This window comes from Streptomyces sp. NPDC044921, assembly GCF_056432865.1.
The window spans coordinates 172333-227664 of the sequence record NZ_JBWKIF010000010.1; the positions used below are offsets into that span (position 1 = coordinate 172333).

The 55332-nt window shown below is 73.1% G+C and carries 58 protein-coding genes, 1 tRNA gene and 1 riboswitch (2 of these 60 cut by a window edge); of the genes, 40 read left to right on the forward strand and 19 right to left on the reverse strand.

Going from position 1 to position 55332, the window contains the following annotated elements; all coding sequences use genetic code 11:
- The 3 genes from AC07DA_RS17985 to AC07DA_RS17995 all read right to left on the reverse strand — a co-directional run.
- A protein-coding gene (locus AC07DA_RS17985; RefSeq protein ID WP_479129124.1) for a Tex family protein crosses the window boundary here: on the reverse strand, positions 1-200 show its 5' end (the start). 2173 nt of this gene lie to the left of the window's left edge; 200 of the gene's 2373 nt are visible here — the first part of the coding sequence; the start codon lies at positions 198-200; its stop codon lies beyond the left edge, outside the window.
- Positions 201-299: 99 nt separating this feature from the next.
- Positions 300-431 carry an LPFR motif small protein gene (locus tag AC07DA_RS17990; RefSeq protein ID WP_252100478.1) on the reverse strand — a complete coding sequence of 44 codons (132 nt, stop codon included), beginning with the start codon at positions 429-431 and terminating at the stop codon, positions 300-302.
- 140 nt (positions 432-571) lie between these two features.
- Positions 572-1441: an SCO6745 family protein gene (locus tag AC07DA_RS17995; protein WP_479129125.1), complete on the reverse strand. Its 870-nt coding sequence runs from the start codon at positions 1439-1441 to the stop codon at positions 572-574.
- Positions 1442-1555: 114 nt separating this feature from the next.
- Here AC07DA_RS17995 and AC07DA_RS18000 point away from each other — a divergent pair, with 114 nt between their 5' ends.
- Complete coding sequence (locus tag AC07DA_RS18000) at positions 1556-2515, forward strand: GlxA family transcriptional regulator (protein ID WP_479129126.1); 960 nt, start codon at positions 1556-1558, stop codon at positions 2513-2515.
- 42 nt (positions 2516-2557) lie between these two features.
- Positions 2558-3193, forward strand: a complete 636-nt coding sequence (locus tag AC07DA_RS18005) for a DJ-1/PfpI family protein (RefSeq protein WP_479129127.1) — start codon at positions 2558-2560, stop codon at positions 3191-3193.
- Here AC07DA_RS18005 and AC07DA_RS18010 read toward each other — a convergent pair.
- A complete protein-coding gene (locus tag AC07DA_RS18010) occupies positions 3180-3935 on the reverse strand; it encodes an enoyl-CoA hydratase/isomerase family protein (RefSeq protein ID WP_479129128.1) in 756 nt (251 codons plus the stop codon). The genes AC07DA_RS18005 and AC07DA_RS18010 overlap by 14 nt on opposite strands.
- A gap of 218 nt (positions 3936-4153) precedes the next feature.
- On the opposite strand from AC07DA_RS18010, the gene AC07DA_RS18015 reads away from it, so the two are divergent.
- Positions 4154-4660, forward strand: a complete 507-nt coding sequence (locus AC07DA_RS18015) for an ATP-binding protein (protein WP_479129221.1) — start codon at positions 4154-4156, stop codon at positions 4658-4660.
- 22 nt (positions 4661-4682) lie between these two features.
- Here the strand turns inward: AC07DA_RS18015 and idi are convergent, their stop codons facing one another.
- From idi to galE, 3 genes are all read right to left on the reverse strand, one after another.
- Positions 4683-5276: an isopentenyl-diphosphate Delta-isomerase gene (gene idi / locus AC07DA_RS18020; protein WP_479129129.1), complete on the reverse strand. Its 594-nt coding sequence runs from the start codon at positions 5274-5276 to the stop codon at positions 4683-4685.
- 387 nt (positions 5277-5663) lie between these two features.
- Positions 5664-6602: a cation diffusion facilitator family transporter gene (locus tag AC07DA_RS18025; protein WP_479129130.1), complete on the reverse strand. Its 939-nt coding sequence runs from the start codon at positions 6600-6602 to the stop codon at positions 5664-5666.
- 165 nt (positions 6603-6767) lie between these two features.
- Positions 6768-7739, reverse strand: a complete 972-nt coding sequence (gene galE / locus AC07DA_RS18030; RefSeq protein ID WP_479129131.1) for a UDP-glucose 4-epimerase GalE — start codon at positions 7737-7739, stop codon at positions 6768-6770.
- Positions 7740-8014: 275 nt separating this feature from the next.
- Between galE and AC07DA_RS18035 the strand changes: the two genes are divergently transcribed.
- From AC07DA_RS18035 to AC07DA_RS18130, 20 genes are all read left to right on the forward strand, one after another.
- Positions 8015-9829 (forward strand): DUF5941 domain-containing protein, encoded by a 1815-nt coding sequence (locus tag AC07DA_RS18035; protein ID WP_479129132.1) that lies wholly within the window; start codon positions 8015-8017, stop codon positions 9827-9829.
- Entirely contained in the window at positions 9826-10578 is a 753-nt protein-coding gene (locus AC07DA_RS18040) for a phosphocholine cytidylyltransferase family protein (protein WP_479129133.1), read from the forward strand. The genes AC07DA_RS18035 and AC07DA_RS18040 overlap by 4 nt, the downstream gene beginning before the upstream one ends.
- Positions 10566-11627, forward strand: coding sequence for an iron-containing alcohol dehydrogenase family protein (locus tag AC07DA_RS18045; RefSeq protein WP_479129134.1), 1062 nt, complete (start codon positions 10566-10568; stop codon positions 11625-11627). The genes AC07DA_RS18040 and AC07DA_RS18045 overlap by 13 nt, the downstream gene beginning before the upstream one ends.
- Positions 11605-12384: a CDP-alcohol phosphatidyltransferase family protein gene (locus AC07DA_RS18050; RefSeq protein ID WP_190050440.1), complete on the forward strand. Its 780-nt coding sequence runs from the start codon at positions 11605-11607 to the stop codon at positions 12382-12384. Before AC07DA_RS18045 ends, AC07DA_RS18050 begins: the two co-directional genes overlap by 23 nt.
- A gap of 5 nt (positions 12385-12389) precedes the next feature.
- Positions 12390-13262 carry a glycosyltransferase family 2 protein gene (locus AC07DA_RS18055; RefSeq protein ID WP_479129222.1) on the forward strand — a complete coding sequence of 291 codons (873 nt, stop codon included), beginning with the start codon at positions 12390-12392 and terminating at the stop codon, positions 13260-13262.
- 108 nt (positions 13263-13370) lie between these two features.
- Entirely contained in the window at positions 13371-14300 is a 930-nt protein-coding gene (locus AC07DA_RS18060; protein WP_479129135.1) for an ABC transporter permease, read from the forward strand.
- Complete coding sequence (locus AC07DA_RS18065) at positions 14293-15093, forward strand: ABC transporter ATP-binding protein (protein WP_479129136.1); 801 nt, start codon at positions 14293-14295, stop codon at positions 15091-15093. Before AC07DA_RS18060 ends, AC07DA_RS18065 begins: the two co-directional genes overlap by 8 nt.
- Before the next feature lie 359 nt (positions 15094-15452).
- Entirely contained in the window at positions 15453-16355 is a 903-nt protein-coding gene (gene hpnC / locus AC07DA_RS18070; RefSeq protein WP_479129137.1) for a squalene synthase HpnC, read from the forward strand.
- On the forward strand, positions 16352-17302 hold the full coding sequence (gene hpnD / locus AC07DA_RS18075) for a presqualene diphosphate synthase HpnD (protein WP_479129138.1): 951 nt from the start codon (positions 16352-16354) through the stop codon (positions 17300-17302). Before hpnC ends, hpnD begins: the two co-directional genes overlap by 4 nt.
- Complete coding sequence (locus AC07DA_RS18080; RefSeq protein ID WP_479129139.1) at positions 17299-17430, forward strand: DUF6380 family protein; 132 nt, start codon at positions 17299-17301, stop codon at positions 17428-17430. Before hpnD ends, AC07DA_RS18080 begins: the two co-directional genes overlap by 4 nt.
- Entirely contained in the window at positions 17430-18842 is a 1413-nt protein-coding gene (gene hpnE, locus AC07DA_RS18085; RefSeq protein ID WP_479129140.1) for a hydroxysqualene dehydroxylase HpnE, read from the forward strand. Before AC07DA_RS18080 ends, hpnE begins: the two co-directional genes overlap by 1 nt.
- Positions 18839-19975: a polyprenyl synthetase family protein gene (locus tag AC07DA_RS18090; RefSeq protein WP_479129141.1), complete on the forward strand. Its 1137-nt coding sequence runs from the start codon at positions 18839-18841 to the stop codon at positions 19973-19975. Before hpnE ends, AC07DA_RS18090 begins: the two co-directional genes overlap by 4 nt.
- A 122-nt stretch (positions 19976-20097) precedes the next feature.
- Complete coding sequence (gene shc / locus AC07DA_RS18095; RefSeq protein WP_479129142.1) at positions 20098-22086, forward strand: squalene--hopene cyclase; 1989 nt, start codon at positions 20098-20100, stop codon at positions 22084-22086.
- Positions 22086-22727, forward strand: coding sequence for a phosphorylase family protein (locus tag AC07DA_RS18100; RefSeq protein ID WP_479129143.1), 642 nt, complete (start codon positions 22086-22088; stop codon positions 22725-22727). The genes shc and AC07DA_RS18100 overlap by 1 nt, the downstream gene beginning before the upstream one ends.
- 5 nt (positions 22728-22732) lie before the next feature.
- Positions 22733-23755 (forward strand): adenosyl-hopene transferase HpnH, encoded by a 1023-nt coding sequence (hpnH, locus tag AC07DA_RS18105; protein WP_479129144.1) that lies wholly within the window; start codon positions 22733-22735, stop codon positions 23753-23755.
- Positions 23756-23759: 4 nt separating this feature from the next.
- Positions 23760-24917, forward strand: a complete 1158-nt coding sequence (gene ispG, locus AC07DA_RS18110; protein WP_479129145.1) for a flavodoxin-dependent (E)-4-hydroxy-3-methylbut-2-enyl-diphosphate synthase — start codon at positions 23760-23762, stop codon at positions 24915-24917.
- A 31-nt stretch (positions 24918-24948) separates the two neighbouring features.
- A complete protein-coding gene (gene dxs / locus AC07DA_RS18115) occupies positions 24949-26844 on the forward strand; it encodes a 1-deoxy-D-xylulose-5-phosphate synthase (RefSeq protein WP_479129146.1) in 1896 nt (631 codons plus the stop codon).
- Complete coding sequence (locus tag AC07DA_RS18120) at positions 26841-28256, forward strand: aspartate aminotransferase family protein (protein ID WP_479129147.1); 1416 nt, start codon at positions 26841-26843, stop codon at positions 28254-28256. Before dxs ends, AC07DA_RS18120 begins: the two co-directional genes overlap by 4 nt.
- Before the next feature lie 96 nt (positions 28257-28352).
- The gene (locus AC07DA_RS18125) at positions 28353-28997 is read left to right on the forward strand and encodes a helix-turn-helix domain-containing protein (RefSeq protein WP_479129148.1); all 645 of its coding nucleotides are present in this window, start codon (positions 28353-28355) and stop codon (positions 28995-28997) included.
- Positions 28994-29113 (forward strand): DUF6126 family protein, encoded by a 120-nt coding sequence (locus tag AC07DA_RS18130; RefSeq protein ID WP_479129149.1) that lies wholly within the window; start codon positions 28994-28996, stop codon positions 29111-29113. The genes AC07DA_RS18125 and AC07DA_RS18130 overlap by 4 nt, the downstream gene beginning before the upstream one ends.
- 15 nt (positions 29114-29128) lie before the next feature.
- Here AC07DA_RS18130 and AC07DA_RS18135 read toward each other — a convergent pair whose 3' ends face one another.
- Positions 29129-29926 carry a tyrosine-protein phosphatase gene (locus tag AC07DA_RS18135; RefSeq protein WP_479129150.1) on the reverse strand — a complete coding sequence of 266 codons (798 nt, stop codon included), beginning with the start codon at positions 29924-29926 and terminating at the stop codon, positions 29129-29131.
- Between the two features lie 178 nt (positions 29927-30104).
- Between AC07DA_RS18135 and AC07DA_RS18140 the strand changes: the two genes are divergently transcribed.
- From AC07DA_RS18140 to AC07DA_RS18150, 3 genes are all read left to right on the forward strand, one after another.
- On the forward strand, positions 30105-32180 hold the full coding sequence (locus AC07DA_RS18140) for an alpha-galactosidase (RefSeq protein ID WP_479129151.1): 2076 nt from the start codon (positions 30105-30107) through the stop codon (positions 32178-32180).
- 317 nt (positions 32181-32497) lie between these two features.
- Positions 32498-32653, forward strand: a riboswitch (cyclic di-AMP (ydaO/yuaA leader).
- A gap of 4 nt (positions 32654-32657) precedes the next feature.
- Positions 32658-33593: a M23 family metallopeptidase gene (locus AC07DA_RS18145; RefSeq protein ID WP_479129152.1), complete on the forward strand. Its 936-nt coding sequence runs from the start codon at positions 32658-32660 to the stop codon at positions 33591-33593.
- Between the two features lie 379 nt (positions 33594-33972).
- Complete coding sequence (locus AC07DA_RS18150) at positions 33973-34758, forward strand: SGNH/GDSL hydrolase family protein (protein WP_479129223.1); 786 nt, start codon at positions 33973-33975, stop codon at positions 34756-34758.
- A 260-nt stretch (positions 34759-35018) separates the two neighbouring features.
- On the opposite strand, the gene AC07DA_RS18155 is transcribed toward AC07DA_RS18150, so the two are convergent.
- Together AC07DA_RS18155 and AC07DA_RS18160 are read right to left on the reverse strand one after the other, a co-directional pair.
- Positions 35019-35648, reverse strand: a complete 630-nt coding sequence (locus AC07DA_RS18155; RefSeq protein ID WP_479129153.1) for a TetR/AcrR family transcriptional regulator — start codon at positions 35646-35648, stop codon at positions 35019-35021.
- 53 nt (positions 35649-35701) lie between these two features.
- Positions 35702-36880, reverse strand: coding sequence for a Glu/Leu/Phe/Val dehydrogenase dimerization domain-containing protein (locus AC07DA_RS18160; protein WP_479129154.1), 1179 nt, complete (start codon positions 36878-36880; stop codon positions 35702-35704).
- A 130-nt stretch (positions 36881-37010) separates the two neighbouring features.
- Between AC07DA_RS18160 and AC07DA_RS18165 the strand changes: the two genes are divergently transcribed.
- The 12 genes from AC07DA_RS18165 to AC07DA_RS18220 all read left to right on the forward strand — a co-directional run bounded on the left by AC07DA_RS18165 (position 37011) and on the right by AC07DA_RS18220 (position 48294).
- Complete coding sequence (locus tag AC07DA_RS18165) at positions 37011-38279, forward strand: MBL fold metallo-hydrolase (protein ID WP_479129155.1); 1269 nt, start codon at positions 37011-37013, stop codon at positions 38277-38279.
- Between the two features lie 529 nt (positions 38280-38808).
- On the forward strand, positions 38809-41205 hold the full coding sequence (locus AC07DA_RS18170) for a sensor histidine kinase (RefSeq protein ID WP_479129156.1): 2397 nt from the start codon (positions 38809-38811) through the stop codon (positions 41203-41205).
- Positions 41206-41273: 68 nt separating this feature from the next.
- The gene (locus AC07DA_RS18175) at positions 41274-41708 is read left to right on the forward strand and encodes a roadblock/LC7 domain-containing protein (RefSeq protein WP_094055233.1); all 435 of its coding nucleotides are present in this window, start codon (positions 41274-41276) and stop codon (positions 41706-41708) included.
- 2 nt (positions 41709-41710) lie between these two features.
- Positions 41711-42082: a DUF742 domain-containing protein gene (locus AC07DA_RS18180; RefSeq protein WP_309093447.1), complete on the forward strand. Its 372-nt coding sequence runs from the start codon at positions 41711-41713 to the stop codon at positions 42080-42082.
- Entirely contained in the window at positions 42060-42689 is a 630-nt protein-coding gene (locus AC07DA_RS18185; protein ID WP_479129157.1) for a GTP-binding protein, read from the forward strand. Before AC07DA_RS18180 ends, AC07DA_RS18185 begins: the two co-directional genes overlap by 23 nt.
- Positions 42690-42750: 61 nt before the next feature.
- The gene (locus AC07DA_RS18190; RefSeq protein WP_479129158.1) at positions 42751-43323 is read left to right on the forward strand and encodes a GAF domain-containing protein; all 573 of its coding nucleotides are present in this window, start codon (positions 42751-42753) and stop codon (positions 43321-43323) included.
- Positions 43324-43530: 207 nt separating this feature from the next.
- Positions 43531-44559: an L-threonine 3-dehydrogenase gene (gene tdh / locus AC07DA_RS18195; protein WP_479129159.1), complete on the forward strand. Its 1029-nt coding sequence runs from the start codon at positions 43531-43533 to the stop codon at positions 44557-44559.
- Between the two features lie 77 nt (positions 44560-44636).
- Complete coding sequence (locus tag AC07DA_RS18200) at positions 44637-45830, forward strand: glycine C-acetyltransferase (RefSeq protein ID WP_479129160.1); 1194 nt, start codon at positions 44637-44639, stop codon at positions 45828-45830.
- A gap of 31 nt (positions 45831-45861) precedes the next feature.
- Positions 45862-46764, forward strand: a complete 903-nt coding sequence (locus tag AC07DA_RS18205; protein WP_479129161.1) for a LysR family transcriptional regulator — start codon at positions 45862-45864, stop codon at positions 46762-46764.
- A gap of 46 nt (positions 46765-46810) precedes the next feature.
- Positions 46811-47383, forward strand: a complete 573-nt coding sequence (locus tag AC07DA_RS18210; protein WP_479129162.1) for a helix-turn-helix domain-containing protein — start codon at positions 46811-46813, stop codon at positions 47381-47383.
- Positions 47380-47907 (forward strand): GNAT family N-acetyltransferase, encoded by a 528-nt coding sequence (locus AC07DA_RS18215; RefSeq protein ID WP_479129163.1) that lies wholly within the window; start codon positions 47380-47382, stop codon positions 47905-47907. Before AC07DA_RS18210 ends, AC07DA_RS18215 begins: the two co-directional genes overlap by 4 nt.
- A 30-nt stretch (positions 47908-47937) precedes the next feature.
- Positions 47938-48294 (forward strand): MmcQ/YjbR family DNA-binding protein, encoded by a 357-nt coding sequence (locus AC07DA_RS18220; RefSeq protein WP_479129164.1) that lies wholly within the window; start codon positions 47938-47940, stop codon positions 48292-48294.
- A gap of 12 nt (positions 48295-48306) precedes the next feature.
- On the opposite strand, the gene AC07DA_RS18225 is transcribed toward AC07DA_RS18220, so the two are convergent.
- Both AC07DA_RS18225 and AC07DA_RS18230 read right to left on the reverse strand, forming a co-directional pair.
- Positions 48307-49218, reverse strand: a complete 912-nt coding sequence (locus tag AC07DA_RS18225; protein ID WP_479129165.1) for a transketolase family protein — start codon at positions 49216-49218, stop codon at positions 48307-48309.
- Between the two features lie 32 nt (positions 49219-49250).
- On the reverse strand, positions 49251-49949 hold the full coding sequence (locus AC07DA_RS18230) for a transketolase (RefSeq protein WP_479129166.1): 699 nt from the start codon (positions 49947-49949) through the stop codon (positions 49251-49253).
- A gap of 136 nt (positions 49950-50085) precedes the next feature.
- Here AC07DA_RS18230 and AC07DA_RS18235 point away from each other — a divergent pair.
- Positions 50086-50162 (forward strand) — tRNA-Pro (locus AC07DA_RS18235).
- A 226-nt stretch (positions 50163-50388) separates the two neighbouring features.
- Here the strand turns inward: AC07DA_RS18235 and AC07DA_RS18240 are convergent.
- The 7 genes from AC07DA_RS18240 to AC07DA_RS18270 form a co-directional block, all read right to left on the reverse strand.
- On the reverse strand, positions 50389-50916 hold the full coding sequence (locus tag AC07DA_RS18240; RefSeq protein ID WP_479129224.1) for an NUDIX hydrolase family protein: 528 nt from the start codon (positions 50914-50916) through the stop codon (positions 50389-50391).
- Positions 50917-51041: 125 nt separating this feature from the next.
- On the reverse strand, positions 51042-51854 hold the full coding sequence (locus AC07DA_RS18245) for an SAM-dependent methyltransferase (RefSeq protein ID WP_479129167.1): 813 nt from the start codon (positions 51852-51854) through the stop codon (positions 51042-51044).
- Positions 51855-52000: 146 nt separating this feature from the next.
- Positions 52001-52825 carry a hypothetical protein gene (locus tag AC07DA_RS18250; protein ID WP_479129168.1) on the reverse strand — a complete coding sequence of 275 codons (825 nt, stop codon included), beginning with the start codon at positions 52823-52825 and terminating at the stop codon, positions 52001-52003.
- A gap of 399 nt (positions 52826-53224) precedes the next feature.
- Positions 53225-53872 (reverse strand): endonuclease, encoded by a 648-nt coding sequence (locus tag AC07DA_RS18255; protein ID WP_479129169.1) that lies wholly within the window; start codon positions 53870-53872, stop codon positions 53225-53227.
- Between the two features lie 2 nt (positions 53873-53874).
- Entirely contained in the window at positions 53875-54219 is a 345-nt protein-coding gene (locus tag AC07DA_RS18260; protein ID WP_479129170.1) for a DUF3140 domain-containing protein, read from the reverse strand.
- 52 nt (positions 54220-54271) lie between these two features.
- The gene (locus tag AC07DA_RS18265; protein WP_479129171.1) at positions 54272-54754 is read right to left on the reverse strand and encodes a Dps family protein; all 483 of its coding nucleotides are present in this window, start codon (positions 54752-54754) and stop codon (positions 54272-54274) included.
- Positions 54751-55008, reverse strand: coding sequence for a WhiB family transcriptional regulator (locus AC07DA_RS18270; RefSeq protein WP_479129172.1), 258 nt, complete (start codon positions 55006-55008; stop codon positions 54751-54753). The genes AC07DA_RS18265 and AC07DA_RS18270 overlap by 4 nt, the downstream gene beginning before the upstream one ends.
- Before the next feature lie 184 nt (positions 55009-55192).
- Between AC07DA_RS18270 and AC07DA_RS18275 the strand changes: the two genes are divergently transcribed.
- A protein-coding gene (locus AC07DA_RS18275; RefSeq protein WP_479129173.1) for a thiolase family protein crosses the window boundary here: on the forward strand, positions 55193-55332 show its 5' end (the start). It continues 1048 nt past the right edge of the window; only the first 140 of its 1188 coding nucleotides appear in the window; its start codon is at positions 55193-55195; the stop codon falls past the right edge of the window.

Genomic DNA, 55332 nt, shown 5'->3' on the forward strand with positions numbered 1-55332 from the left:
TCCTCGATCGCGCGCAGCTGCGCGTCGTCGAGCATCTCGGTGGCTTCCTTGCGGTAGCGGGCGATGAAGGGCACCGTCGAACCGCCGTCGAGCAGTTCCACGGCGGCCCTGACCTGCCGCTCCCGTACGCCGAGTTCCTCGGCGATCCTGCTTTCGATGGACCCTACGCTGATGGACCCGTTGGACCCGGGTGTCGTCACGATCCCGTACCGCCTTCTCCACTGAGGTTGCGCGGCAATTGTGGCAGGTGACACCGACACCCGGGGTCAGGGCGGCACGCGGCGGGGCCGCCGGTCCGGTCAGGCCCTGCGGCTGCGGGTGGAGGACGAGGCCCCGCCGAACAGCCGGGCCAGGGCCCGGAAGGGCAGCGTCACGACGGTGGCGATGGCCCCGCCGATCTGGCGCAGCACGTCTGCGATAGCACGGAACACGAAAATCCCCTTTCTCCGCTCCCGGCCGCGACGGCCGGTGGAGAGCGAGTACCGCGCAGCCGCCATACCATGCGTCCCGGCCGGACGGGCCTGCCGGGCACGGTCGCGAGCGGGACCGGAGCGGGCGCCTGCGGGCCCCGTCAGCCCTTGCCGATCAGGTCCGCCGGGTTGGCCCCCGCCAGGACCGCGGCCCGCGCGAACCCACCGCCCAGCTCGGTCAGCCGGGCCACGCCCCGCGGGCCCAGGTGCTCGTACGGGGCCCGGTCGAGGCGGTCCGTCTCCTGCTCGATCTCGCCGCGCAGGGCGGCGCCCCGCTCGGTGAGCTCGCCGTGCCCGTCCAGCAGCCCGCGCTCGCGCAGCCGGTCCGAGGCCGCGTCCCACTCCTCCCGGCTCCAGCCCCGGGTGGTCACCACCCACTTCGGGGTCATGCCCTTGCCCGTCGCCGTGTGCGTCACCAGCGCCTCCAGGCCGTCCAGGCCCGCGGACACCAGGACGGCCAGGTGCCCGTCGCCCCGGTGCTCGCGCAGCAGGGTCGCCGCGTGCCAGTAGGCGAGGTGCGGCTCCTCGGGGACGGGCAGGTCGGCGTGGGCGGCGTACAGCGGCCGCGCCTCGCGCGTACAGGCCTCGGCGGCGCGCAGGGCCAGCCGGGCGGCCTCCGCCATCCCGGCCGACGCCAGGGCCTCCTCGCCCAGCAGCCGGCGCAGGGTGGCGTCCACGGCACGCGTGCGTGCGGCCAGCACCCGCCCCGGCGAAGCGGTCTCCCACACCGCGGGCACGTGCCGGGCCACCAGCTCGTACTTGTAGTTGTAGAAGGCCGCCGCGACGGGTCCCGCGCCGACCGGGCCGAAGGCGGCGGCCCGCACGGCGAAGTTCACGGCCCGGGGGTCGGTGATCCCGACCGCGCCCAGCTCCCGGCCCAGGTCCGGCGAGAAGTAGTGCGTCGCGTGCAGGGAGTTGAGCACGTTGTGGCAACGTCGGCCGGCGCGCGGCTCCCGGGCGGCAGTCGTCATGCCGCGCAGGTTACCAACCGCTTGGTATGACCTCTACGGCCGAGCGGCGCACGGCAGGAAAGGTGGGGAACTCGTCATTGCGGCCACGCACCGCTCCCGCGCACCATCGACGGCATGGCCCAGCGCACGGTTCTCGCCGTCCTCTACGACGGCGTGCAGAGTCTCGACGTCACCGGACCGGTGGAGGTCTTCGCGGGCGCGGAGCTGCTCGCCCCGGGGACGTACCGGATCCGCACGGCGTCCCTGGACGGCGCGCCGGTGCGCACCACCAGCGGCCTGACCCTGGTACCCGACACGTCCCTGACCGCCGCGCCGCACCCGGACGTCCTCCTCGTCCCCGGTGGGACGGGCGGGCTGCGCCCCGACCCGCGGCTGGTCGACTGGGTGCGCGGGCACGGGCCGCGCGCCGGAAGGCTGGTCTCGGTGTGCACCGGCGCGACCGTGCTCGCCGCTGCCGGGCTGCTGGACGGCCGGCGTGCCACGACCCACTGGGCGTACTGCGACCGGCTCGCCCGCGACCATCCGGCCGTCGAGGTCGACCCCGACCCGGTCTACGTCCGCGACGGGCACGTGGCCACCTCGGCCGGGGTCACCGCCGGCATCGACCTCGCCCTCGCGCTGGTCGAGGAGGACCTGGGCCGGGACGCGGCCCTCACCATCGCCCGGCACCTGGTGGTGTTCCTCCGCCGCCCGGGGAACCAGGCCCAGTTCAGCGCCCAGCTCGCGGCCCAGACCGCCCGGCGCGAGCCCCTGCGCGAGGTCCAGCGCCACATCGCCGAGCGCCCTGACGCCGACCTGTCCGTGGAGGCCCTCGCCGCCCGGGCCCGCCTCTCGCCCCGCCACTTCGCCCGCGCCTTCCGCGCCGAGACCGGCGTGACGCCCGGCCGCTACGTCGACCGGGCCCGCCTCGAACACGCCCGCCGCCTGCTGGAGGACACGGCGGACGGCGTCGAGGAGATCTCCCGCACCAGCGGCTACGGCACCCCGGAGGCCATGCGCCGCGCCTTCGTCAAGGCCCTGGGCACACCCCCGGCCGAGTACCGCCGCCGCTTCCGCCCGGCAGCCACGCCCTGAGCGCAGGGCGGGCGAGTCCCTCACACCGACGAAAGGGCCCCCATGCAGATCGCCATCGTCCTCTACGACCGCTTCACCGCCCTCGACGCCGTCGGCCCCTACGAGACCCTGGGGCGGCTCCCGGGCGCGGAGACCGTCTTCGTCGCCGAGGAGGCAGGTCCCGTCCGGAACGACTCGGGCAGCCTCGCACTCACCGCCGACCGGGCCCTGGCCGAGGTACCGGACCCCGACATCATCGTCGTCCCGGGCGGCCCCGGCCCGCTGCCGCTGGCGCCGGACGGGCCCCTGCTCGCCTGGCTGCGCGCCGCGGACGCCACCAGCGCCTGGACGACGTCCGTGTGCACCGGCTCCCTGCTGCTCGCCGCCGCCGGACTGCTGCGGGGCCGCCGCGCGACCTCCCACTGGCTGGCCCTGGAGGAACTCGCGCGCCACGGCGCCGAGCCGACCGGGGAGCGGGTGGTCACCGACGGCAAGTACGTCACCGCCGCCGGCGTCTCCTCCGGCATCGACATGGGGCTGACCCTGCTCGGCCGGATCGCCGGCGACGACCACGCGCGGATCGTCCAGCTCGCCACCGAGTACGACCCCCAGCCGCCCTACGACGCCGGATCACCCGAGAAGGCGCCCGCGCACCTCGTCGACCTGGTCCGCACCCACGCCGGGCTCATCCTGACGTAGGCACGCTCCAGCCGAACCGAGGCCGTCTGCGCTCCAGGAAGGCGGCGACCCCCTCCGCGGCGTCGCCGCCCGCGCGTGCCTGCGCCGCCCAGTGCGCGTCCCGGTCGGTGCGGCCGTCGGCGAACTCCTTGGCCGCCGCCTGCGTCAGCTGCGAACGGGACACCAGCACCCGGGCGAACTCGGCCACCCGCTTGCCGAGTTCCCCCGCGGGCGGCACCTCGTCCACGAGACCGGTGCGCAGCGCCCGCTCCGCGTCGATCAACTCACCCGAGAACAACAGGTACTTGGCGGTGGCCGGGCCCACCAGGGACACCAGCCGCCGGGTCGAGGACGAGGGGTAGACGATGCCCAGCTTCGCGGGCGTCACCCCGAACAGCGAGCCCTCCTCGGCGAACCGCAGATCACAGGCCGCGGCCAGCTGCGCCCCGCCGCCCACGCAGTGCCCGCGGATCGCCGCGAGCGTCGGCTTCGGGAAGGCCGCGAGCGCCTCCTCGGCCCGCACCGCCAGCCCTTGCGCCTCCTCGGGGGAGCCCTTCAGCGTGGAGATGTCGGCCCCGGCGCAGAACGTCCCGCCCTCCCCGGTGAGGACGAGGGCCCGCACGCCGGGATCGCCCGCGAGTTCCCGCAGCAGCGGCGGCAGCGCGCGCCACATCGCGGCCGTCATGGCGTTGCGCTTCTCCGGGTGGCTGATGACGACCGTCGCGACCGACTCGGCCACGCTGTGCTGCAGCTGCGGATCCATGCGCGGATGCTATCCGGAGGTCAAACCCGTACAACCCGAATAGTTCGCCGAGACGGCACAACAGGGACAGGACCAGTCCCACAACTGACCGTGTCATACGCCAACGGTCAGAAGTGCTCGATAGTTGCTGACTTCTGTTCAGCCCCGGGGTCCGGAGCGCATCGTTACCAACACTCGGGGGTGTGGCGACAATCGAGCGCGAGGGTGGCGACCGGACGATGGACGACGACGGGCGCGGGTTCGGCCCACGCCCAGAGGGCGGCGCGGCGCCCCTCGGTCCCGGGCCCGCGGATCCGCTGCCGTACGAAGGGGTCTGGCGGTTCACCGCACCGTCCGTCGACGCCTCGGTCCCGCAGGCGCGGCACGCGGTACGCGACCTGCTGCGCCGCCAGGGCGTGCCGGTACCGGACGACCTGGCCCAGGGGCTGCTGCTGATCGTCTCGGAACTGGTGACGAACGCCGTGAAACACGCGGCCGTGCTCTCTCCGACGATCGCGGTCGAACTGGCCGTCGGGGCCGAGTGGCTGCGCGTGTCCGTGGAGGACAGCCACCCCTACCGGCCGACGGCTCTCGAGACCGACCACGGCAGGACCGGGGGCCGCGGCCTGATCCTGGTCCGCGAGATCACCCGCGAGGCGGGCGGCGTGTGCGAGGTCGAGTACACCGCGAGCGGCGGCAAGGTGATCTGGGCCGCCCTGCCGCTGCGGCCCGTCCGCTTCCCCTAGGCCCTGCCCCCGGACCCGCGCCTCACCAGCCGGCCGAGGTGCCCGTCAGCTCCCTGATCGCCGGGCGGGCGGCGTCCAGGACCGTCATGAACCAGGACGAGAAGGTGTCCTTGGCGTGCCGCTCCGCCAGCTCGGGCGGCGTCACGAACGCCGTCGACGCCACCTCCTCCGGGTCCGGCCGCAGCACGGCCTGCACCATGCCGACGAAGAGGTGGTTGTACTCCTGCTCCACCAGACCCGACTCCGGGTCCGGGTGGTTGTAGCGGACGGTGCCCGCCTCCGCCAGCAGGGACGGGGAGGCGCCGAGCTCCTCGAAGGTCCGCCGCGCCGCCGCCGCGAAGGGCGCCTCACCCGGGTAGGGGTGGCCGCAGCAGGTGTTGGACCACACACCGGGGGAGTGGTACTTGCCCAGCGCGCGCTGCTGGAGCAGCAGCCGGCCGTACTCGTCGAAGAGGAACACGGAGAACGCGCGGTGCAGCTGCCCGGGCGGCTGGTGGGCGGCGAGCTTCTCCGCCGTGCCGATCGTCACGCCGTCCTCGTCGACCAGTTCCAGCAAAATCGCCTCTGCGGTGCCGTTCGACGGGCTGTGCGTCGCGGTGGCAGGTGTGATCGGCATACCCATCCTTCACATCGGTCTTCGCGCCCCAAGTCTGCCGTACGAATCCGGCACTCCCGGCACTTCGCTGCCGCCCGCATGTCCCGCGCGGCGGCGCGGGAGCGCGGACTGCGCCGCTGGGGCGCCGGGGAAGGGACCCAGGTAAGGGATCGTGCCCGGCCCGATGGGCCGAAAATCGTCCCCGCGGACACGGCGGGAGCCAAGGCGCGGGCGCGCGCCGGAGGGCTGCGTACCCCGGCGCGCAGCGGTCTCCGCGCGCCCCACCCGACTCTCACGCCTCGGAAGGCTCATCACGCACGCGGTGCTTCCTCCGGCTCGGTCGCCCCAGGCCCCTCACACTGGGCGGGCCCATCGGCCGGCACGGCCCCCGCGCGCCCGGCGGCCGGGTCAGTGGCAGAGATGTGCCTCGTGCTCCGCGTGCCCGCCCGGCTCCAGCTGGAAGGTGCAGTGCTCCACGTCGAAGTGGTCGCCGAGGCAGTTCTGCAGCTCGTGCAGCATCTTCTCGTGGCCTATGGCGCTGAGCGCCTGTGAGCTGACCACGACGTGCGCCGACAGCACCGGCATGCCCGAGGTGATCGTCCACGCGTGCAGGTCGTGGACGTCCTCCACCCCGTCCGTGGCGAGGATGTGCGCCCGCACCTCGGCCATGTCGACGCCCTTGGGCGCCGCCTCCAGCAGCACGTCGAGGGTCTCGCGCAGCAGCCGCAGCGTCCGGGGCACGATCATCAGCGCGATGACGAGCGAGGCGATCGGGTCGGCAGCCTGCCAGCCCGTGAGCATGATCACGACGGCGGAGGCGATCACCGTGACCGAGCCCAGCGCGTCCGCCGCCACCTCCAGGAACGCGCCGCGCACGTTCAGGCTCTCCTTCTGGCCGCGCATCAGCAGCGCCAGCGACACCAGGTTCCCGGCCAGGCCGATCGCACCGAACAGCAGCGCCAGCCGGCCCTCGGTCTGCGCCGGGGTGAGGAAGCGCTGCACCGACTCGTACACGACGTATCCGCCCGCCCCGAGCAGCAGCAGGCAGTTGGCCAGGGCGGCGAGGATCTCGGCGCGCGCGTAGCCGAAGGTGGCCCGCTCGCTCGGCGGGCGGTTGGCGAAGTGGATCGCGAGCAGCGCCATGGCCAGGCCGAGCGCGTCCGTCGCCATGTGCGCCGAGTCCGCGACGAGCGCCAGGGAGTCGGCGAGCACGCCACCGACGATCTGGACCGCCACGATGCCGAGCGTGATCGCCAGCGCGATCCGCAACCGGCCGCGGTACGCCGAGGTCGCCGTACCCCCGCCCGGTTCGCCGTGCGCGTGCCCGTGATCGTGCCCAGCCCCCATGAAAAGCCACCCTCCCGCGTCGCCTGATCGTGCTCGGGCGCCCCAGTCAACTACGGGGAGGGGGTATGTGCAACGCGGCACTGAACACCGTTGTCATCTGCCCTGACCTGCGGAAACGATGCGCAGGTCAGGGCGCCGCCCGTCATTCGGCGGGGGTTCGGCGGATCAGGAGCCGTGGTGCAGCAGCCAGCCGCGCCAGGCCGACTCGGCCATCTCGCGCACCCCGCGCCGGGCCGTCCAGCCGAGTTCCTTGGCCGCCAGGGAGGCGGACGCCACCGCCCGGGGCGCGTCCCCCGGGCGGCGCCCCTCGACCACCGGCGGCCGCCGGTCGCCGGTGACGTCGCCGATCACGGTGATCAGCTCGCGCACCGAGACACCCTCACCGCGGCCGATGTTCACCGTCAGATCGCCCGTGACGCCGTCCCCGGCGAGCCGCCGCGCCGCCGCGAGGTGCGCCTCGGCCAGGTCGGCGACATGGATGTAGTCGCGGACGCAGGTGCCGTCCGGGGTCGGGTAGTCGTCGCCGAAGATCCGGGGCGCCTCGCCGCGGGTCAGCCGGTCGAAGACCATCGGGACGATGTTGAACACCCCGGTGTCCGCCAGCTCGGGCGCGGCCGCCCCCGCCACGTTGAAGTAGCGCAGGCACACGGTGGAGATCCCGTGGGCCCGGCCCGCGGCCCGCACCAGCCACTCCCCGGCGAGCTTGGTCTCGCCGTACGGGTTCACCGGCGCGCAGGGCGTGTCCTCCGTGATGAGGTCCACACCCGGGTCGCCGTACACCGCCGCCGACGACGAGAACACGAACCGCTCGATCCCCGCCTCCGCCACCGCGTCCAGCAGCGTCGCCAGGCCGCCGACGTTCTCCCGGTAGTAACGCGTCGGCTGCGCGACGGACTCGGCGACCTGCTTGCGCGCCGCCAGATGCACCACCCCCGTCACGCCGTGCTCCGCGAACACCCGCTTCAGCAGCGCCCCGTCGAGCGAGGAGCCCCGCACGAGCGGGACGCCGGACGGCAGTCGCGCGGGCACCCCGGCCGACAGGTCGTCCAGGGCGAGCACGCGCTCCCCGGCCTCCGTCATGGCCCTGGCCACGTGGGCCCCGATGTAGCCGGCCCCGCCGGTGATCAGCCAAGTCATGGTCGCCCACCCTATGCCGCCACCGCCGCGCGCGGCGCAATGTCCCCGATGTCCGGTACGGGCGCGGAGTTTGTGGGGCGGCCCCCGGATCCCCGATGATGATCGCGGCATGGGCTTGGGCGAACTGCGTCGATCCGCCTGCCGAACGGGTGGTGAACACGCCCTTCCCGGCATCCGATAGCCTCTGCCGACAGCCGCCCGGGAGCCACCGGCGCGGGCGCCCCCAGCATGCACACCACCGGCGTGGACGCGTCGGTACCAGGGAGTGAATTCGGTTGCCGACCGCCATCCTCACCGGTCAGCCGGTCCCCGGATCGTCGATCGAGGGCGACCTGCGGTCCCTCGGCTTCGACGTCCGGGTCGCGGCCGACGCCGCCGAGGCCGAGACCCTGCTCGCCGAGGTGCCGGGCGACGAGCGGGTCGCCCTGGTCGACGCCCGGTTCGTGGGGCACGTGCACGCGCTGCGCCTCGGCCTCACCGACCCCCGCTTCCCGCTCGCCGCGATCCCCGGCGCGGTCACCGCCCGCCCGGCCGGCCGCCAGGCCCTCACCCGCGCCATGGCCCGCGAGAACTCCGCCGGCGGCGGCACCACCCTGGTCGACAGCCTCGCCGAACGCGTCCTCGCCGCCCTGGACGCCGACGGCACGGACGTGCACCGCCCCGAGCTGGGCACCCTGGTCGCCGCCGTCCCCGCCGACCCGCAGGCCCGCAACGAGGCACGGCAGGCGGTCGCGGACGTCGACGACGAGGCCGTACGCCTGAAGTCGGCCGTGAAGGCCCGCGACGGCTTCTTCACCACCTTCTGCATCAGCCCGTACTCCCGGTACATCGCCCGCTGGTGCGCCCGCCGGGGCCTCACGCCGAACCAGGTCACCACCGCCTCGCTGCTCACCGCCCTCATAGCGGCGGCCTGCGCGGCCACCGGCACCCGCGGCGGCTTCGTCGCGGCCGGCGTCCTGCTGATCGCGTCCTTCGTGCTGGACTGCACCGACGGCCAGCTCGCCCGCTACTCCCTGCAGTACTCCACGCTCGGTGCCTGGCTCGACGCCACCTTCGACCGGGCCAAGGAGTACGCCTACTACGCCGGTCTCGCCCTCGGCGCCGCCCGCGGCGGCGACGACGTGTGGGCCCTCGCCCTCGGCGCCATGGTCCTGCAGACCTGCCGGCACGTCGTGGACTTCTCCTTCAACGAGGCCAACCACGACGCCACCGCCAACACCAGCCCCACCGCCGCCCTCTCCGACAAGCTCGACAGCGTCGGCTGGACGGTCTGGGTCCGGCGCATGATCGTCCTGCCCATCGGCGAGCGCTGGGCGATGATCGCGGTCCTCACGGCCGTCACCACCCCCCGCGTCACCTTCTACGCGCTGCTCATCGGCTGCGCGTTCGCGGCGACGTACACGACGGCGGGCCGGGTCCTGCGCTCCCTGACCCGCAAGGCCCGGCGGACCGACCGGGCCGCCGGGGCGCTGGCCGACCTGGCCGACAGCGGGCCGCTGGCGGCGGGCCTGGCCTCGGTACTGCGCAAGCTGCCCGCGAAGGGGCCGCTCGGTGCACGCGTCCTCGTCGCCCTGCCCGGCGCCGCGCTGGTGGTGCTCGCCGCCGCCCTGGAGGGCTACGGCAGCGCCCTGCCCGTCGTCCTCGCCGCGCTGTACGTCCTGACCTCCGCCGCAGCCGTCGCCCTGCCCCTCAAGGGCGCCCTCGACTGGCTGGTCCCGCCCCTGTTCCGCGCCGCCGAGTACGGCACCGTCCTCGTCCTGGCGGCGAAAGCGGACGTGAACGGGGCCCTTCCGGCGGCTTTCGGGCTGGTGGCCGCGGTCGCCTACCATCACTACGACACGGTGTACCGCATCCGCGGCAACGCCGGGGCGCCCCCCGCCTGGCTGGTGCGTTCCATCGGGGGACACGAGGGACGGACACTGCTCGTCACCGTCCTCGCCGCGCTGCTCACCGCCCCGCAGTTCACGGTCGCGCTCACGGTCCTCGCCGTGGCCGTGGCCCTGGTGGTGCTCGTCGAGAGCATCCGCTTCTGGGTCGCCGCCCACCAGGGCGGCGCACCCGCCGTACACGATGAAGGAGAACCCGCATGATCGGCCTCGTGCTGGCGGCCGGCGCCGGACGGCGTCTGCGCCCCTACACCGACAGCCTTCCCAAGGCGCTGGTGCCGGTGGGGCCCGCGGGCATAGAGGGCGAACCAACGGTTCTCGACCTGACCCTGGCCAACTTCGCCGAGGTCGGCCTGACGGAGGCCGCGATCATCGTCGGCTACCGCAAGGAGGCCGTCTACGCGCGCAAGGAGGCGCTGGAGCGGAAGTACGGCCTCAAGCTCACCCTCATCGACAACGACAAGGCCGAGGAGTGGAACAACGCCTACTCCCTGTGGTGCGGACGTGACGCCCTCAAGGACGGTGTGATCCTCGCCAACGGCGACACCGTCCACCCGGTCTCCGTCGAGAAGACGCTGCTCGCCGCCCGCGGCGACGGCAAGAAGATCATCCTCGCCCTCGACACGGTCAAGCAGCTCGCCGACGAGGAGATGAAGGTCGTCGTCGACCCCGCCAGGGGCATGACGAAGATCACCAAGCTGATGGACCCCGCCGAGGCCACCGGCGAGTACATCGGCGTCACCCTCATCGAGGGCGACGCGGCCCCCGAGCTGGCCGACGCGCTCAAGGCCGTCTGGGAGACCGACCCGCAGCAGTTCTACGAGCACGGCTACCAGGAGCTGGTCAACCGCGGCTTCCGGATCGACGTGGCGCCCATCGGCGACGTCGACTGGGTGGAGATCGACAACCACGACGATCTCGCCCGGGGACGGGAGATCGCATGCCAGTACTGACCCGGCTGATCCCCTCGCCGCTCGTCGTGGACATCCGCCCGGGTGCCCTCGACGACCTGGCGTGCGTGCTCGCCGACGAGCGCATCTCGCACTCCGGCCGCCTCGCCGTCGCCGTCAGCGGCGGCTCCGGCGCCAGGCTGCGCGAGCGCATCTCGCCCGGCATGCCCGGCGCCACCTGGTACGAGGTCGGCGGCGGCACCCTCGACGACGCGGTCCGGCTGGCCGGTGACATAAAGGCCGGCCACTACGACGCGGTCGTCGGCCTCGGCGGCGGCAAGATCATCGACTGCGCCAAGTTCGCCGCGGCACGCGTGGGCCTGCCCCTGGTCGCCGTGCCGACGAACCTCGCGCACGACGGCCTGTGCTCGCCGGTCGCCACCCTCGACAACGACGCGGGCCGCGGCTCCTACGGCGTGCCGAACCCGATCGCGGTCGTCATCGACCTGGACGTCATCCGTGAGGCCCCGGTCCGCTTCGTCCGCGCCGGCATCGGCGACGCCGTCTCCAACATCTCGGCGATCGCCGACTGGGAGCTGGCCAACCGGGTCAAGGGCGAGCGGATCGACGGCCTGGCCGCGGCCATGGCCCGCCAGGCCGGGGAGGCCGTTCTGCGGCACCCGGGCGGCATCGGGGACAACGACTTCCTCCAGGTGCTCGCCGAGGCGCTCGTCCTCAGCGGCATCGCCATGTCGGTGTCGGGCGACTCCCGGCCGTCCTCCGGGGCGTGTCACGAGATCAACCACGCCTTCGACCTGCTCTACCCGAAGCGGGCCGCCGCCCACGGCGAGCAGTGCGGCCTCGGCGCGGCCTTCGCGATGTGGCTGCGCGGGGCGCACGAGGAGTCGGCGTACATGGCCGCGGTGCTGCGCCGCCACGGCCTGCCCGTGCTGCCGGACGAGATCGGCTTCACGACGGAGGAGTTCGTCAAGGCCGTCGAGTTCGCCCCCGAGACCCGTCCCGGCCGCTACACCATCCTCGAACACCTCGACCTGAACACCGAACAGATCAAGGACACCTACACCGACTATGTCAAGGCCATCGGTAGCTGAACTACGCCCCGTCGTTCACCCCGCCGGGGTGAAGGACCGGCGCAGCGGTGAGCACTGGATGGGACGCCTCTACATGCGCGAGGTGTCCCTGCGGGTCGACCGCTACCTGGTCAACACCAGGGTCACGCCCAACCAGCTCACGTACCTGATGACCGTCTTCGGTGTGCTCGCGGCCCCGGCACTGCTCGTGCCGGGGATCCCGGGCGCCGTGCTCGGCGTCGTCTGCGTCCAGATGTACCTGCTGCTGGACTGCGTCGACGGCGAGATCGCCCGCTGGAAGAAGCAGTACTCCCTCAACGGCGTCTACCTGGACCGCGTCGGCGCCTACCTCACCGACGCCGCCGTGCTCACCGGATTCGGCCTGCGCGCCGCCGACCTGTGGGGCAGCGGCCGCATCGACTGGCTGTGGGCCTTCCTCGGCACCCTGGCCGCCCTCGGCGCCATCCTCATCAAGGCCGAGACCGACCTCGTCGGCGTCGCCCGCCACCAGGCCGGCAAGCCGCCGGTCAAGGAGGCCGCCGCCGAGATGCGCTCCTCCGGCATGGCGCTGGCCCGCCGGGCCGCCGCCGCGCTGAAGTTCCACCGCCTCATCCTCGGCATCGAGGCCTCCCTGCTCATCCTGGTCCTGGCGATCGTCGACCAGGCCCGCGGCGACCTGTTCTTCTCCCGGCTCGGCGTGGCCGTGCTGGCCGGCATCGCCCTGGTGCAGACGCTGCTGCACCTGGTCTCCATCCTCGCGTCGAGCAGGCTGAAGTGAGCGGCATGAAGGTCGGCGCGGTCATCATCACGATGGGCAACCGCCCCGACGAGCTGCGCGCCCTCCTCGACTCGGTCGCCAAGCAGGACGGCGACCCGGTCGAGGTGGTCGTCGTCGGCAACGGCTCGCCCGTCCCGGACGTCCCCGAGGGCGTCCGCACGATCGAGCTGCCCGAGAACCTCGGCATCCCCGGCGGCCGCAACGTCGGCATCGAGGCCTTCGGCCCGGCCGGCCGGGACGTCGACATCCTGCTCTTCCTCGACGACGACGGCCTCCTCGCGCACCACGACACCGCCGAGCTGTGCCGCAAGGCGTTCGAGGCCGACCCGGGGCTCGGCATCATCAGCTTCCGCATAGCCGACCCGGACACCGGCGTCACCCAGCGCCGCCACGTCCCGCGGCTGCGCGCCGCCGACCCGATGCGCTCCTCCCGGGTCACCACCTTCCTGGGCGGCGCCAACGCCGTCCGCACCCGCGTCTTCGCCGACGTCGGAGGGCTCCCGGACGCGTTCTTCTACGCCCACGAGGAGACCGACCTGGCCTGGCGGGCCCTGGACGCCGGCTGGATGATCGACTACCGGTCCGACATGGTGCTCTACCACCCGACGACCGCCCCCTCGCGGCACGCCGTCTACCACCGCATGGTCGCCCGCAACCGCGTCTGGCTGGCCCGCCGCAACCTCCCCGCGCTCCTCGTCCCCGTCTACCTCGGCGTGTGGCTGCTGCTCACCCTCCTGCGCCGCCCCTCCCGCCGCGCGCTGCGGGCCTGGTTCGGCGGATTCCGCGAGGGCTGGACCACCCCGTGCGGACCCCGCCGGCCCATGAAGTGGCGTACGGTGTGGCGGCTGACCCGACTGGGCCGGCCCCCCGTCATCTGACAAGCTCGTACGCGAGAATCCGGGAGTACCGGGAGGGGCCGTACCCTGGCCCCCGGCTCATGCCAGGCCCGCACAGGCCGCGCATCTCGAAGACGAAAGTTTCCACTAGTGAGTGAGACAACGCACGACGCCACGGTCGCGGTGAGCGCGCCCGCGGCGCCCGACGAGGGCCTCACGGCGAGGGAACTCGCCGCCAAGTACGGGCTGAGCGTGAGCGGCGCCCGGCCGTCCCTCATCGAGTACGTCCGTCAGCTCTGGGGACGGCGGCACTTCATCCTCGCCTTCTCCCAGGCGAAGCTGACCGCCCAGTACAGCCAGGCCAAGCTCGGCCAGCTGTGGCAGGTGGCCACGCCGCTGCTCAACGCGGCCGTGTACTTCTTCATCTTCGGCCTGCTCCTGGAGGCCGACCGGGGCATGTCCCGCGAGGTCTACATCCCGTTCCTCGTCACGGGCGTGTTCGTGTTCACCTTCACGCAGAGCTCGGTGATGGCGGGCGTGCGCGCGATCTCCGGCAACCTCGGCCTGGTCCGCGCCCTGCACTTCCCGCGCGCGGCCCTGCCGGTCTCCTTCGCGCTGCAGCAGCTCCAGCAGCTGCTGTTCTCGATGATCGTGCTGTTCGCCGTGGCGATCGGTTTCGGCCACTACCCGGACCTGTCCTGGGTGCTGATCGTGCCGGTGCTCGTCCTGCAGTTCTGCTTCAACACCGGTCTCGCGCTGATCATGGCCCGGGCGGGCGCGAAGACCCCCGACCTGGCGCAGCTGATGCCGTTCGTGATGCGGACCTGGATGTACGCGTCCGGCGTGATGTTCTCCATCCCGATCTTCCTTGCGGACAAGCCGGCCTGGATCGCCAACGTCCTGCAGTGGAACCCGGCCGCGATCTACATGGACCTGATGCGTTTCGCCCTCATCGACGACTACGGCTCGCGGTACCTGCCCGACCACGTCTGGGCGGTGGCGGGCGGCTGGGCCGTGCTGTTCGCGCTCGGCGGCTTCGTGTACTTCTGGAAGGCGGAGGAGAGGTACGGCCGTGGCTGAGCGGAACGCCGAGCGGACGGGCGAGGCGCGGGTCCCCACCGTCATCGCGGACGACCTGCACATCGTCTACCGCGTCAACGGCGCCAAGACCGGCAAGGGCAGCGCCACCGCCGCCCTCAGCCGCATCCTCAAGCGCGGCTCCGACGACGCCGCCCGCGGGGTGCGCAAGGTGCACGCCGTGCGCGGTGTCTCCTTCGTGGCCTACCGCGGCGAGGCCATCGGCCTGATCGGCTCCAACGGCTCCGGCAAGTCGACCCTGCTGCGCGCCATCGCGGGCCTGCTGCCCGCCGAGCGCGGCAAGGTCTACACCGACGGCCAGCCCTCTCTGCTCGGCGTCAACGCGGCCCTGATGAACGACCTCACCGGCGAACGCAACGTCATATTGGGCGGGCTCGCCATGGGCATGTCCCGCGAGGAGATCAAGGAGCGCTACCAGGAGATCGTCGACTTCTCCGGCATCAACGAGAAGGGCGACTTCATCACGCTGCCGATGCGCACCTACTCCTCGGGCATGGCGGCCCGGCTGCGGTTCTCCATCGCCGCCGCCAAGGACCACGACGTGCTGATGATCGACGAGGCCCTGGCCACCGGCGACCGCAAGTTCCAGAAGCGCTCCGAGGACCGCATCCGGGAGCTGCGCAAGGAAGCCGGCACGGTGTTCCTGGTCAGCCACAACAACAAGTCCATCCGCGACACCTGCAACCGCGTCCTGTGGCTGGAACGCGGTGAACTGCGCATGGACGGCCCGACCGACGAGGTGCTCAAGGAGTACGAGAAGTTCACCGGCAAGTAGCCCGGCTCGGCCAGGGCCCCGGCGGAACTGTTCCGGCGGGGCCCCGCGTCTGCAAAGGAAACGTCAACTCCGGCCCGTTCCAGGAAGCTTGGGTCCGATCGGTGTGTTCTCGTGATGTGCGGGACACCCTGGCGAACCCCGATGCGTTGTACAACGTAAGCTGTACCGGTCCCGAAACGCGGCAATCAGGGCGATAATGCGCGACACCCCTCGTCGGGTCGCCGTGCGGGCGGCCGGGCGGCGTGTCCGAAACAGTGTGTATTGGGTCGGCAGTGTAGAACGGGAGATGTGACGGCGATGGCTACGGAAACTCCCCAGCTCCGCGCAGCACGTGCCGTCCCCGGGCCGGGCAGCCGGCGGTGACGGGAACCGGCACGGCGCGCGCCCTCGACCCGGAGCGCGGCACCCTCGACAAGGCCGCGGGCGAGAACTTCCCGGTGGCACCGTTCTTCCTGCCCCGGGCCTGGCGCACCGACCTCATGGCCGTCTACGGCTTCGCCCGTCTCGTCGACGACATCGGCGACGGCGACCTCGCCCCCGGCGGCGCCGACGCCCGGCTGCTCGGCGTCTCCCCGCGGGAGGCCGACGACCGGCTGGTCCTGCTCGACGCCTTCGAGGCCGACCTGCGCAGGGTCTTCGACGGCACGCCGCGCCACCCCCTGCTGCGCCGCCTCCAGCCGACAGTCCGCCGCTGCTCCCTGACCCCCGGGCCGTTCCTCGGGCTGATCGCCGCCAACCGCCAGGACCAGCTGGTCGGCCGGTACGAGACCTACGACGACCTGCTCGCGTACTGCGAGCTCTCCGCCAACCCCGTGGGCCGTCTCGTGCTCGCCGTCACCGGCACCTCGACGCCCGAGCGGATCCGCCGCTCCGACATGATCTGCACCGCCCTGCAGATCGTCGAGCACCTCCAGGACGTGGCCGAGGACCTCGGCCGCGACCGCGTGTACCTGCCCGCCGCCGACATGAAGCGCTTTCACGTCGAGGAGGCGGATCTCGCCACCAGCACCGCCGGAGCGCCGGTCCGCGCGCTGATCGCGTACGAGGCGCGAAGGGCCCGGGACCTCCTGAATGAAGGCGCCCCCCTGGTGGGTAGCGTCCACGGCAGGCTGAAGCTGCTGCTCGCGGGGTTCGTGGCGGGGGGAAGGGCGGCTCTGCACGCGATCGCCGCCGCCGGCTACGACGTACTTCCCGGCCCGCCCAAGCCCGGCAAGGGCCGGCTGCTGCGCGAGGTGGGCGTGACCCTGCGAGGAGAGGGGTGATCCGGACCGTGGAGTCGGAACCACACGCGTCCCCACCGGTACTCGCCGCCTACAGCTACTGCGAGGCCGTCACCGGGCGGCAGGCCCGCAACTTCGCCTACGGCATCCGCCTGCTGCCGACGCCCCAGCGCCGTGCGATGTCGGCGCTGTACGCGTTCTCGCGGCGGGTCGACGACATCGGTGACGGCGCGCTCGCCGACGACGTCAAGGTCGCGCGCCTGGAGGAGACCCGGGCGCTGCTCGCGCGGATCCGCGAGGGCGGTGTCGACGAGGACGACACGGACCCGGTCGCGGTCGCCCTCACCCACGCGGCCGGGCTCTTCCCGATCCCGCTCGGCGGCCTGGACGAGCTCATCGACGGCGTCCTCATGGACGTCCGCGGCGAGACCTACGAGACCTGGGACGACCTGAAGGTCTACTGCCGCTGCGTGGCGGGTGCCATCGGGCGGCTCTCGCTCGGCGTGTTCGGCACGGAACCAGGGGCGCGCGGCGTCGAGCGCGCGCCGGAGTATGCCGACACGCTCGGCCTCGCGCTCCAGCTCACCAACATCCTCCGGGACGTCCGCGAGGACGCCCTGGGCGGGCGGACCTACCTGCCCGCCGACGACCTGGCCAAGTTCGGCTGCTCGGCCGGGTTCGACGGGCCGAGGCCACCCGAGGGCTCCGACTTCGCGGGCCTCGTGCACTTCGAAGTGCGACGGGCCCGCGCTCTTTTCGCCGAGGGCTACCGGTTGCTGCCCATGCTCGACCGGCGCAGCGGCGCCTGTGTCGCCGCCATGGCCGGCATCTACCGCCGTCTCCTCGACCGCATCGAACGCGACCCGGAGGCCGTGCTGCGCGGCCGGGTCTCGCTGCCCGGCCGGGAGAAGGCGTACGTCGCCGTGCGCGGACTGTCCGGCCTGGACGCCCGGCACGTGACCCGACGGGCCGTCAGGAGGCGGGCGTGAGCGACGAAGGAGCCGCCATCGGCGAAGAGCGGTGGGCAACCCTCCGGCCGGGGCCCGCGTCCCTGACGGAGACGGCCGTCCGAGCACGCTCCGGGCGACTCGGCCGGCGCGCAGGGGAGGGAGCGTGATGACCCACGGCACACGGTCCCGTGGACCGGTCGCGGACGGGCGGCACACCGTCGTGGTCGGCGGCGGGCTCGCCGGCGTCACCACCGCGCTCGCGCTCGCCGACGCCGGTGTGCGCGTCACCCTGCTGGAGGGCCGCCCCCGGCTCGGCGGCCTGGCCTTCTCCTTCCGGCGCGGCGATCTCACCGTCGACAACGGCCAGCACGTCTACCTGCGCTGCTGCACCGCCTACCGCTGGTTCCTCGACCGCGTCGACGGCGCGGCGCTGGCCCCGCTGCAGGACCGGCTCGACGTACCCGTCGTGGACCTCGCCCGGCCCGCGGGGCGACGGCTCGGCAGGCTGCGCCGCGACGCGCTGCCCGTGCCCCTGCACCTGGGCCGCAGCCTCGCCGCCTACCCGCACCTGTCGCTCGCCGACCGCGCCCGGGTGGGCCGGGCCGCGCTCGCGCTGAAGGGACTCGACCTCGCCGACCCGGCGCTGGACACCCAGGACTTCGGCAGCTGGCTGGCCGCGCACGGCCAGTCGCCGCGCGCCGTCGAGGCCCTGTGGGACCTGGTCGGGGTCGCCACCCTCAACGCGGTCGCCTCCGATGCCTCCCTGGCACTCGCCGCGATGGTCTTCAAGACCGGTCTGCTGTCCGACCCGGGCGCGGCCGACATCGGCTGGGCGCGCGTCCCGCTGGGCGACCTGCACGACCGGCTCGCCCGCAAGGCACTCGACTCAGCGGGCGTCCGCACCGAGGTCCGTACCCGCGTCACCTCCGTCTCCCCGGCCGTGAACGGAGGGTGGAGCGTCCAGGTTCCCGGCGAGAGGCTCGACGCCGACGCCGTCGTGCTCGCCGTACCGCAGCGCGAGGCGCACGACCTGCTGCCCGAGGGCGCACTCGACGCGCCCGAGCGGCTGCTGGAGATCGGCACCGCGCCGATCCTCAACGTCCATGTGGTGTACGACCGTCAGGTCCTCGCCCGGCCCTTCCTCACCGCCCTCGGCACCCCCGTGCAGTGGGTGTTCGACCGCACCGAGGCGTCCGGGCTGCGCTCCGGGCAGTACCTGGCGCTGTCCCAGTCCGCGGCGCAGGACGACATCGACGCGCCCGTCGCCGTCCTGCGCGAGCGCTACCTGCCCGAGCTGGAGCGGCTGCTGCCGCTGACCCGGGGCGCCGAGGTGAGGGACTTCTTCGTCACCCGGGAGCGCACCGCGACGTTCGCTCCCGCCCCCGGCGTCGGGCGTCTCAGGCCCGGCGCCCGCACCAAGGCATCCGGCCTCTACCTGGCCGGAGCGTGGACCGCCACCGGGTGGCCCGCGACCATGGAGAGTGCGGTCCGCAGTGGTGTGAGCGCGGCGGACGCCGTGCTGGGCGCCCTGGGCCGGCCCCGCCCCCGCCATCTCTTCGCGTTCGAGGAGGCGGCGTGACGCCGGCCCAGACCGGCGCGGCGGGCGGCCCCCGCACCCCCGGTACCGCAACAAGAGGAGAGACTGTGCCCACTGTGCCCCCGGCCTCGAGGACTGCCGAGGCGGTGGACGTGACCGCGCTGCTGGAGCGCGGCCGGACCCTGGCCACGCCGGTACTGCGGGCGGCCGTCGACCGGCTGGCCCCTCCCATGGACACGGTCGCCGCCTACCACTTCGGCTGGATCGACGCCCAGGGCAGGCCCGCCGAGGGCGACGGCGGCAAGGCCGTGCGACCCGCCCTCGCGGTCATGTCCGCCGAGGTCGTGTCCGCCGTCCCCGAGACCGGCGTCCCCGGCGCCGTCGCCGTGGAGCTCGTCCACAACTTCTCCCTCCTCCACGACGACCTCATGGACGGCGACGAGCAGCGCCGCCACCGCGACACGGTCTGGAAGGTGCACGGCCCCGCCCAGGCCATCCTGGTCGGCGACGCCCTGTTCGCCCTCGCCAACGAGGTGCTCCTCGAACTCGGCACCGTCGAGGCCGGCCGCGCCACCCGCCGCCTGACCACCGCCACCCGCGCCCTGATCGACGGCCAGGCCCAGGACATCTCCTACGAGCACCGCGACCGCGTCAGCGTCGAGGAGTGCCTGGAGATGGAGGGCAACAAGACCGGTGCCCTGCTCGCCTGCGCCAGCTCCATCGGCGCCGTCCTCGGCGGCGCCGACGACCGCACCGCCGACACGCTGGAGAAGTACGGCTACCACCTGGGCCTCGCCTTCCAGGCCGTCGACGACCTGCTCGGCATCTGGGGCGACCCGGTCTCCACCGGCAAGCAGACCTGGAGCGACCTGCGCCAGCGCAAGAAGTCCCTGCCGGTCGTCGCCGCCCTCGCGGCCGGCGGCCCCGCCTCGGAGCGGCTCGGCGAGATCCTCGCCGCCGACGCCAAGGCCAACGACTTCGCGAACTTCTCCGAGGAGGAGTTCGCGGCCCGCGCCGCCCTCATCGAGGAGGCCGGGGGCCGCGCGTGGACAGCCGACGAGGCACGCCGTCAGCACACCATCGCCCTCGAGGCCCTCGACGCCGTGGACATGCCCGACCGGGTGCGGGAGCAGTTCACGGCGCTCGCCGACTTCGTCGTCGTACGGAAGAGATGATCACTATCGGCCCAATAACCCTCGCGTAGTCGCCGGCCGGTGCCGCGAGCCAGCACGGAGCACCGGCCGACGGCGGACCCACAGCAGCTGCACACCTTGCACCACTGCACGAAGGGGAAGCCATGACAGCGACGACCGACGGAAGCACCGGGGCCCTGCGGCCCCGCGCCGCCGCGGCCAGCGACACCGACACCCCCGGGGCGGCCGGGGTATCCGAAACCGCCGCCCGCGCCGCCCGGCGCGCCACCGACTTCCTGCTCTCCCGCCAGGACGCCCAGGGCTGGTGGAAGGGCGACCTCGAGACCAACGTCACGATGGACGCCGAGGACCTGCTGCTGCGCCAGTTCCTCGGCATCCTCGACCGGAGGACCGCGCACGCGGCCGCCCTGTTCATCCGCGGCGAGCAGCGCCAGGACGGCACCTGGGCCACGTTCCACGGCGGCCCCGGCGAGCTCTCCACCACCATCGAGGCCTACGTCGCCCTGCGCCTGGCCGGGGACGCGCCCGACGCCCCGCACATGGCGCAGGCCTCCGCCTGGATCCGCGCGCAGGGCGGCATCGCCGCCGCCCGGGTCTTCACCCGCATCTGGCTGGCCCTGTTCGGCTGGTGGAAGTGGGAGGACCTGCCCGAACTGCCCCCGGAGCTGATCTTCTTCCCCAAGTGGGTGCCGCTCAACATCTACGACTTCGGGTGCTGGGCCAGACAGACCATCGTCCCGCTGACGATCGTCTCCGCGAAGCGCCCGGTACGCCCCGCGCCCTTCCCGCTCGACGAGCTGCACACCGACCCCGCCCACCCGAACCCGGCCAGACCCTTGGCCCCGCCGCTCAGTTGGGACGGCGCCTTCCAGCGGATGGACAAGGGCCTGCACGCCCTGCGCAGGGTCGTCCCGCGCGGGCTGCGCAAGGCCGCCATGAACAGCGCGGCCCGCTGGATCATCGAACGGCAGGAGAACGACGGCTGCTGGGGCGGCATCCAGCCCCCGGCCGTGTACTCGATCATCGCCCTGCACCTGCTCGGCTACGACCTCCAGCACCCGGTGATGCGGGAAGGGCTGGCGTCGCTGGACCGGTTCGCCGTGTGGCGCGAGGACGGGGCCCGGATGATCGAGGCCTGCCAGTCGCCCGTGTGGGACACCTGCCTCGCCGCGATCGCGCTCGTCGACGCCGGACTGCCCGCCGACCACCCGCAGTTGGTGAAGGCGGCCGACTGGATGCTGGGCGAGGAGATCGTCCGCCCCGGCGACTGGTCGGTGCGGCGCCCCGGACTGCCGCCCGGCGGCTGGGCGTTCGAGTTCCACAACGACAACTACCCCGACATCGACGACACCGCCGAGGTCGTCCTCGCGCTGCGCCGCATCGCCCACCACGACCCGGAGCGGGTCGACCGGGCCGTCGGGCGCGGTGTGCGCTGGACCCTCGGGATGCAGTCGAAGAACGGCGCGTGGGCCGCCTTCGACGTCGACAACACCAGCCCCTTCCCGAACCGGCTGCCGTTCTGCGACTTCGGCGAGGTCATCGACCCGCCGTCGGCGGACGTCACCGCGCACGTCGTGGAGATGCTCGCGGTGGAGGGACTCGCCCACGACCCGCGCACCCGGCGCGGCATCGAGTGGCTGCTGGCCGAACAGGAGCCGGACGGCTCGTGGTTCGGGCGCTGGGGCGTCAACTACGTGTACGGCACCGGGTCGGTGGTCCCCGCCCTGGTGGCCGCCGGCGTCCCCGCCGCGCACCCGGCGATCCGGCGGGCGGTGGCCTGGCTGGAGTCGGTCCAGAACGACGACGGCGGCTGGGGCGAGGACCTGCGCTCCTACAGGTACCCCGCCGAGTGGAGCGGCCGGGGCGCCTCGACGGCCTCCCAGACGGCGTGGGCGCTGATGGCGCTGCTCGCGGCTGGCGAGCGGCACTCCCAGGCCGTCGAACGGGGCGTCGAGTGGCTCGCCGCCACCCAGCGGGAGGACGGTTCCTGGGACGAGCCGTACTTCACGGGCACCGGCTTCCCCTGGGACTTCTCGATCAACTACCACCTCTACCGCCAGGTCTTCCCTCTCACGGCGCTCGGCCGGTACCTCCACGGGGAGCCCTTCGCCGACCGGCTCAAGGGGAGCTGATGGGCACGCAGCCCGCTCCGGTCCCGCTGCTGATCGCCTGCGCGCTCGGCATCGAGCAGTTCGCGCTGCGCGCGGGCGGGCGGGGCGGCGCCGGCGGTCCGGTCACCGTGCTGCGCACGGGCATGGGGCCGGCGGCGGCCGAGCGGGCCGTCACGCGGATGCTGGCCGACCCGGCGCTGCGGGACGCCGCCGTGCTGGCCACCGGTTTCTGCGCGGGCCTCGCGCCCGGCATGCACCCCGGCGACCTGGTCGTCGCCGAGGAGACCCGCGACCCGCGCTCGACGACCCCCTGCGTCGGGACCGAACTGCTGGTCAAGGAGCTGGGGCGGGCGGTGCCGGGAGGGACCGTGCACACCGGACCGCTGACCGGCTCCGACCACGTCGTGCGCGGTCAGGAGCGGGCCGATCTGCTCGCGACCGGCGCGATCGCCGCCGACATGGAGTCGGCGGCCACGCTCCTGAGCGCCGTGCGCGCGGGCGAGCGCCCGGTTGCGGCCGTCCGGGTGGTCGTGGACGCTCCTGAACATGAACTCGTCCGGATCGGCACGGTGCGCGGTGGAATATCGGCTTTCCGTGTTCTTCGTTCGGTCCTTCCCGCTTTCTTCGAATGGCACCGTTCCTTGCTGCTCCCCAGGAGGTGAGCCAGATGGCCATGCCGCTCCGACAGTCCATCAAGGTCGCTACGTACTTGGCTGAACAGAAGCTCAGAAGGCGGGACAAGTTCCCCCTGATCGTCGAACTCGAGCCGCTGTTCGCCTGCAACCTCAAGTGCGAGGGGTGCGGCAAGATCCAGCATCCCGCCGGGGTGCTCAAACAGCGGATGCCGGTCGCCCAGGCCGTCGGGGCGGTCATGGAGTCCGGTGCCCCGATGGTGTCCATCGCCGGCGGCGAGCCGCTGATGCACCCGCAGATCGACGAGATCGTGCGCCAGCTCGTGGCCAGGCGGAAGTACGTCTTCCTCTGCACCAACGCCATGCTGCTGCGCAAGAAGATGGACAAGTTCACGCCCTCGCCCTACTTCGCGTTCGCGGTGCACATCGACGGGCTGCGCGAGCGGCACGACGAGTCCGTGGCCAAGGAGGGCGTGTTCGACGAGGCGGTGGAGGCGATCAAGGAGGCCAAGCGGCGCGGTTTCCGGGTCACCACCAACTCGACCTTCTTCAACACCGACACCCCGCAGACCATCATCGAGGTGCTGAACTTCCTCAACGACGACCTCCAGGTCGACGAGATGATGATCTCGCCCGCCTACGCCTACGAGAAGGCCCCCGACCAGGAGCACTTCCTCGGCGTGGAGCAGACCCGCGAGCTGTTCAAGAAGGCCTTCGCGGGCGGCAACCGGCGGCGCTGGCGGCTCAACCACTCCCCGCTGTTCCTGGACTTCCTGGAGGGCAAGGTCGACTTCCCGTGCACGGCGTGGGCGATCCCGAACTACTCGCTCTTCGGCTGGCAGCGCCCCTGCTACCTGATGAGCGACGGATACGTGCCGACGTACCGGGAGCTGGTCGAGGAGACCGACTGGGACAAGTACGGCCGCGGCAAGGACCCGCGCTGTGCCAACTGCATGGCGCACTGCGGTTACGAGCCCACCGCCGTCCTGGCCACCATGGGATCGCTGAAGGAGTCCCTGCGCGCGATGCGCGAGACGGTCTCCGGGAACCGGGAGTGAGGTCATGACCGCCATCGAGCTGGGCGTCACCGAGGTGCCCCTCCGGCCGGTCGCCCAGCGGCGCGCCTCGCGCCGGATCCAGGTCGGCCCGGTGCCGGTCGGGGGCGGGGCCCCGGTGTCGGTGCAGTCGATGACGACGACCCGCACCTCGGACGTCGGCGCCACGCTGCAGCAGATCGCCGAACTCACCGCGTCCGGCTGCCAGATCGTCCGGGTCGCCTGCCCCACGCAGGACGACGCGGACGCGCTGGCGACCATCGCCCGCAAGTCGCGGATCCCGGTGGTCGCCGACATCCACTTCCAGCCCAAGTACGTCTTCGCTGCCATCGAGGCGGGCTGCGCGGCCGTGCGCGTCAACCCCGGCAACATCAAGCAGTTCGACGACCGGGTCAAGGAGATCGCCCGGGCGGCCCGTGACCACGGCACGCCGATCCGGATCGGCGTGAACGCCGGATCGCTGGACCGGCGGCTGCTGCAGAAGTACGGCAGGGCCACCCCGGAGGCGCTCGTGGAGAGCGCCCTGTGGGAGGCGTCCCTGTTCGAGGAGCACGACTTCCGTGACATCAAGATCTCCGTCAAGCACAACGACCCGGTCGTGATGATCGAGGCCTACCGGCAGCTCGCCGAGCAGTGCGACTACCCGCTGCACCTCGGCGTCACGGAGGCCGGCCCGGCGTTCCAGGGCACCATCAAGTCGGCGGTGGCCTTCGGGGCGCTGCTCTCCCAGGGCATCGGCGACACGATCCGGGTGTCGCTGTCGGCGCCGCCGGCCGAGGAGGTCAAGGTCGGCATCCAGATCCTGGAGTCCCTGGGGCTGCGGCAGCGCGGGCTGGAGATCGTCTCCTGCCCCTCCTGCGGCCGCGCCCAGGTCGACGTCTACAGGCTGGCCGAGGAGGTCACGGCCGGGCTGGAGGGCATGGAGGTGCCGCTGCGCGTCGCCGTCATGGGGTGCGTGGTCAACGGGCCCGGCGAGGCACGGGAGGCCGATCTGGGGGTGGCCTCCGGCAACGGCAAGGGGCAGATCTTCGTCAAGGGCGAGGTCGTCAGGACCGTCCCCGAGTCGAGGATCGTCGAGACGCTGATCGACGAGGCGATGAAGCTCGCCGCGCGCATGGAGCAGGACGGCGTGGGGCCGGGGGAGCCGGCCGTCACCGTGAGCTGAACACAGCACGGAATGCGAAGGGGGCCCGAGCGTGACGATTCTGGAGACCATCCGGGGACCACGCGACCTGAAGGCGCTGTCCGAGGCCGAACTGGGGGAACTGTCCGACGAGATCCGGGAGTTCCTGGTGCAGGCGGTCGCCAGGACCGGCGGCCACCTGGGACCCAACCTGGGCGTGGTGGAGCTGACCGTCGCCCTGCACCGGGTCTTCGACTCGCCGGCCGACCGCATCCTGTGGGACACCGGCCACCAGTCCTACGTCCACAAACTGCTGACCGGACGCCAGGACTTCTCCAAGCTGCGCGGCAAGGGCGGTCTCTCCGGCTACCCCTCGCGCGAGGAGTCCGAGCACGACGTCATCGAGAACAGCCACGCCTCCACGGCACTCGGCTGGGCCGACGGGCTCGCCAAGGCCCGCCAGGTGCGGGGGGAGACGGGGCACGTCGTCGCGGTGGTCGGTGACGGCGCCCTCACCGGCGGCATGGCCTGGGAGGCCCTGAACAACATCGCGGCCGCCAGGAACCGCCCGCTGATCATCGTCGTCAACGACAACGAGCGCTCCTACGCGCCGACCATCGGCGGCCTCGCCGACCACCTGGCGACCCTGCGCACCACCGACGGCTACGAGCGGGTGCTGGCCTGGGGCAAGGACGTGCTCCACGGCACGCCCCTGATCGGCACCCCCCTCTACGAGGCCCTGCACGGCGCGAAGAAGGGCTTCAAGGACGCGTTCGCCCCGCAGGGCCTCTTCGAGGACCTGGGCCTGAAGTACGTCGGCCCGATCGACGGGCACGACGTCGGGGCCGTGGAGTCCGCGCTGCGGCGCGCCAAGCGCTTCCACGGGCCGGTCCTCGTGCACTGCCTCACGGAGAAGGGCCGCGGCTACGAACCCGCTCTCGCGCACGAGGAGGACCACTTCCACACCGTCGGCGTGATGGACCCGCTGACCTGCGCGCCCCTCTCGCCCGCGGGCGGCCCTTCGTGGACCTCCGTGTTCGGTGAGGAGATCGTCCGCATCGGCGAGGAGCGCGAGGACGTGGTGGCGATCACCGCCGCCATGCTGCACCCGGTGGGGCTCGGCCCCTTCGCCGAGCGGTTCCCGGACCGGGTGTGGGACGTGGGGATCGCCGAGCAGCACGCGGCCGTCTCCGCGGCCGGCCTGGCGACGGGCGGCCTGCACCCGGTCGTCGCCGTCTACGCGACCTTCCTCAACCGAGCCTTCGACCAGTTGCTGATGGACGTGGCCCTGCACCGCTGCGGGGTGACCTTCGTCCTGGACCGGGCCGGCGTCACCGGCGTCGACGGGGCCTCGCACAACGGCATGTGGGACCTGTCCGTGCTGCAGGTGGTGCCCGGCCTGCGCATCGCCGCCCCGCGCGACGCGGACCAGCTGCGCGCCCAGCTGCGCGAGGCGGTCGCCGTCGACGACGCGCCGACCCTGGTGCGCTTCCCCAAGGAGTCGGTGGGGCCGACGATCCCCGCCGTCGACCGCGTGGGCGGGCTGGACGTGCTGCACCGGGCCACCGGGCCGCGGGTGCTGCTGGTGGCCGTGGGCGTGATGGCGCCCGTCTGCCTGAAGACCGCCGAGCTGCTCGAAGCACGCGGCATCGGCTGCACCGTCGTCGACCCCCGCTGGGTCAAGCCCGTCGACCCCGCCCTGCCGGGGCTCGCCGCCGGACACCGCATGGTGGCGGTGGTCGAGGACAACAGCCGGGCGGCCGGGGTCGGCTCTGCCGTGGCGCTGGCCCTCGGCGACGCCGAGGTCGACGTACCCGTGCGGCGGTTCGGCATCCCGGAGCAGTTCCTCGCGCACGCCAAGCGCGGTGAGGTGCTCGCCGACATCGGTCTGACGCCCGTCGACATCGCCGGACGGATCAGCGCGAGCCTGACCGTCAAGGAAGAGCCGTCCAAGGAGTCACAGCAATGACAACCGCCGAGTCCGCGCCGGAGTCGTCGCAGGCCGGGGAGTTCGACCTCGGCAAGCTGCTGGCCGAGCGCGGAGCCGAACGCTACGAGCTGCACACCCGCCACCTCAACCACCAGCTCCCGCGCATGCTGCACACCATCGGCTTCGACAAGGTCTACGAGCGTGCAGAGGGCGCCTACTTCTACGACGCCGACGGCAACGACTACCTGGACATGCTCGCCGGGTTCGGGGTGATGGGGCTCGGCCGCCACCACCCCGTCGTCCGCAAGGCGCTGCACGACGTCCTGGACGCCTCCCTCGCCGACCTCACCCGGTTCGACTGCCAGCCGCTGCCCGGCCTGCTGGCCGAGAAGCTGCTCGCGCACAGCCCGCACCTGGACCGGGTGTTCTTCGGCAACAGCGGCACCGAGGCCGTCGAGGGCGCCCTGAAGTTCGCCCGGTTCGTCACCGGCCGCCCCAGGGTGCTGTACTGCGCCCACGCCTTCCACGGCCTGACCACCGGCTCCCTCTCCGTCAACGGCGAGTCCGCCTTCCGGGACGGCTTCGCCCCGCTGCTGCCCGACACGGCCGTGCCGCTCGGCGACCTCGACGCGCTGGAGCGGGAGCTGCGGAAGGGCGACGTCGCCGCCCTGATCGTCGAGCCCATCCAGGGCAAGGGCGTGCTGCAGGCCCCGCCGGGCTACCTGCTCGCCGCCCAGGAGCTGCTGCGCCGGCACAAGGCGCTGCTGATCGCCGACGAGGTGCAGACCGGCCTCGGCCGCACCGGCGACTTCTACGCCTACCAGCACGAGGACGCGGTGGAACCCGACCTGGTGTGCGTGGCCAAGGCGCTGTCCGGCGGCTACGTGCCGGTCGGCGCCACCCTCGGCAGGGACTGGATCTTCAAGAAGGTCTACTCGTCCATGGACCGGGTCCTGGTCCACTCCGCGAGCTTCGGCTCGAACGCGCAGGCGATGGCGGCGGGCCTCGCGGTGCTGTCGGTGATGGAGAACGAGCAGATCGTGGCGAACGTCCGGGCCACGGGCGAGCGGCTGAGGTCGCGGCTCGCGGCGCTGACGGACCGGTACGAGATGCTCGCGGACGTCCGCGGGCGGGGCCTGATGATCGGCATCGAGTTCGGCCGCCCGAAGTCGCTGAAGCTGCGGAGCCGGTGGGCGATGCTCCAGGCCGCGCGCAAGGGACTGTTCGCGCAGATGGTGGTGGTGCCGCTGCTGCAGCGCCACCGCATCCTCACCCAGGTCTCCGGCGACCACATGGAGGTGATCAAGCTGATCCCGCCGCTGATCATCGGCGAGCGGGAGGTGGACCGGTTCGTCGACGCGTTCACGGCCGTGATGGACGACGCGCACAACGGCGGCCTGGTCTGGGACTTCGGTAAGACGCTCGTCAAGCAGGCCGTCGCCCACCGGTGAGACCCGCGGGCCGCCGCGGCGGGACGAGGCAGCCGAGACTTTGCCTGTGAGGCAAAAAATTTGCCGCTGAGGCAAGACTTCGGCTGAATGGTGGGCATGAGCTCCCCCGAGACCGAGCGGCCCGCCGGGGCCGACTCGCCGGCCGATCCGGCCGGAGCGCTGCCCGCGGTAGCGCCGCAGCTGCGGGCCCTGCGGCGCCAGGCCGCCCTGACCCTGGAGACCGCGGCCCGCGCGGCCGGGCTGTCGCCCGCCCACCTCTCCCGGCTCGAGACCGGGCAGCGCCAGCCCTCGCTGCCGATGCTGCTCACACTCGCCCGGGTCTACGGTACGACCGTCTCCGAGCTGCTCGGCGAGACGGTCGCCGGCCGGGACGCCGTCGTGCGCGCGGCCGACATGGAACCTACCGCGGCGGGCGGCTGGACCTACTGGCAGGCCGGCGCCTCCGGCCGCGGGATGCAGGCCCTGCGGGTCCACGTCCCCTACGGCTCCCAGGGCGACATCGTGCGCGTCCACCCCGGCGAGGAGTGGCTCCACGTGCTGCGCGGCCGGCTGCGGTTGCGCCTCGGCGACGCCACGCACCGGCTGACGGCGGGCGACAGCGCCCACTTCGACTCGCTCACCCCGCACCGCATCGCCGCCGACGACCACGACGGCGTCGACCTGCTCTTCGTCCACACCCTGCTGCAGAGCCCCGCGACCGCCCTGTGCCTGGGCCCCCTCACCCCTGGAGACGCGTCATGAGCGACATGGAGGAGAAGTTCCCCCGGGCCCTGTGGGTGCGGCTGTTCATCTACCTGGTCCTGGGGCACGTGTTCGCCGCGTTCGTCTACCTGCTGTTCGAGGTGGGCGCCAAGTAGCCGCGGTGCGGCGCCTCAGTCGAGGAGCCGCTCGCGCAGCCGCTCCCGGGTCCGCGGGCTGAGCCCCAGGCCCTTTTCCAGGTAGGGGTCGACACCGCCCCAGGTCTCCTCGATGGTCTCGAAGGCGGCCGCCAGGTACTCGGCGCGCGCGTCGAACAGCGGGCTGAGCAGCTCCATGACCTCGGGGGAGTAGGCCGAGGCGTGCGAGCTGCTGCGGTGCACCTTGTAGCGGCGGTGCTTGGCGTTCGACTTCAGGTAGTCCTCGACGATGGCGTCCCGCTCGACGCCCAGGGCGAGCAGCGTCACCGCGATGGACAGGCCCGCGCGGTCCTTGCCCGCCGCGCAGTGCATCAGGGCGGGGACGCTGTCCTCCGCGAGCGCGTGCAGCACCTGGGAGTGCTCCGCCGTGCGGTCCTTGATGATCATGCGGTAGGAGGCGATCATCCGCTCCACGCCCTTGCCGTCCGCGAGGATCGAGCGCAGCTGGTCGAGGTCGCCGTCGCGCACCATCCGCCAGAACTCGGCGCCGTCGGCCGGGTCGCTCAGCGGCAGGTTCACATTGCGCACGCCCGGCAGCTCGACGTCCGGGCCCTCCAGCTTCTGGTCGGCCGCGTTGCGGAAGTCGAAGACCGTGTGCAGGCCCAGCGTGGCCAGGAAGGCGGCGTCCTCCCCGGTCGCGTGCGCCAGGTGGCCGCTGCGGAACAGCACGCCCTGACGCACCCGCCGCCCGTCCACCGTGGGCAGCCCGCCCACGTCGCGGAAGTTGCGCACTCCGGCCAGCTCGGGCTCGGTCGACGGGACCTGCTGTGTCACGAGGGCTCCTCCCCATCGGCGCCGCCGGCGCGGCTCGTCGACGGGCTCATCCGACGATACGACATGGCTGCCCGGGGCAATGAGTTGTCCACAGGCGTTGCCCGGAGCGGCCCCCGCGCCCGATGATGTTGCCGCCTGATCGCACCTGATCGGCCTTGTTGGAATCTGTGAGGGCTCGATGCTGGACATCTCCGAAAACGGTCGTACGTGGGTGCTCTCCGGGCCGGCCAGCAGCTACGCCGTCCACGTCACCGAACGGGACGAGCTGCTGCACCTGCACTGGGGCCCCAGGATCACCCTCGCCGACGCCGAGGCGCTCGCCGTCCGGCCGCTGCCGGAGTACTGGCCGTTCGAGTCCCCGCTCGACGGCCGTGAGGAGTATCCGGCCGAGGGCGGCCCCCGGTTCGTCCGCCCCGCCCTGTCCGTGCGCACCGCCGAAAGGCGCGGCACCGAGTGGGTCTTCGAGGGCCACGACACGCGGGACGGCGCCCTGCGCCTGCGCTTCCGGGACGGCGACCTGACCATCACCCTGCACTACCGGATGCGCCCCGGCGCCGACGTCGTCGAGCGCTGGGTGACCCTGGACAACCGGGGGCCGGAGGTCGAGGTGCTGCGCGCCGACTCGGCCACCTGGACGCTGCCCGAGCGCGGCACATGGCGGCTGTCCCAGCTGCACGGGCGCTGGGGCGCCGAGTCCCGGCTCGTGCGCTCGGCGCTCACCCACGGCGAGAAGGTGATCGGCAGCCGCCGCGGCCACACCGGCCACCAGCACCTGCCCTGGGTCGCCCTCGACACCGACGCCACCGAGGAACACGGCGAGGTCTACGGCTGCGCGCTGGGCTGGTCCGGCTCCTGGCGGATCTCCGTGGCACAGCTCCCGGACGCGCGCGTGCAGATCACCGGCGGCGCCGGCCACGACGACTCGGGCCTGCTGACGCTGGGCACGGGCGAGTCGTACACGACACCCGTCTTCGCGGGGCTGTGGAGCGAGGGCGGCTTCGGCGGGGCGAGCCGCGCCTGGCACGCCTACCAGCGGGCGTACGTCGTCCCGGACGCCGACCGGGACCGGCCGGTGCTGTTCAACTCCTGGGAGGCCACCGAGTTCGACATCTCCGAGGAGCAGCAGCGGGCGCTCGCCGAGCGGGCCGCGGCCATGGGAGTGGAGCTATTCGTGGTCGACGACGGCTGGTTCGGGGCGCGCACCAGCGACCGGGCGGGGCTCGGCGACTGGACGCCCAACCCCGACCGCTTCCCCGGCGGGCTGAAGCCGCTCGCCGACCACGTGCACGGCCTCGGCATGCAGTTCGGCATCTGGGTCGAACCCGAGATGGTGAACCCGGACAGCGAGCTGTACCGCGCCCACCCCGACTGGGTGCAGTATCAAACGGGACGAAAGCGGACGGAGTTCCGCAACCAGCTCGTACTGAACCTCGCCCGGGAGGACGTCCAGGAGTACCTGTGGGAGCAGCTCGACGGGCTGCTCTCCAGCGCCCCCATCGACTACGTCAAGTGGGACTTCAACCGCTGCTTCACCGACGCCGGCTGGCCCGGCGACCCCTATCCGCAACGGCTCTGGGTCGAGCACGTCCGTGCCCTGTATGCCCTGCTGGACCGGCTCCGGGCCGCCCACCCGGGCGTGGCCTTCGAGTCCTGCTCGGGCGGCGGCGGGCGGATCGACCTCGGCGTGCTGAGCCGCACGGACCAGGTGTGGACCTCCGACAACACCGACCCGCTCGACCGGCTCGCCATCCAGCACGGCTTCAGCCAGATCCACCCCGCGCGGGTGATGGCCGCCTGGGTCACCGACAGTCCGAACGCCATGCTCAACCACCGGGCCAGTTCCCTGCGGTTCCGGTTCGTGAGCGCCATGGCCGGGGTGCTCGGCGTCGGTGGCGACCTCACCAAGTGGACACCGGAGGAACTCGCCGAGGCGCGGGAGTGGGTGGGGCGGTACAAGGAGATCCGCCCGGTGGTGCAGCGCGGCGACCTCTACCGGCTGCGGCCTCCGCAGGGCGGTCTGAGCGCCGTGCAGTACGTCCTCGGTGACGAGACCGTCGTCCTCGCCTGGCTCCAGGCGCAGCGCTTCGGCGAGCCCGTGCCGGCGCTCCGGCTGCGCGGTGTCGATCCGGCGGCGACGTACGAATGCCTCGAAACGGGCGAACTGTACCGAGGGGCCGTCCTGCTCCACCACGGACTGCGGGTCGGGCTGCGTGGAGACCTGGATGCCACCGTGGTCCGCCTTAAGCGGAAGTAGTCCCTCTCGTCCGAATAGGGCGATTCGGCCGCTTCGTCATAACGTGCCCCGGTCGCACGGGAGATGGGAGCGGGGTGCGTGACCATCGTCATACCCGTGACGATGTGTTGTTGCCATGCGCACGTAATTGTGGCGTTATTCAGGCCCATTGAGGAAAACGGAAGATCGGGATTCCACGCTCGGTGACGGGAAATGCGCCGACGTGGCGAGAAAAACGCGCTCACGGGCAACCGCAAGCTTGTCCCGTCGCGTCTTGGTCGCTTACGTTCCACACCGATCCGGACGGACGCCTAATCCTGCCGCCGCCCGGAGCCCGCACCCACTGACCCGACGTACGGCAGGAGCGGGGGACCCACAGGTAAGACGCCTGTTCCGGTTCCCGGAACGGGCTTGGGGTTAAGCCGCGCCCCGGCGCGGCCGGGCATCTCCAGCCCGCACCCGACAGCTCACCTCGCAGGCGACGGAGAGGAATACGCCATGCCCGCGAAGGGTAAGCACCGCCGCCCGAAGACCCAGCGTTTCACCCGCTCCATCGCCGTCGCCGGAACCGGTGGAGCGGCTCTCGCCCTGCCCCTCATGGGCGCCGCCGGTGCCCACGCCGCCACCCCGCAGTCGGCGCCGGAAAAGGCCGTCCGGTCCGTCCCGGCCGCCGAGCAGAAGACCGCGGAAAAGGCCACCGGCGCCCGCACCTACACGGTGCGGGCGGGCGATTACCTCGCGAAGATCGCCGACGACCAGAACGTCAGCGGCGGCTGGAAGAAGCTGTACTCCGACAACCGGGACGCCGTCGGCGACGACCCGTCGCTGATCCACCCGGGTCTGAAGCTCTCCCTCGGCGAGAAGGCCGCGGCGAGCGCGGCCGAGGCGCCGTCCGCGCCGAAGGCCCCGGCGGAGCGGTCCGCGAAGAAGTCCGCCCCGAAGCCCTCTTCCGCCGGTTCGCCGGCGAAGGCGGAGACCGCCCCGAAGCCGGCCGCCGCCAAGCCCGCCGCGCAGAGCAACGCCGGTGGCTACAGCTCCCCGGTGGACGGTGCCACCGTCGGCACCCCGTACCGCATGTCCGGCAGCATGTGGTCCAGCGGCTACCACACCGGCGTCGACTTCGTCGTCCCGACCGGCACCTCCCTCAAGGCCGTCGGCGCGGGCACGGTCGTCTCCGCCGGCTGGGGCGGCGCGTACGGCAACCAGGTCGTCATCAAGCTGAACGACGGCCACTACGCCCAGTACGCCCACCTGTCCCAGCTGTCCGTCTCGGCCGGCCAGACCGTGACCGCCGGGCAGCAGATCGGCCTGTCCGGCGCCACCGGCAACGTCACCGGACCGCACCTGCACTTCGAGATCCGCACCGCGCCGGGCTACGGCTCGGACATCGACCCGGTCGCCTTCCTGCGCTCCCACGGCGTCTCCGTCGGCTGACCAGGCCGCCGGCCACCCCTCCGGCACCCCCTGACCTGCCCGGCACGCCACCGAAGGCCGGACCCCTCCCCGGGGCCCGGCCTTCGGTGTGCGCGCCCGTCGGCCGGCTCAAGGGGGCGGCAACGGAACCTGCCGGACATCGACGTGCCGAGCGGGGTGGCGGTGTGGTTCCGGCAGCGGCGACGGCGCCAATCACAACTCCGGGTCTGGCGGTTCACCCGGGAACGCCCCTGACGGGCCGGCTATTCCGGAGTTGGCGAACACTTTAGGAGTGGCTCATCTCACCGCACGTCAACCCTTCCCTACGGTCGCGTAGGTCACATTCGAGGGTGAATCATGGGCGGTTGTGGCAGACGATTCGAAGAGTGACAGCAGATCAGTGATCGGGTCGTACGTGGCGGTGGGGGACAGCTTCACCGAGGGCGTCGGGGATCCCGGCCCCGACGGGGCGTTCGTCGGCTGGGCCGACCGGTTCGCCGTCCTGCTCGCCGACCTCCGGCCCGAAGGCGACTTCCGGTACACCAACCTCGCGGTGCGCGGGAAACTCCTCGACCAGATCGTGGCGGACCAGGTGCCGCGGGCCGTCGAACTGGCCCCGGACCTCGTCTCGTTCTGCGCCGGGGGCAACGACATCCTGCGCCCCGGCACCGATCCGGACGAGGTGGCCGAGCGGTTCGAGCGGGCGCTCGCGCGGCTCACCGCGGTGGCCGGGACGGTGATGGTGACGACCGGGTTCGACACCCGTGGCATGCCCGTGCTGAAGCATCTGCGCGGCAAGATCGCCACGTACAACGGGCACGTCCGCGCCATCGCCGACCGGTACGGCTGCCCGGTGCTCGACCTGTGGTCGCTGCGCAGCGTGCAGGACCGCAGGGCCTGGGACGCCGACCGGCTGCACCTGTCTCCCGAGGGGCACACGCGGGTCGCGCTCCGGGCGGGGCAGGTGCTCGGGCTCGACGTGCCGGCCGACCCCGAGCAGCCGTGGCCGCCGCTGCCGCCGCGGGGCACGCTCGAGGTCCGGCGCGACGACGTGCACTGGGCGCGGCAGTTCCTGGTGCCGTGGATCGGACGACGGTTGCGGGGGGAGTCCTCCGGGGACCACGTGACGGCCAAGGGAGCGTTGTCGCCGGACGACATCCGGATGCGGATCGCCTCCGTGGCGTGAGGCCTGCCGGGTGCCGGGCTCGCGCCCGACGGCGGGGGTGGGGCGGGGCCGCGCCGGGGGGGTGTCCGTCCTCGGAACGGCGCGATGCGGTCGGACGCCGACTGACTGTCCGTTGAGGCGCCAGCCGCCGCGGGCGGACGCCCCCCGGCGCTGCCCCTTCCGTGCGTCGGCCGGTGCGGGTGTGTTCCCGCTCGGGCGTGGGCAGCCGAGCCGCTGGGGCGACGGGGCTCCTGGCTGGAGCCCCGTCGAGGCCCCCGCGGCTACGCCGGGTCGCTCGTCGGCGGGATCGAAGAGCCTGACGCCAAGCCCAGTTCACGTGCCAGGGCCTCGTCCGTCCACTGCTGCGCCCGGGCCCGCGGCATCGCCCCGGGGTAGCACGTCAGCTGGACGGCCAGGCCGTCGAGGAAGGCGGTGAGGCGGAGGGCCGTGGCCCGCGGGTCCGGGCAGTGGAACTCGCCCGCCGCCACGCCCTCCGCGATGACCTCGGCGAGAGCCGCCTTCCACCGGCGGTCGAGGTCCCGCGTGACCTCCCGCAGCGCCGGCGCGCGCCCGGTCGCCGCCCAGCCCTCGATCCACAGCCGCCAGCCCTTGGCCTGGCCGGTCGGCGCGTACCAGCGGACGGCCGACCGCAGTCGCCGCAGCGCCGGCGTCCGCCGCCCGAGCAGCCCGCGCAGGTGCGCGAGGTCGTTCTCGGCCGCGTGCCGGAACGCCGCCGCGACCAACTGCTCCTTGGACGCGAAGTGGTAGAGCACCAGCGCGTTGCTCACCCCGAGCGCCGAGGCCACGTCGGCGATCCTGACCGCCGCCACGCCCCGGGCCTCGATCTGCTCCACGGCCGCGCCGAGCAGTTCCGCCCGCCGTTCCGCCACGCTCAACCGGACCCTCGTCACGCCGTCACCCTACCCACGCGCCCACCCTCCCCGGCGTGCGGATCCGGCCTGCCTCAGCGGTAACGGCCGTACCGCCGGGCGATCACCGGCAGCCGGTCCGCGGCGATCGCGTGGGCTGCCGCGCGCGGTGTCGTCCCGTCGGCCCGCGCGCGGGTGAGCACGTCCTCGACCAGGGCCCGCATGGACCGCCGGACGTGGGCGAACGCCTCCTCGGCGTCGGCGCCGATGTCGCCGAACAGGGTCCACCACCACCAGGCGTTGGTCCCGGAGTTGACCACCACGTCCGGCAGTACGGTCACCCCGCGCCCGGCCAGCAGCGCCTCCGCCTCCGGCCGTACGGGCATGTTGGCCGCCTCGACGACCCAACGGGCCGTGACGTGTCCCTGGTTGCCGGCGTCGACGGCGTACGACACCGCCGCCGGCACCAGCACCTCCGCGTCGGCCGACAGCCAGGCCTCGCCCGGCAGTTCCCGGTCACCGGGCCGCAGCGCGCGGCGGTCCACCGTGCCGTGGGCGTCCCGTGCGGTGAGCAGCGCCTCCACGTCGAGTCCCGCCGGGTTGGCGATCGTGCCCTTCACGTCGGCGACCGCCACGATCCTGAGTCCCGCGCGGGCAAGGAAGCGTGCGGTGGCACCGCCCATCGTGCCCAGTCCCTGGAGGGCGACCCGGGTCCCGGCGCGCGGTACACCGGCGCCGTCCAGTGCCGTGAGGGTCGCCTCGGCTACGCCGCAGCCGCCGACCAGTGCGTCGAGCCCGATGCCGTCCACCTCGACCGTGAACGCCTCCGCCAGCCGCCGGCGTGCCCCGGCCTCGTCGTCCAGCAGCGGGTAGACGGCCTGGACGGAGGAGACCAGGCCCGCCTCGGCCGCGGCCCGGTCCACCACGTCCTGGGAGAGCCCGAGGTCCTCGCCGGTCGTCCAGACGTTCTCGACGTAGGGCCGCGTCGCGCGCAGGTAGCGCACCAGCAGCGGGTACGCCTGCGGATCCCGCGGGTCGCAGTCGATGCCGCCCTTGGCGCCGCCGAGCGGGACGTAGCGGTTCGCCGGGTCGTAGTGCAGGGCCTCCTTCAGGGTCATGCCGCGGGCCAGGCCGGTGACCTCCTCCAGCGTGCAGCCGGGGCGCATCCGCAGCCCGCCGCTGGCGACCCCGCGCACCAGCCGGTCGACGACCAGGAAGCCCCGCCGGCCGGTGACGTGGTCGGTCCAGGTGAGGGACAGCAGGGGGCCGGCCATGGGGTCTCCTTCGGGCGGGCGTGTTACTGAATCGGCGGTCAGTATCGCGCCCGGGGGGACACCTGCGTCCCGGTGGGGCCGGAGGGGCCGACCATAATGGAAAGCCTGACCGACTCCCCTTGGAGGTACCGTGGCCGGTTTCCGTCCCCTGAGCTCCGGGCTGCGCGCACTGCGGCCCGCGGCGTTCGGCGCGGACCCGCGCGGTGAGCGCATGGCGCGCATCCGCAGATCGCCCCACTTCAAGGACGGGGTCTTCCAGAACCCCGGCGGTCCCGCGCGGACCCGGCCCTCGGGCTCGGCCCTGGACTTCGCGAAGGTCTTCTTCGACAAGGACACCCGGCCCCGGCGTGCCCCGCGGGGCCCGGTGCCGGTGCACACCACCACCCTCGCCGACATCTCCCGGCCCCCGGCCACCGGTCTGCGGCTGACATGGATGGGGCACTCCAGCGTCCTCGCGGAGATCGACGGCCGGCGCGTGCTGTTCGACCCGGTGTGGGGTGAGCGCTGCTCCCCGTTCCCCTTCGCCGGCCCCAAGCGCCTGCACCCGGTGCCCCTGCCGCTGGCGGCGCTCGGCCCGGTCGACGTCGTCGTCATCTCGCACGACCACTACGACCACCTCGACATGCCCAGCATCAAGGCCCTGGCCGGCACGGACACCCTGTTCGCCGTGCCGCTCGGCGTCGGGGCGCACCTGGAGCACTGGGGCGTCTCCGCCGGCCGGCTGCGCGAGCTGGACTGGCACGAGTCGACGAAGGTCGCGAGCCTCAGCCTCACCGCCACCCCGGCCCGGCACTTCTGCGGCCGGGGCCTGCGCAACACCCAGCACACCCTGTGGGCCTCCTGGGTCGTCGCCGGGGACGAGCACCGGGTCTACCACAGCGGGGACACCGGCTACTTCGAGGGCTTCAAGGAGATCGGCGCCGAGCACGGGCCGTTCGACGCCACGATGATCCAGATCGGCGCGTACTCCGACTTCTGGCCCGACATCCACATGACCCCCGAGGAGGGCATGCGCGCCCACCTCGACCTTCAGGGCGGGCCGGAGCACGGTCCGATGCTGCCGATCCACTGGGCCACCTTCAACCTGGCCACGCACCCCTGGGCGGAACCAGGCGAGGGGACCCGCGCCGCCGCCGGTGCGGTGGGCGCCCGGATCGCCCTGCCGCGCCCGGGCGAGCCCTTCGAGCCGACGGCCAGGACCCTCCCGTCCGAGCCGTGGTGGCGTGGGGTGGCGCTCGCGCCCGCGGGCGGCGCCGTCCCGGCCGGTGAGGCCGTCACCGACGTCGCGATCAAGACCGCGTCGGACGCGGCAGCCGTGGCCCAGGCCAATACCGTGAGTGACGATCGGAAGAGTGCAGCGCCGGGCGCCGAAGGCTCGGAGACGCTCCCGGCGGGCTGATCCGGAGCGGAGGCGAAGTGGCGGCGAGGGCCGGGGAGCGAGAGGCTCCCCGGCCCTCGCCGTCTGTGGGTGACTGCTTCTGACCAGGTCCGATCGAATTTTTTCCGTTCCCGTCCGGTTCCCTGGCGGGGTTATCGGTCTGTCGTACGAGACGTCATACCAGAGCGGGACGCTCACCGTATGAGTTTGTCAACTGCCCACCGCACATGATGCGCTGGCGACTACTGTCAGTGGCCGTCGGAAGCAGGGCGGATCAGGGAGCGGGGGCCGGCACGTGCAGGCGCAAGGCGGACGAGGGAGCCGACGCGGGGGCGACCCCCGGTGCCCGGGCACCACCGACGCCGGACCGGGCGCCGCCCCGTCCCCCGGCCCCCGGCCGCCCGCCGGACCGGCGCGATCCGACGCCGGACGGCAGCCGGGGGAGTCCGGGCGGACGGCCCGGGGCGCGCGGAAGCGGCCGCGGGAACCCGGCCGCACCCCCTCGAACCCCCCTGGCAACCAGGCCCGACGGACCCGTACGAGGACACCGATGTCTCACCTCCGCGCCCCCGCCGCACGAGCGGACCGCCGTGAGGGCGCGCGGCACGGGCGGACAGCCGCCCGCCCCGCCCCCCGGCTGCCCGAGACCCACATACGGCCCCAGCTGCTGCGACTCGCCGTCCTGCCGCCGGTCGCCGTCGCGCTCAGCGGCTGCGCCGCCGTCCTCTTCACGGTCCGCTCCACCGGCGCCCGGCCCGGACCGACCCTGTGGGCCGTGCTCGGCGGAGCCGTCTTCGTGACCCTCGTGGGCATCGCCGTCGCCGCGGTGGCCGCGCGCCGCGCCGCCCGCTCCGTGCACGACCGCATCGGCGTGCTGCGCCGTGCCACCGCGCGCCGCGAGGCGGACCTGCGCACCCTCGTCGAGACGCTCCGCCGCGGCGACGGGCCCCCGCAGCTCGGCCCGCACACCCGGCCGGGCGGCACCGACGAGGACGCCGACGACTTCGACCTCCTCGCGGGCGACCTGGCCCGTGCCCACGACGGCGCCGTCACCGCCGTCGTGCAGGCCTCGCAGCTGTCCAGCCAGGCGGGCAGCGAACAGAAGCTCGAAGTGTTCGTGAACCTCGCCCGGCGCCTGCAGTCGCTGGTCCACCGCGAGATCTCCATCCTCGACGAGCTGGAGAACGAGATGGAGGACCCCGATCTGCTCAAGGGGCTCTTCCACGTCGACCACCTCGCCACGCGGATCCGCCGCCACGCCGAGAACCTCGCCGTGCTGGGCGGAGCCGTCTCCCGCCGCCAGTGGAGCAACCCGGTCTCCATGACCGAGGTGCTGCGCTCGGCCATCGCCGAGGTCGAGCAGTACTCGCGGGTCAAACTCGTCCCGCCGATCGACGGGACCCTGCGCGGCCACGCCGTCGCCGACGTCATCCACCTGCTGGCCGAACTCGTCGAGAACGCCACGGTGTTCTCCGCCCCGCACACCCAGGTGCTGCTCCGCGCCAACCTCGTCACCTCCGGGCTCGCCGTCGAGGTCGAGGATCGCGGGCTCGGCATGCCCCTGGAGGAGCAGACGCGGATGAACGCGCTGCTCGCCGATCCCGACCAGGTGAACGTCGCGCGGCTCCTCGCGGACGGCCGCATCGGCCTGTTCGTGGTCTCGCAACTGGCCCGGCGGCACGGCATCACCGTCCGCCTGCAGAGCAACATCTACGGCGGGGTGCAGGCGGTGCTCGTCGTGCCGCAGGCGTTGCTGGGAGCGGAGGCCGGGGCTTCTCCGGCCGGGGGCGCGGGCCAGGGGCGGACCTCAGCCGGTGGCGGCAGCGGTGGTGACGGCGGCTTCGGGACGGATGCCGGCCACGGCGCCGGTTCCGGAAGCGGAGCAGGTGACGGTTCACCGGCCCGGGGCGCGGGTGCGCCCGGGGGGCGGGCCCCGGCCGAGGGCGCGGTGCCCGGGTTCCCGGCCGCTCCCTCGCCGGCCTCCGGATTCGCTCCCGCCCCGGGGTCCGGTTCCGAACCCGGCTCCGCAGGCGCGTCCGGAGCGGGGCCGTCGAGCGGGTCCGGGTCCGGCGCGCGGCCCCAGGCCCCGAACGGGGCGCCCGGGGCGCCCCGCGGCAGGCATCACGCTCCGGCCCCGGACGGGGGCCGGGACGCCGGTCGGCCGGCACCGCTGCCCGTGCGCGGCGCCCACCGGGAACGGCCCACCCCGGCCGAGGCCCGGCCCGGCATCAGCGACGACGACCGGCGCATCCTCGCGGAGAACGTGGCCGCGGTGCCCACCCCCCGCAACGGCGCCGTGCGCGGCACCATGGGCAAGCCCCAACTGCCCCGCCGCCGCGCCCAGGAGCACATCGCGCCCCAGCTGCGCGACGGGCCGCTGCCGCGCCAGGACTCCGAGGTCCTCGTCGGCCACGACCCCGGTCTGATGGCGGCCTTCCAGCGCGGCATCAGCCTCGCCGAGGCCCAGCAGCACATGGAGGACACAACCGCTGAGTGGGCCGACACGGAGGCGGCGACGTCCGTGGCGGCGGCGTCCCCCGGGACAGACCCCAGGGAATCCGGCCACATGGAACCCGGCCACATGGACTCCGGTCACATGGATTCCGGCCGCATGGACTCCGGTCACATGGATTCCGGCCATATGGGCTCGGCCCAGACGGAGTCCGTCCACGGGGACTCCGTCCGGAGGGCCTCCGCCTACATGGATCCAGCCCCCATGGACGCTGCGCACACGGCCTCCGCGCACACGGCCTCCGCGCACGTGGAGCCGACGCACCTGGAGCCGACGCACCTGGAGTCCGCCCACCGGGATGCGATCCCCTCACGGCCGGCTCACCGGGAGCCGCTCCCGACCGAGCTGACCTCCTCGGCCACCCCGGCCCGCAGGGACGTGTCCCGTACCGACCGCACCACCACCCGGCACGACGGGAGCGCACCCGCCGGATGACCACCCCCGTCACCACCCCCACCCCCAGCGCTCCCGCAGACCTTCGTACCCCAAGGAGTCGATCCACCATGGCGAGCGATGCGCCGACCGCCCACGTATCCGACCTCGACTGGCTGATGAGCGGCCTCGTGCAGCGCGTACCGCACACGAGCGCCGCGGTGCTGCTGTCCTGCGACGGGCTGGTGAAGTCCGTACACGGCCTCGACCCGGACAGCGCCGACCACATGGCCGCCCTGGCCTCCGGCCTGTACTCCCTCGGCCGCAGCGCCGGTGTCCGCTTCGGCGACGGCGGCGACGTACGGCAGGTCGTCGTCGAGCTCGACTCGACGCTGCTGTTCGTCACCACCGCCGGATCCGGCACCTGCCTCGCCGTGCTCGCCGGCCGCGAGGCCGACGCGGCCGTGCTCGGCTACGAGATGGCGATGCTGGTCAAGAGCGTCCGGCCCTACCTCGTGACCGCTCCCCGCCAGCAGTCCGTCGAATCCCCGGCGATGAGGGCTTGAGCGTGACGGCGGCCGGCGACGGGCCCTGGCTCGACGACGCGGCCGGGCGGCTGGTGCGGCCGTTCACGGTCAGCAACGGCCGCACCCGTCCCACCGTCGCGCTCGACCTCATGTCGCAGGTGATGGCCACAGGGGCGACCCCCCTGGGCTATCTCGGCCCCGAACACGCGCAGGCGCTCGAACGGTGCCGCGTGCCCGTCGCGGTCGCCGAGGTCGCCGCCCATCTCAAGCTGCCGGTGGCCGTCACCAAGGTGCTGCTGGCGGACCTCGTCGACTGCGGGGCGTTGACGACCAAGCCCCCCGCGTTCCACCACAACCCGACGGACCGGGCTCTTCTGGAGGCAGTGCTCGATGGACTACGACGACAGCTCTGACTACGCCGACCGCACCGACCACGGCGCCGACCCGTTCCCGACCGCGCTGAAGATCCTCGTGGCGGGCGGGTTCGGGGTGGGCAAGACGACCTTCGTCGGCGCGGTCAGCGAGATCGCGCCGCTCAGCACGGAGGAGCTGCTCACCACCGTCAGCGCCGCGACCGACAACCTCGACGGCATCGAGAACAAGGTCGAGACGACCGTGGCCATGGACTTCGGCCGCATCACGCTCGACGCGGAACACGTGCTGTACCTGTTCGGCACTCCCGGTCAGGAGCGGTTCTGGTTCATGTGGGACGAGCTGTGCGAGGGCGCGCTCGGGGCGGTCATCCTCGCCGACACGCGCCGCCTGCAGGAGTGCTTCGCGGCCGTGGACTTCTTCGAGCAGCGCGGCCTCGACTTCATCGTCGCCGTCAACGAGTTCGACGGCGCCTACCGCTACGACCCCGAGGAGGTGCGCGGAGCCCTCGACCTGTCCGACGACGTCCCCGTGGTGTGCTGTGACGCCCGGATCTCCAGCTCCGGCGTGCAGACCCTGCTGACCCTGGTGCGCCATCTGATCGCCCACACACCGGCGACCACGACGGGGTATGGCGCCCACATGTGACATCCCAACACCCGCCAGGGAGACCCTGTATGACACCCGCTCACACTCCGGGACCACACCCATGAGCTACGACCCGCCGCGCCCGGCCGGTCGTCTGCTGCTCACACCCGAGGACAAGGAGGCCCCCGCCCGCGCCCGCCGACTGCGCGGGATGGGCCTGGGGGAGCGCCCCGAACCCGCCCTCGACGCCTTCGCCCAGCGTCTGGCCCAGTTCACCGGGGCGCCGTACGCCATGGTCAACTTCCCGGGCGAGCAGGGGCAGTTCTACGCCGGCCTGTGCGTGCCCGCCGTGGCGCCGGCCGTGCGCGGCGACGGCACCGGCCCGCGCCTCGGCCGTACCCTGCCCCGCGACCACGGCTTCTGCCCCCATGTGGTGGCGCGCCGCAAGGCCCTGGTCCTGGAGGACGTCGGCGACTACCCCCGGTTCGCGGGCAATCCGGTGGTCGACGAGTTCGGCATCCGCTCCTACCTCGGGGCGCCCCTCATCGACGGCACGGGCCTGGTGCTCGGGACGGTGAGCGTCGCCGACGTCGGGCCGCGGCCCTGGGGGAAGGCGGGTCTGACGGCCATCAAGGAGCACGCCGCCGAGCTCGTCGCGCAGCTGGAGGGCTCAGAAGGGCTGCCGCCCTGGTGAAGACCGGCGACCGCGCGGCACCCGGCACACCGCGGGCCGCCGCCGTGCGCGCCGGGGCGTGAAGGAAAGCTGAGGCGGCGCTTAAGAAATCCTCGATGGACCGGTGCGCCTGGCGTACGGCAGATTGCTGTGCGATCCCACTCCTCTCCCGGCCCAGGGACCCCTTCGGCATGCCCGGAGCCGGGACTACCCCCAGGAGCCGTAGCGGTGAAGGCGCTGGTCAAGCAGAAGGCGGAGCCCGGCCTGTGGCTCGCGGACGTCCCGGAGCCGGCCATCGGGCCCGGCGACGTCCTGATCAAGGTGCTGCGCACCGGCATCTGCGGCACGGACCTGCACATCAGGGCCTGGGACGGCTGGGCCCAGCAGGCAATCAGCACGCCGCTCGTGGTCGGGCACGAGTTCGTCGGCGAGGTCGTGGACACCGGGCGCGACGTCACCGACGTCTCCATCGGCGACCGGGTCAGCGGCGAGGGTCACCTGGTGTGCGGCAAGTGCCGCAACTGCCAGGCGGGCCGCCGCCACCTGTGCCGGGCCACCGTCGGACTGGGCGTGGGCCGTGACGGCGCGTTCGCCGAGTACGTGGCGCTGCCCGCCGGCAACGTCTGGGTCCACCGGGTGCCCGTCGACCTCGACGTCGCCGCGATCTTCGACCCGTTCGGCAACGCCGTGCACACGGCGCTGTCCTTCCCGCTCGTCGGCGAGGACGTGCTGATCACCGGCGCCGGGCCCATCGGCCTGATGGCCGCGGCGGTCGCCAAGCACGCGGGCGCCCGCAACGTGATGATCACCGACGTCAGCGAGGAGCGGCTGGAGCTGGCCCGCAAGATCGGCGTCAGCCTCGCGCTCAACGTCGCCGAAGCCGGCATCGCCGACGGGCAGCGCATGCTCGGACTGCGCGAGGGCTTCGACATCGGCCTGGAGATGTCCGGTCGCCCCGAGGCGATGCGGGACATGATCGCCAACATGACGCACGGCGGCCGCATCGCCATGCTCGGCCTGCCCGCGCAGGAGTTCGCCGTCGACTGGGTGCGGATCGTCACCTCGATGATCACCGTCAAGGGCATTTACGGCCGCGAGATGTTCGAGACCTGGTACGCCATGTCGGTGCTGCTGGAGGGCGGCCTGGACCTCGCCCCGGTCATCACCGGCCGCTACGGCCACCGCGACTTCGAGGCGGCGTTCGAGGACGCGGCGAGCGGCCGCGGCGGCAAGGTCATCCTCGACTGGACCGCGTGACCCCCTCCCGCCGACGCGTGACCCCCTCCCGCCGACGCGTCACCCCCTCCCGCGAGCACCCCTAGGAGAGCTTCCCCATGTTCGACTCCGTGCGCGACGACCTGCGTGCCACCCTCGACGAGATCCGCGCCGCCGGACTGCACAAGCCCGAGCGCGTCATCGGCACCCCGCAGTCCGCCACCGTGAACGTCACCGCCGGCGGCCGCCCCGGCGAGGTCCTCAACTTCTGCGCCAACAACTACCTCGGACTCGCCGACCACCCCGAGGTGATCGCCGCCGCCCACCAGGCCCTGGACCGCTGGGGCTACGGCATGGCCTCCGTGCGCTTCATCTGCGGCACCCAGGAGGTGCACAAGGAGCTGGAGGCGCGGCTGTCGGCCTTCCTCGGCCAGGAGGACACGATCCTGTACTCCTCCTGCTTCGACGCCAACGGCGGCGTCTTCGAGACGCTGCTCGGCCCGGAGGACGCGGTGATCTCCGACGCCCTCAACCACGCGTCCATCATCGACGGCATCCGCCTCAGCAAGGCCAAGCGCTTCCGCTACGCCAACCGCGACATGGCCGACCTCGAGGCGCAGCTCAAGGCCGCCGGCGAGGCCCGGCGCAAGCTGATCGTCACCGACGGCGTCTTCTCCATGGACGGCTACGTCGCCCCGCTGCGCGAGATCTGCGACCTCGCCGACCGCTACGACGCGATGGTCATGGTCGACGACTCGCACGCCGTCGGCTTCGTCGGCCCCGGCGGCCGCGGCACCCCCGAGCTGCACGGCGTCATGGACCGCGTCGACATCATCACCGGCACCCTCGGCAAGGCCCTCGGCGGCGCCTCCGGCGGCTACGTCGCCGCCCGCGCCGAGATCGTCGCCCTGCTGCGCCAGCGCTCCCGCCCGTACCTGTTCTCGAACACGCTCGCCCCCGTGATCGCCGCGGCCTCCCTCAAGGTCCTCGACCTGCTGGAGTCGGCGGACGAGCTGCGCGTCCGGCTCGCCGAGAACACCGCCCTCTTCCGCGGCCGCATGGCCGAGGAGGGCTTCGACGTCCTGCCCGGCGACCACGCCATCGCCCCGGTGATGATCGGCGACGCGGCGCGGGCCGGCCGCATGGCCGAACTGCTGCTGGAGCGCGGCGTGTACGTGATCGGCTTCTCCTACCCGGTGGTGCCGCAGGGACAGGCCCGCATCCGCGTCCAGCTGTCGGCCGCGCACTCCACGGACGACGTGCACCGCGCCGTGGACGCCTTCGTCGCGGCCCGGGCGGAGCTTCAGGGCTGAGAACAGCCGGTGACCTGAGAGAATCGGTCGCATGATCGAGGCGCGGCGGCTCCACATCCTCCGTGCGGTGGCCGACCACCGCACGGTGACGGCGGCTGCCGCCGCGCTATACCTCACCCCGTCGGCCGTCTCCCAGCAGCTCGCCGCGCTGGAGCAGGAGACCGGCCACCGGCTCGTCGAGCGCGGCGCCAAGGGCGTGCGCCTGACCCCGGCGGGCGAGATCCTGCTGAACCACACCAACGCGGTCCTCGCCCAGCTGGAGCGGGCCGAGGCGGAGCTCGCCGCGTACAGCTCGGGCGCGGCCGGCACGGTCACGGTCGCCTCCTTCGCCACCGGCATCGCCCTGGTCGTGGCGCCCGCCGTGGCCCGCCTCGCCGAGTCGGCGCCCGGCATCCGTATCCGCGTCCAGGACGCCGAGGGTGACGCCAGTCTGCCGATGGTCCTGGACCGGCAGGTCGACGTCGCGGTCGCCGTCGAGTACCGGGGTGCCCCGCCCGCCGACGACCCGCGGCTGACCCACGTGCCGCTGTACGCCGAGCCCTTCGACGCGGTCGTGCCCGTCAGCCACCGGCTGGCCGACGCGGCCGAAGTGCCCCTCGCCGAACTGGCCAAGGACCCCTGGATCGGCCCGTACCCCGGCAACCCCTGCCACGATGTGGTCGTCCTGGCCTGCGAGAACGCCGGTTTCCAGCCCCGTCTTGAGCACTCCTCGGACGACTTCCGGGCGGTCGTGGCGCTCGCCTCGGCCGACGCCGGGGTGGCGCTGGTGCCGCGGTCGGCGCTGCGCGGCATGGACCTCGCCGGGGTGGTCGTCCGCCCGGTCGACGGCACGGCGCCCACGCGCCGGGTCTTCGCCGCCGTGCGCCGGGGAGCCGAGGAGCACCCCCTGATCCGCCCGGTGCTGGACGCGCTCGGAGCGGCGGCCCGGGTGTGAGGACTCCGTAACCCGGCCGTCTCATATCCGGGATAGCGTCCCGGACATGAGAAGTGACGACGCGGACCCCGTCGACACCCGGCTGGGCACCCGCCTGGCCGGACTGCGCGCCGAGCACGGCTGGTCCCTGGACGAGCTGGCCGAGCGCAGCGGAGTGAGCAGGTCGACCCTCTCGCGGGCCGAACGGGCGGAGACCAGCCCCACGGCCTCCCTCCTGAACCGCCTGTGCGCCGTCTACGGGCGCACCATGTCCCAGCTGCTGAGCGAGGTCGAGGCCGCGCCCGCCCCGGTCGTGCGCGTCACCGGCCAGCCCGTCTGGCAGGACCGCGCCTCCGGCTTCGTCCGCCGTTCGGTCTCCCCGCCGCACCCCGCCCTGCGCGGCGAACTCGTCGAGGGACACCTCGCCGCCGGAGCCGACATCGCCTACGACCGCCCGCCCGTGGCCGGCCTGGAGCAGCACATCTGGGTGCTGGAGGGGGCCCTGGAGGTGACCGCGCAGGACACCGTCCACCGCCTCGCCACCGGCGACTGCCTGCGCATGCGGGTGTGGGGACCTACCCGCTTCCGGTGCGCCGCTCCGGGGGGCGTCCGGTACCTGCTGGCGGTGGTGCGGCCGTGATCCGCCTGGACGAGCGGCAACTGCTCGAGCGGGCCGGGGCGTTGGCCGACCTGCTGACCGGGACCGTGCACGCGGGTGCCTCGGTCGGTTTCCTCGCACCGCTCGCCCGCGCCGAGGCCCTCGCCTGGTGGCGGGAGCGGGCCGCCGACGTGGCCGCGGGCCGGCTCGCGGTGTGGGCGGCGGCCGACGGCGACCGGGTGCTGGGCACCGTGAGCCTGGCGTTTCCCGCCAAGGCCAACAGCCGTCACCGCGCCGAGCTCGTCAAGCTCATGGTGCACCCGGACGCCCGCGGACGCGGTCTCGGCCGCCGGCTCCTGGCCACCGCGGAGGACGCCGCCGCGGCGGCCGGCATCACCCTGCTGCACCTCGACACCGAGTCCGGCAGCCCCGCCGAGCGGTTGTACCGGTCCGCCGGATGGACAGCCGCCGGCGCGATCCCCGACTACGCCGCGCGCCCCGACGGGGTGCTGCGCCCGACGACCCTCTACTACAAGCACGTACCGGCGACCGCTCCCACCAGGTGATTGTCAGTGGCAGCCGCTACGGTTCCTGCCATGCCGGACGCCGAAGACGTACGCCGTATCGCCCTGTCCCTGCCGGACACGACGGAGAGGATCGCCTGGAGCATGCCCACGTTCCGGGTCGCGGGCAAGATGTTCGCCACGCTGCCGGAGGACGAGACCTCCCTCGCCGTGCGCTGCCCCAAGGAGGAGCGCGACGAACTGGTGCTCGCCGAGCCGGACAAGTTCTGGATCGCCGACCACGAGGCCCAGTTCGCCTGGGTCCGCGCCCGGCTCGACGCGCTGGAGGACGAGGGCGAGCTGCGGGACATCCTGGCCGACTCCTGGCGCCAGGCGGCCCCGGCCCGGCTGCTGGAGGCCCACCCCCGGCTCGGGCTCCCGGCGGGCTGACCCGCAGGGTCCTCAAGCGGGCGTCGCCGCCCCGAGGAAGCTCCCGATCCGCCGGCGCAGCGACCGGGCGTCGAGGCCGTGGGCGGCGACATGTTCCTCCACCTGCCCGTAGCGGCGCAGTTCCCGACGGCCCACGCCCAGCCCCAGGATCCGGTGCGGCACATCCGCCAGCGCGTCGTTCGCCGCGGCCGTGGACGTGCCCGCCAGATAGGGCTCGACCAGGACGACGTCCGTCCCGGCCGCCTCGGTGGCCCGGCGCAGGGCGGCCCCGTCGAAGGGGCGGACGGTGGTCGCGTAGAGGACGGTGACGTCCAGGCCCTCGGTGGCGGCGAGCGCGGCGTCGAGCATCGGCCCCACGGCGACCACGACCCCGGAGCGCCCCTCGCGCACGGTGCGCAGCCGCTCCCCGTCGACGGGCATCCCCTGCTGGTTGGACTGCACGGAGAGCCGTACGTAGACCTTGTCGTCGCCCGCGGCGACGGCGTGCCGCAGCAGCGTCTCCGCCTCGTCCGGATGGCCGGGGACGTGGACGGTCCAGCCGTCCAGGGTGTCCAGCAGCGCCACGTCGCCGGGCGCCATGTGGGTGTAGCCGCCGGCCGGCCAGTCGAAGGAGGCTGCCGCGCTCACCAGCACCGCGCCCGCGTCCTGGTGCCCGAGGTCCAGCTTCACCTGCTCGAAGGGCCGCTCGACGAGGAAGCTGGCGAAGGTGTGCACGACGGGCCGCAGCCCGGTCAGCGCCAGCCCCGCCGCCGCCCCGACCAGGAGCTGCTCGCGGATGCCGACGTTGACGACCCGGTCGGGATGCCGCCGGGCGGCCTCGGCGAAGCCGTCCACGCCGATCTCGGCGAGGACCACCGCCACCCGGGGATCCTCGTCGAGCAGCCGGGTCACGACGGGGGCGAAACGGTCACGCATGGTGTCCATGGGGTACGGATTCCTTTCCGGTCGTACGGGGATCAGGCGGACTTCGGCTCGACCCGGGCCACCACCACGTGCGGGCGGCCGGGGTGCGGCGCGGTGAAGGCGGCGTACAGCGCCTCGTGGTCGCGGCCGTCGACCGTCAGCGCGGACCAGCCGGCCGCCTCGAAGCGGGCGGTGATCCCGCCCGGGCGCGCGTGGCTCGCGGAGGAGTTGTCGACGACGACGGTGTGCAGCCGCTCCAGTCCGGCGGGCCCGGCGAAGGCGATCGCCTCGTGGTTGCTGCCCTCGTCCAGCTCGGCGTCCCCGATCAGCGTCCACACCCGCGGCTCGTCGAGTCCCCGGGCACGCAGGCCGAGCGCCGTGCCGACGGCGATGGGCAGCCCGTGTCCGAGGGAACCGCTGCCGATCTCCGCCCCGGGGACGAGCGTGCGGTCGGGGTGGTGGCCGAGCGGGGAGTCGTAGGAGCCGAAGCCCGGCAGCCACTCCACCGGCACGAAGCCCTTGGCGGCCAGGACGGCGTAGTACGCCATCGGCCCGTGCCCCTTCGACAGCAGGAACCGGTCCCGCTCCGGGTCGGTCATCCGCTCGGGCCCGACACGCAGCACCCGGTCGTAGAGCACCCAGAGCACGTCCAGCGTGGACGTGGCGGCCGGGCCGTGCTTCTCGTCGCCGGTCATCAGTCCCATGAGTTCCGGCAGGTCGGCGTAGGTGTACGTGAGTGTCGTGGTGGTCATGGACACGAGCGTGCAACCTCAACTATCGTTGAGGTCAAGCGGTGGCCGCCGGAAACGGATGCGCGATCACCGGCGCGAGTGCGGTATTGTTTCCCTGCGCGTTCGGCCGGGGGAAACCCCCAGGTCAGATGGGCAACGGGACGTGGCGCAGCTTGGTAGCGCACTTGACTGGGGGTCAAGGGGTCGCAGGTTCAAATCCTGTCGTCCCGACCAGCTTCATGGCAGGTCGGAGGTCGTCTTCCCACTGAGGGGGGCGGCCTTCTGCGTGTGTCCGCGAGCGCGCCGGGACGCCACGGCCGGGGACCGGGCCCGCGGAGCCCGGTACGCAGTCCTCGGCGCGTGACGAGCCGCCCGCCCGGACGGAGCCGAAGCGTCGCGCCGCCGTCCTTCAGCAGCCTCCTCGGCGGCGTCCGGAAGGCGATGCGGTGACCGGCCTCCGTCAGATCGCGCAGCCCGCGTGTGCCAAGGCCTGCTTCAGCAGCACCCCGTGCCCGCCCGGCATCTCGCTCTGCACCGCCGGCGAGACGGCCTCCTGCGGACTGAACCAGACGAGGTCGAGTGCGTCCTGCCGGGGCCGGCAGTCGCCCGTCACCGGCACGATGTAGGCGAGGGACACCGCGTGCTGGCGGGGGTCGTGGTAGGGCGTGATGCCCTGCGTCGGGAAGTACTCCGCGACCGTGAACGGCTGCAGCGACGCCGGGACGCGGGGCAGTGCGACCGGCCCGAGGTCCTTCTCCAGGTGGCGCAGCAGGGCGTCCCGGACGCGTTCGTGGTGCAGGACGCGGCCGGAGACCAGTGTCCGGCTGACCGTGCCGTCGGGTCCGATGCGCAGCAGCAGGCCGACACTGGTGACTTCGCCGCTGTCGTCGACCCGCACCGGGACGGCCTCGACGTACAGGATCGGCATGCGGGCGCGCGTCGACTCCAGTTCGTCGGAGGACAGCCAGCCGGGCGTGGTTTCGGTCATGTCAGACATCGCTTGATCATACTTTCAGCCGTGCGGGCATCCTGGATAGCCGCTCCGGAAGAACTGTGACCGGCCACACGCCCGTTCAACCGTCCCCCGCCGGCCCTCCCGGGTGGCGCCATGGGTCAGGGCTTCACGGCCACCGCACCGTACTGCGGCACCAGGACCGCCGCCCCCTCCTGCGCGCGCCACTGGCCGCACGACACCAGGCCCGGTTCGAGCAGTTCGAGGCCCTCGAAGAACGCCGCGATGTCCGTGCCGCCGCGGGCGGTGATCGGGGGAGTGGCGTTCTCGTTCCAGAACTTCATCGCGGGGATCTGGCCGGCGCCGCCCAGTTCCTCGTCGAAGGTCGGGTGCGTCAGGACCAGGTAGCTGCCGGAGGGGACCGCGGCCATCACGCGGTGCGCGATGTCCCGGGCCTTGGCGGTGTCCAGGACGAAGTTGAGGATGCCCAGCATCATCACGGCGACGGGCTCGGTGAAGTCCAGGGTGCCCGCGGCCCGCTCCAGGATGGCGTCCGGGTCGTGCACGTCGGCGTCGATGTAGGAGGTGGCGCCGTCCTGGGTGCCGGTCAGCAGGGTGCGGGCGTGCACCAGGACGATGGGGTCGTTGTCGACGTACACGATGCGCGACTCGGGTGCGATCCGCTGGGCGATCTCGTGGGTGTTGTCGGCCGTCGGCAGGCCCGTGCCGATGTCGAGGAACTGCCGCACTCCGCGCTCGCCGGCCAGGAACGACACGGCACGGCCCAGGAAGTCCCGGTCCGCCCGGGCGATGTCCCGGATGATCGGGAACATCCCGGCGACCTGCTCGCCGACCTGCTGGTCGACCTCGTAGTTGTCCTTGCCGCCGATCCAGTAGTTCCACACGCGCGCGTTGTGCGCCACACCGGTGTTCAGCCTCGCCGAGCCGCTCGGCGGGGTGTGGCTCTCACTCACGTCTCTTCCTCTCCTCGCCCGTGCGGCCGCGACCGGCCGCCGCGGCCATTGTGCCGCCCCGTTGATCACGCTGTCCCGGGAATCGGCGGGGTGGGGCGGGGGAGGGGCGTCGGAGCCGGCGGGGGGAGAGGGAGGCCCCGGGCCGTCTACTCGATCTCGCTCGGGTCCGGCGCGGGCGTCTTGCCGGCCAGCACGTCCTTCAGGCGCTGGGTGCCGAGCTTCGCCGCCTGTTCCACGGAGTCGGGCTCCCCGCCGGCGAGGCCGCCCGCGGTGACGGTGATCGCGTCGTCGCCGACCCGTACGGCGGCCACGTCCAGCGTGAGCGTGGCGTCCGTGCCGCCCGTCGAGCCCCGCACGGTGACGCGGACGGCCTCGCGGGCGTCACCCACGGCGGGCAGGGAGGCGTCGACCACCTGGACGGTGCGCTGCTCACCCCGGTCGGTCACGGTGAACCGGTCGCACTTCTCCGGCAGGCCCGCCATCCACCGCAGGGAGTCCTGCGGGTCGGTCCGGTCGTAGGAGGCCACCTGGTACAGCAGGCGAGAGTCGCCCTGACGGAAGCCGCGCAGCGCGGACGAGCCCGAGGGCCTGCCCAGCAGGTCGTCGTCGAAGAGGGAGTCCAGGAGCCGCTGGCAGTCGGCGGCGTCGGCCTTCGCGGTGAGGAAGCCGGAGACGTCGACCGTGCCGATCAGCAGGTTGTCGTGCCAGTTCTCGGCCTCGGTGTCCTTGACCTGGGTCCAGTCGTCCTCGATGTCCGCCTCGGTGATCAGCGCGGCCCGAGCGCGCTCGGTGGAGAGGGTGGCGGTGGGCGAGGGGGTCTGCTTCTCCCCGGCGACCCGGGACGCCGCCACCCCGGAGACGCGCGGACCGTCCGTGCCGCCGTCGTCCGAGCAGGCGGCGGTGGCCAGCAGCGTGCCCGCCGCGAGGGCGCAGGACAGGACGCGGGCGGGGCGGGCGGGACGACGGGTCATCGGGAGTGCCTCCTGGGAGCGTGACGCGTGCTCCCAGCGCACCACCGGTGCGGCGGGGCCACCACCGGCGCCGGACTGTTCGGGTGAGCGTCGCGACCGCGGACCGGCCCCGCGTGGCACGCGGCGGCCAGGTCCGCGCGGCCGGACGCCGCTCGGCGGGACCGTGCGTCACGGGGCGGCGTCCGCGCACCCCGCCGCGTACGCAGCGGGCCCCGGCCGCGGATCGGCCCACTGGCCGGTGCGGCCGGGGTGGCAGGCCGGAGCCGGACGTGGCGGACGCGGGCGATGTCCCGCCGCGCAGCGGCACGGGCCGGGAGGCCGGAACGGTCCGTCAACGGGGGGTGGTTACCGGGCCGGGCCGCGGCCGTTCCGCAGTGCCGGAGCCCTTCCGGACGGCGGTCAGCCGGCGCGGCGGACGGCGTCCTCGGCCACCCGCCTGTCCACGGCCGCGCGGACCAGCGCGGCGGCGAGGACGGCCGTGCCGGTGTTCCCGGCCAGTGCGGCGAGGCGCTCCGGGTCCCTCGGCAGCTTCAGCCGCTCGGCGCCCTGCAGGGCCTTCTCGTCCAGGTAGGGGGCCACCTCCGGCCAGACCTGCTGTGCCTCGCGCAGGAAGATATCCGCGCCGGCGGGTCCCATGCCCGGGAACTCACGCAGGAGACGGCGCATCTCGCGCACCTCGCCGTCCGCCTCACGGCGCAGCCGCCGCAGGTCACCGCCCCACCGCTCGTTCAACAGCTCGGCGGCGTCGCCCAGTTGCGTGGCGGTGCGTTCGTCGTAGCGCCGGTATCCGCCGCGGCCGAGCGCGGCCACCCGCTCCTGCCGGGCGGCCCCGGCCATGCGGCGCGGATCGCGCAGCCCCGCCTCGTGCAGGGCACGGGCGGTGGCCAGCGCGATCGAACCGCGGATGCGGGCGCTGAGCAGATGGGCCAGCACCAGCAGCCGGTACAGCGGCTGCGGCGTGTCCTTCAGCCGGATGCCCGCCTCGTCCGCGAAGGTCCTGCCGTGCGCGTCGAGCAGCGCCTGCACCACGCGCTCCCGGCGGTCCACGCCTAGCCCTTCAGCGGGTCGTGGCCGAGCGTCATCAGCCGGTGCCGGCGGCGGGTGTCCTCGTCCGTGGTCTCGGGCTCGGGCTCGTTCTCCAGGTCCGCCTGTTCCGTGACCGTGTCCACGACCTCGCGCATCACGCGCAGGTCGTCCTCGGTCAGGTCCGTGCGCCGCTTCTGGAGGATCGCCAGGACGTGCTGCCCGGTGGGCGTGCCCGCCTGCTCCGGAAGCGGTTCGCTCGCCTCGTCGGCGTCCCGCACCCGCAGCCAGGCCGCGAGTTCCTGCGAGGTCATGTTCACCACGCGGTGGAAGTCCTCCCACAGCGCGTCGAGTTCGAGGGCGTCGGTCATCACCTGCCCCTTCCGTACGTACGTGGCGTGCTCTGTGCCGGATCCGCGGAGGTCAGCTCTCGCGGGGGAAGTTCTCGGCGTCGAACATCCAGCGCTGCTTCTCCAGCTCCGCGGTGACGGCGATCAGCAGGTCCTGGGTGACCGGGTCGGCCGTCTCGGTCGCCCCGATGCGCTCGCGCAGCCGGCCGATCGCCTCCTGCAGCGACTCCACCATCACCCGCACGGCGTCCTCGTCGCGGACCCAGCCCTCCTTCGGGGCGGGCAGCGTGAAGGCCTTGGCGATGGTCTCCGGGCGGCCGTCCGGCGGCACGCCGAGCGCCGCGGACCGCTCCGCGACCGTGTCGGCGAAGTTCCGCGCGGCCGAGACCACCTCGTCCAGCTGCAGGTGGACGGACCGGAACCGCGGTCCGACGATGTTCCAGTGCGCCTGCTTCGCGATCAGCGAGAGTCCGAGCAGATCCACCAGGGTGTCCTGGAGTGCCTCGCAGGCGACCTTGCGGGCGTCGTCGGGCAGGGTGCTCCTCACAGCCGTCATAGGGCGCTTCTCCTTGTCGCGTCGTTGCTCGTGGTCCGGAGCAGCGCGTCGCGCTCCTCCTCGCAGGTGCCGCCCCACACGCCCGTGGCCTGACCACTGCCGAGCGCGAAGCTCAGGCAGTCGTCGGTCACCGGGCAGCGCGCGCAGATCCGCTTGGCGGCCGTGACGTCGCGCAGGGCGGGGCCCGCTCTGCCCACGGGGAAGAACAACTCGGGGTCCTCGTCCACGCAGGCGGCGCTCCGCAACCACTCCATGAACGCGCGGGTGCCCAGGGCCCACGCGGGCAAACGCGCCGCCGGGCGCTCGGCGGCGCGGCCCGGCCTGCGAGAACGCCGCTCACCTCCGCCCGCGGCCACCGAAATCTTCCCAGTGGAGGACCGAAGGGCTATCATTCGAAACTAGCAGTGCTAATTAACTGGCGGTGTGAGGAGCCCTCTCGTGCGTCCCGTCCACTTCGCGGCCGCCCGCCGCACCCCCATCGGCAAACTGCGGGGATCCCTCTCCTCGGTACGGCCCGACGACCTCGTCGCGACCGTCGTGCGCGCCCTGCTCGACGACGCGCCCGCCCTGGACCCCGC

What these genes read in the sequence shown, in the direction of transcription:
- AC07DA_RS18190 (WP_479129158.1), top strand. Translation starts at nt 42,751, where the DNA reads ATGAGCTACGACCCGCCGCGCCCGGCCGGTCGTCTGCTGCTCACACCC.
- AC07DA_RS18025 (WP_479129130.1), bottom strand. Translation starts at nt 6,602, where the DNA reads ATGGGGGCTGGGCACGATCACGGGCACGCGCACGGCGAACCGGGCGGG.
- AC07DA_RS18000 (WP_479129126.1), top strand. Translation starts at nt 1,556, where the DNA reads ATGGCCCAGCGCACGGTTCTCGCCGTCCTCTACGACGGCGTGCAGAGT.
- shc (WP_479129142.1), top strand. Translation starts at nt 20,098, where the DNA reads ATGACAGCGACGACCGACGGAAGCACCGGGGCCCTGCGGCCCCGCGCC.
- AC07DA_RS18260 (WP_479129170.1), bottom strand. Translation starts at nt 54,219, where the DNA reads ATGACCGACGCCCTCGAACTCGACGCGCTGTGGGAGGACTTCCACCGC.
- AC07DA_RS18205 (WP_479129161.1), top strand. Translation starts at nt 45,862, where the DNA reads ATGATCGAGGCGCGGCGGCTCCACATCCTCCGTGCGGTGGCCGACCAC.
- AC07DA_RS18125 (WP_479129148.1), top strand. Translation starts at nt 28,353, where the DNA reads ATGAGCTCCCCCGAGACCGAGCGGCCCGCCGGGGCCGACTCGCCGGCC.
- AC07DA_RS18270 (WP_479129172.1), bottom strand. Translation starts at nt 55,008, where the DNA reads ATGGAGTGGTTGCGGAGCGCCGCCTGCGTGGACGAGGACCCCGAGTTG.
- AC07DA_RS18265 (WP_479129171.1), bottom strand. Translation starts at nt 54,754, where the DNA reads ATGACGGCTGTGAGGAGCACCCTGCCCGACGACGCCCGCAAGGTCGCC.
- AC07DA_RS17995 (WP_479129125.1), bottom strand. Translation starts at nt 1,441, where the DNA reads ATGACGACTGCCGCCCGGGAGCCGCGCGCCGGCCGACGTTGCCACAAC.
- AC07DA_RS18210 (WP_479129162.1), top strand. Translation starts at nt 46,811, where the DNA reads ATGAGAAGTGACGACGCGGACCCCGTCGACACCCGGCTGGGCACCCGC.
- AC07DA_RS18130 (WP_479129149.1), top strand. Translation starts at nt 28,994, where the DNA reads ATGAGCGACATGGAGGAGAAGTTCCCCCGGGCCCTGTGGGTGCGGCTG.
- AC07DA_RS18185 (WP_479129157.1), top strand. Translation starts at nt 42,060, where the DNA reads ATGGACTACGACGACAGCTCTGACTACGCCGACCGCACCGACCACGGC.
- AC07DA_RS18220 (WP_479129164.1), top strand. Translation starts at nt 47,938, where the DNA reads ATGCCGGACGCCGAAGACGTACGCCGTATCGCCCTGTCCCTGCCGGAC.
- AC07DA_RS18050 (WP_190050440.1), top strand. Translation starts at nt 11,605, where the DNA reads ATGTCAAGGCCATCGGTAGCTGAACTACGCCCCGTCGTTCACCCCGCC.
- ispG (WP_479129145.1), top strand. Translation starts at nt 23,760, where the DNA reads ATGACCGCCATCGAGCTGGGCGTCACCGAGGTGCCCCTCCGGCCGGTC.
- AC07DA_RS18175 (WP_094055233.1), top strand. Translation starts at nt 41,274, where the DNA reads ATGGCGAGCGATGCGCCGACCGCCCACGTATCCGACCTCGACTGGCTG.
- AC07DA_RS18225 (WP_479129165.1), bottom strand. Translation starts at nt 49,218, where the DNA reads ATGGACACCATGCGTGACCGTTTCGCCCCCGTCGTGACCCGGCTGCTC.
- AC07DA_RS18055 (WP_479129222.1), top strand. Translation starts at nt 12,390, where the DNA reads ATGAAGGTCGGCGCGGTCATCATCACGATGGGCAACCGCCCCGACGAG.
- AC07DA_RS18160 (WP_479129154.1), bottom strand. Translation starts at nt 36,880, where the DNA reads ATGGCCGGCCCCCTGCTGTCCCTCACCTGGACCGACCACGTCACCGGC.
- hpnE (WP_479129140.1), top strand. Translation starts at nt 17,430, where the DNA reads ATGACCCACGGCACACGGTCCCGTGGACCGGTCGCGGACGGGCGGCAC.
- AC07DA_RS18140 (WP_479129151.1), top strand. Translation starts at nt 30,105, where the DNA reads ATGCTGGACATCTCCGAAAACGGTCGTACGTGGGTGCTCTCCGGGCCG.
- AC07DA_RS18145 (WP_479129152.1), top strand. Translation starts at nt 32,658, where the DNA reads ATGCCCGCGAAGGGTAAGCACCGCCGCCCGAAGACCCAGCGTTTCACC.
- AC07DA_RS18230 (WP_479129166.1), bottom strand. Translation starts at nt 49,949, where the DNA reads ATGACCACCACGACACTCACGTACACCTACGCCGACCTGCCGGAACTC.
- AC07DA_RS18005 (WP_479129127.1), top strand. Translation starts at nt 2,558, where the DNA reads ATGCAGATCGCCATCGTCCTCTACGACCGCTTCACCGCCCTCGACGCC.
- AC07DA_RS18010 (WP_479129128.1), bottom strand. Translation starts at nt 3,935, where the DNA reads ATGGATCCGCAGCTGCAGCACAGCGTGGCCGAGTCGGTCGCGACGGTC.
- idi (WP_479129129.1), bottom strand. Translation starts at nt 5,276, where the DNA reads ATGCCGATCACACCTGCCACCGCGACGCACAGCCCGTCGAACGGCACC.
- hpnH (WP_479129144.1), top strand. Translation starts at nt 22,733, where the DNA reads ATGGCCATGCCGCTCCGACAGTCCATCAAGGTCGCTACGTACTTGGCT.
- AC07DA_RS18250 (WP_479129168.1), bottom strand. Translation starts at nt 52,825, where the DNA reads ATGACCCGTCGTCCCGCCCGCCCCGCCCGCGTCCTGTCCTGCGCCCTC.
- AC07DA_RS18040 (WP_479129133.1), top strand. Translation starts at nt 9,826, where the DNA reads ATGATCGGCCTCGTGCTGGCGGCCGGCGCCGGACGGCGTCTGCGCCCC.
- AC07DA_RS18045 (WP_479129134.1), top strand. Translation starts at nt 10,566, where the DNA reads ATGCCAGTACTGACCCGGCTGATCCCCTCGCCGCTCGTCGTGGACATC.
- galE (WP_479129131.1), bottom strand. Translation starts at nt 7,739, where the DNA reads ATGACTTGGCTGATCACCGGCGGGGCCGGCTACATCGGGGCCCACGTG.
- AC07DA_RS18100 (WP_479129143.1), top strand. Translation starts at nt 22,086, where the DNA reads ATGGGCACGCAGCCCGCTCCGGTCCCGCTGCTGATCGCCTGCGCGCTC.
- AC07DA_RS18170 (WP_479129156.1), top strand. Translation starts at nt 38,809, where the DNA reads ATGTCTCACCTCCGCGCCCCCGCCGCACGAGCGGACCGCCGTGAGGGC.
- AC07DA_RS18120 (WP_479129147.1), top strand. Translation starts at nt 26,841, where the DNA reads ATGACAACCGCCGAGTCCGCGCCGGAGTCGTCGCAGGCCGGGGAGTTC.
- AC07DA_RS18240 (WP_479129224.1), bottom strand. Translation starts at nt 50,916, where the DNA reads ATGACCGAAACCACGCCCGGCTGGCTGTCCTCCGACGAACTGGAGTCG.
- AC07DA_RS18015 (WP_479129221.1), top strand. Translation starts at nt 4,154, where the DNA reads ATGGACGACGACGGGCGCGGGTTCGGCCCACGCCCAGAGGGCGGCGCG.
- AC07DA_RS18200 (WP_479129160.1), top strand. Translation starts at nt 44,637, where the DNA reads ATGTTCGACTCCGTGCGCGACGACCTGCGTGCCACCCTCGACGAGATC.